Here is a 56,915-nt window from a genome sequence, read left to right as displayed (position 1 = left end):
CCCGGACAGTCCTGCGCGCTGACATCGGCGTCTCCACCACCGGCGTTGCGGGGCCGGATGAGCACGACGGAAAGCCGGTGGGAACCGTGTATGTAGGCATAGCCACCGCCGCCGGGACGGAAGCCTTCGAGTATTCCTTCGCCGGCAACCGTGCCGAAATCCGCGGACAGGCCTGCGGGGCTGCCTTGGAACGGCTTCTGGAGGCCCTGTCCCGGTGAACCCGGCCGGCCGAAGTTACCCGGATGTAAAGTTGGCGGGAACAAAAGCCGGTACCGATTAGTTATTACATTGTGTCGCTTCCGGATAGCGGAGGCGCCTAGGATGAAATGACCACGACGGTTCGCGCCACCGCGGACCTGACCTATGAGGGAGCAAGGCGATACAGATGGTAAAGCAGCCCGTATCCGTTAACGGCGTTGTCCGCTGGAAGGATGTGGGCCTCGCCGATCAGGCTAAGAGCGAACAGAAGGAGCGCAAGATGGTTGTACTTCGTCACGAAATCGGTGATGTCCTGCGCGATGTCCGCCAGCGTCAGGGGCGTACGCTCCGTGAAGTCTCGCACAGCGCCCGTGTCTCCCTGGGTTACCTCAGTGAAGTGGAGCGCGGCCAGAAGGAAGCGTCATCCGAGCTCCTCTCTTCGATCTGCTCGGCGCTGGATGTCCCGTTGTCCAGCATGCTCCGCGAAGTGAGCGACCGTGTGGCAGTTGCCGAAGGCGTTGCCGTTCCGGACACCGTTCCGCAGGAGTTCTCCCAGCGTTATGGCCGCGACCTTGAGCGCGACCTGAACACTGAACTCAACGACGAACTTTCCACCGGCCTTCTTTCCGGCGCCCGGTAAGCGCGCCGCCGCAAGGCGGCCTTGGAAACAAGACACACTGAAGCCTCCGGCCGTGCCGGGGGCTTCAGTCGTATCCGCCTACGTGTCTTCCGCAGGGGCGGCCGCCGGCCCGTCCTTCGGGAACCCGTCACGCTCGTACGTGGAGTTCAATTTGGCCATGTACCGGGCCAGTTCTTCCAGGTCCTCCACCGGCCATTCGCCCAGGCGTTCACGAAACACCTGCCGCCGGGCATCCTGGACCTGGTGCATCTTCTCCTCACCCTTAGGAGTGAGCCGGATGGCCTGGGCGCGCCCGTCCAGCGGATCTGCCTCCTTGGACACGAGTCCCAGGCTCTCGAGGAACGCAATCTGCCGGCTGACGGACGGCTTGCCCACGCCAATGTTCATGGCCAGGTCGGTGAGCCTGATCGGGCCCTCCCTGCGGATCACCGTCAGCAGGCCATAGGCGGCCGGCTCCATGTCCGGATGGACCTGGCGGGAGAGTTGGTTGGAAATGGCCCGGGCGCGCCGCCAGAAGAGGCTGATCTGGTGCTCCACGTTCTGCAACGCGGCGTCCACGGTGGCTTCGTCGTGGCGGCCTTGCAGGGAGGGGACGTCGGGGGAGCTGCTCATGGCAACAATTCTAGGGTGCGGATCGTGAGAGACTTTTCTGGTGCGAATCAGCGATTATTGGCGGCTTATGGACGACGAATTCGGCGCCGGGTACTCGCGGGTCCTCAGCAGCACGCTTGTGCTGGCCGGGGTGGGCGGGCGCACTGCGGACCAGGCGCTGGCTGCCGGGGTGGAACCCCGCAAGGTGTGGCTGGCAGTCTGCGACGTCCAGGACGTCCCCGCCGAGCGCAGGCTGGGCCGGGACCTCAAGCCCCGCGCGAACTAGCCTGATTCTCCTGACACGCCGCGCTCCTGTTCGAATACCTGTTCGGGTAAAGCTATGCTTTTCATAGCGGGTTATCCACATAGCCGCCGTTATCCGGCCGGAATGTCAGTGGGTCCCATTAGCGTCAGAGATGACCAATAAACGGCCGCTGAGGCCACTCCAAAGCGAGAAAGCATTAGAGGTGTGAACCATGGCGGCAGCCCCGGATCGTGCAAAAGCGCTCGAAGCAGCGCTGGCCCAGATCGACAAGCAGTTCGGTAAAGGCTCGGTCATGCGGCTCGGCGATGAAGTCCGGGCCCCCATCGAGGTCATCCCCACAGGCTCCATCGCCCTGGACGTTGCCTTGGGAATTGGCGGCCTTCCCCGGGGCCGCGTCGTTGAAATCTACGGCCCGGAATCTTCCGGTAAAACCACCGTTGCCCTGCACGCAGTGGCCAACGCCCAGCGACTGGGCGGCATCGCCGCCTTCATCGACGCCGAGCACGCCCTCGATCCTGAGTACGCCGCCAAGCTCGGTGTGGACACGGACGCCCTCCTGGTCTCCCAGCCGGACACCGGCGAGCAGGCCCTCGAAATCATGGACATGCTGGTGGGTTCAGGTTCCCTGGACGTTATCGTGATCGACTCCGTCGCGGCGCTGGTGCCCCGTGCCGAAATTGAAGGCGACATGGGCGACAGCCACGTGGGCCTGCAGGCACGGCTCATGAGCCAGGCCCTGCGTAAGATCACCGGCCGCCTGAGCCAGACGAAGACCACCGCCATCTTCATCAACCAGCTCCGTGAAAAGATCGGCGTCTTCTTCGGTTCCCCCGAAACCACCACCGGCGGTAAGGCCCTGAAGTTCTACGCCTCCATCCGTATCGACGTGCGCCGCATCCAGACCCTCAAGGAAGGCGCGGATTCGGTCGGTAACCGGACCAAGGCGAAGATCGTCAAGAACAAGATGGCCCCGCCCTTCAAGGTGGCCGAGTTCGACATCATCTACGGCCAGGGTATCTCCCGCGAGGGCGGCATCATCGACATGGGCGTGGAGCACGGCATCATCAAGAAGTCCGGCTCCTGGTTCACCTACGATGGCGACCAGCTGGGCCAGGGCATGGAGAACTCGCGCCGGTTCCTGCGCGACAACCCTGAACTGGCCGCCGAACTCGAGCGCCTGATCAAGGAAAAGCTTGGTGTCGGCGTCAAGCCTGCGGAGCCCGAATCCAAGGATTCCCCGAAGCTGAAGGCCGTTGACGGGTTCTAACCGTTGACCAGCCCTGAAAATGCGCGCCCCCGCCGGTCCAGAGCCGGCGGGCGGCGCGCCGCTTCGTATGCCGATGACCTCCAGGACGGCCCGGCTCCGGACTCTCCCGTTGCAGGGGATGCCGAGCCTGATCCGGTGTCGGTTGCGCAGTCCATCGTCTATCGGCAGCTAACAGCCTCAGCCAAGAGCAGGTTGCAGCTCGCACAGAAGCTTGCAGAGCGGAACATCCCGGAAGACGTCGCAGAGGCAGTGCTGGACCGGTTCCAGGAAGCCCGCCTGATCAACGACGCCGACTTCGCCGACATGTGGGTTCGGAGCCGCGCCCAGTCGCGGAAGCTGGCAAAGGGCGCACTCCGGCGCGAGCTGACGGAGAAAGGCATCGACCAGGAGACTGCCGCCGCGGCGCTGGAACAGTTGTCGGACGCAGATGAAGAAGCCGCAGCAAGGCAACTCGTTGAGCGGAAGCTCCGCCCGGGGACGGATCTTCAGGACCGGGCGGAACGGGACAAGGCTGCGCGCCGGCTGGCCTCCATGCTGGCCCGCAAGGGCTACCAGCCGTCCCAGGCATTCCGGATCGTCAACGACGTCCTGGAGTCCCGGGCCGCAGCCGACAGTGGCGAACGGTAAAACCGGTACCCTTAACAGGTGAGTTTGACCATCCCTTCCCCCCTTTCCGGTACCGGCACCAGCACAGCGGCCGCCGACGCTCCGCAAGCGGCTGCCCAGAAGCCACGCACCTACCAGGTGCGCACCTTCGGCTGCCAGATGAACGTCCACGACTCAGAGCGCATGGCAGGCATGCTCGAGGACGCAGGATACGTACCGGCCGAGGGTGAGCAGGCCGACGTCGTGGTGTTCAACACCTGCGCAGTGCGCGAAAACGCCGACAACAAGCTCTATGGGAACCTGGGCATCCTCGCGCCGGTGAAGGCCGCGAACCCCGGCATGCAGATTGCGGTGGGCGGCTGCCTCGCCCAGAAGGACCGGGAAACCATCCTGAAAAAGGCGCCATGGGTGGACGCCGTCTTCGGCACCCACAACGTTGGCGCCCTGCCCGCCCTGCTGGACCGCGCGCGCCACAACAACGAGGCCCAGCTCGAAATCCTCGAGTCCCTGGACGTCTTCCCCTCAACGCTTCCCACCAAACGCGATTCCGTCTACTCGGGCTGGGTATCTATTTCCGTAGGCTGCAACAACACCTGCACCTTCTGCATCGTGCCCGCCCTCCGCGGAAAAGAGAAAGACCGCCGGCCCGGCGACATCCTGGCCGAAATCCAGGCCCTGGTTGACGACGGCGCCATCGAAGTCACCCTCCTCGGCCAGAACGTCAACTCCTACGGCGTCGAGTTCGGCGACCGGCAGGCCTTCTCCAAACTCCTCCGGGCCTGCGGCGATATCGAAGGCCTGGAACGCGTCCGCTTCACCAGCCCGCACCCTGCCGCGTTCACAGACGACGTCATCGACGCCATGGCGGAGACCCCCAACGTCATGCCGCAGCTGCACATGCCGCTGCAGTCCGGCTCGGACAAGGTCCTGCGGGACATGCGGCGCTCCTACAGGTCCACAAAGTTCCTTGGCATCCTGGACAAGGTGCGGGAAAAGATTCCCCACGCCGCCATCTCCACCGACATCATCGTGGGTTTCCCGGGTGAAACGGAAGAGGACTTCCAGGCCACCCTGGACGTGGTCGAGAAGTCCCGCTTCGCCACCGCCTTCACCTTCCAGTATTCCAAGCGCCCCGGCACCCCGGCGGCCGACCTGCCGGACCAGTTGCCCAAGGCCGTGGTGCAGGAACGCTTTGAACGGCTTACCGCCCTCCAGGACAGGATTGCGGCAGAGGAAAACCGGCGCCAGCTGGGCCGCAGGGTTGAGGTCATGGTCACAGCGCAGTCCGGGCGGAAAGCCGGGGAAACCCACCGGCTGTCCGGCCGCTCGCAGGACCAGCGGCTGGTGCACTTCTCCGTCCCGGAGGGCGCCCAGGCTCCGCGTCCGGGAGACCTTGTCACTGTCACCATCACCGAGGCTGCCGCCTTCCACCTCGTGGCCGACCCCACCCTGGCCGACTACAGCCTGCGCCGCTCCCGGGCCGGCGACGCCTGGGACAGGTCCCAGGCGGATTCCTGCGGAGCCCCCGCGCCCGGTGCCGGTACCGGCGGCAAGGGCGTCTCGCTGGGCATGCCCTCGCTGCCCGTCCGCACCCGCTGACCGGTGGGCTCCCCGCCTGTCATCGCCGTCGTCGGTCCCACCGGTTCCGGCAAATCCGACCTTGCCGTCAGCCTTGCACTGGAACTTGGCGGCGAAGTCATCAACGCCGACGCCATGCAGTTCTACCGCGGCATGGACATCGGCACGGCAAAAATCACCCAGGCCGAACGCCGGGGGGTGCCCCACCACCTGCTGGACATCCTGGATGTGACCGAGGAAGCCAGCGTGTCCCGGTTCCAGCAGCAGGCGCGCGCCCTGGTCTCGGACATCCACGCCCGCGGTAAGCGCGCCATCCTGGCCGGCGGCTCCGGCCTGTATGTGCGGGCCGCACTGGATGTCCTTGAATTTCCCGGAACGGATCCGCTGGTTCGCCAACAACTTGAGGCTGAGCTCGCGGAGAACGGGCAGGCGGTGCTGCTGGAGCGCCTGCGCGAAGTGGACCCGGTGTCGGCAGGGAGGTTGTCCGACGCCCGGCGCATCATCCGTGCACTGGAGGTCCACCGGCTCACCGGCCGGCCGTTTAGTTCCTTCATGCCGCAGCGCGAGTACGTCCAGCCGGCCGTCCAGGTGGGCCTGGCCGTGGACCGGGACGTGCTCCGCGACCGGCTCGCCCGCCGGGTGTACCGGATGGTGGACGACGGCCTGCTCGCGGAAGTCCAACGGCTGGACAACCAAGGGCTGCGCCAAGGGAAAACCGCGTCCCGCGCCCTCGGCTACGCGCAGTTCCTCCGGGTCGTCGACGGCGCGTCGACCGTAGCGGAGGCCGCGGAAGACACCATCGTGGCCACCCGGCAGTTCGCACGGCGCCAGCTCACCTGGTTCCGTGCCGATCCCCGCATCTCCTGGCTGGATTGGCAGGACCCGTCGTTGGTGGCCAAGGCCGCAGCGCTGTGCGAACGGCCGCGTATTTAGGGCTGCCCCGCCCGGCCGGTACCCTTGGAAACATGGACGCAACCCTCGCAGAAACCACCGAGCCGGCCCTCCGCACCCTGAGCGGGCTCCGCTTTTCCAAGGGACACGGCACCGGCAACGACTTTGTCCTGGTGGCCGATCCCGACGGTGTCCACACCATATCCGCCCACGACGTTGCAGCGCTCTGCGACCGGCACCGCGGGATCGGCGGCGACGGGCTCATCCGCGCCGTTCCGTCGCGCTTCCTGCCGGAGGGCCGTGAGCAGCTCGCCACGGCCCCGGGCGCCGAATGGTTCATGGACTACCGCAACGGTGACGGCTCGTTGTCCGAGATGTGTGGCAACGGCGTCCGCGTCTTCGTCCACTTCCTCCGCACTGAGGGGCTGATTGACCTGCCCGACGGCGGGGCCCTCACCATCGGCACGCGCGCCGGCGTCAAGACCGTGGTGCGGACAGGCGAAGACTACGCCGTGGACATGGGGCCCTGGGAGTTCATTTTCCCCGGGGAAGCCACAGCCAAGGCCATGGATTCACTGGTCACCGCAGAAGGCCTGGAAGTTCCCCGCCCTGCCCTCTCCGTCAGCATGGGCAACCCCCATACTGTCGTGGCCCTGGCGGAGCTGTCGGAACTCACGGCAACCCGCCTGTTCACAGCGCCCGTGGTTGACCCTGTCCCGGCCCACGGAACCAACGTTGAGTTCGTGGTTCCGTCGGAACCCCTGGTGCACGACGGCGTCGGCACAGTCACTATGCGCGTGCATGAACGCGGGGTGGGGGAGACCCAGTCGTGCGGGACCGGGGCTTGCGCCGCCGCAGTGGCCATTCGGCACTGGGCAGGTGCGGAGGCCCCCGACACCTGGCGCGTCCAGGTCCCCGGCGGGGTGGTTGGCGTCAAGTTCTTCGCCGGCCCGGCGGGCCATGAACACGTTGAGCTGAGCGGCCCGGCAGTTATTGTGGCAACCGGGACGCTTTCCTGACCTTCAGGATCCGGAAGGACTTGGACGTTGATTCGCGGCTGACGCCGAAGGAGTCGTCCAGCTCCCCGGCAAGCCAGCGTTGCAGCGAGTCGGCCCCCAGGTTCTTCTGCACCACCAGCCACGCCGTACCGCCCGGCGCGAGGCGGGGCAGCCACAGCTTCAGGAGTGAATGGAGCTCGTCCTTGCCGATCCGGATGGGCGGATTGGACCAGATGGTGTCAAAGCGCACCTCCGGGTCCACCGCTTCCGGGGTACTGGCGGTGACGTTTGCCAGTCCCAGCGCGGCGGCGTTCTCGTTCGTCAGCGTGATGCAGCGCTCGTTCACATCCACTGCGTAGACCCGGGCGGAGGGCGACTTCAGCCCCATGGTCAGGGCAATCGGGCCCCAGCCGCAACCGATGTCCAGCAGGTTTCCCTGCGGCGCGGGGGCCGGGACCTCGGCAAGGAGGATGGCCGTGCCCTTGTCGATCCCGTCCGGGCTGAAGATGCCGGTGGAAGTCTGCAGCCTGCGCGTCTGCCCGGCGAGTTCGACAGTCAGCGGCTTGCGGGTAAAAGGGCCGGCGGGCGTTGCGCTGAAATAATGTGCGGACTCCATAACTGGCCAGAGTAGTTCCCCTTGCAGCGTAAAGGGAAACTGCCGCGTGTGGCCCTCTGCTACGCTGGAGAGCATGTTCCTGATCTTTGAGTAGCCGGCACGGGCCCAGCCCGTCCCGAAGCCATGTCCCACCCAGCGATGCAGGTTTTCCCACCTTCCGCTGCGTGCACCGGGCCGAACGCAGAACGCGTTTTCCGGTCGCCGGACGACACTCGAAGGTCAGCCTCCGCTGGACTTCCCGCCGTTTTTCCGGCTGTTTCCATGTCCGCCACGAATCTGAGTCGTGGCATCTCCGCCGGCGCCGCCTCCTGCAGCGCCCGGCCCAACAAGCCAGGAGGCTTGGATGACCGCAGGCCGTCAGCCCCGCGCGAATACTTCACCAATCACCGGCATTCGGCACTATTCTGGAACTGCCGAATCTTCAAAGGAGACCATGACCAGCCAGCCCAACACCGGATCAGATCCAGCCGCCCAGGACATGAGTCCTGCGGAAATCCAAGCTGTCATCGACCGGATTCTCTCCAAGGACGTACCGGCCAGGAGCCTCAGCGCGCCAGGCGGCGGTGACGAGGGCCGGGACGGGAAGGCAATGCTCGGCAAAGCCCAGGCGATTTCCCGCCTGGACGAAGAACACACAACGTACGACGGCGACCAGCAGGATCTTGAGGAACGCCGCGCCCTGCGCCGAACGGCCGGGCTTTCCACCGAACTCGAAGACGTCACCGAGGTTGAGTACCGGCAGCTGCGCCTGGAACGCGTGGTCCTGGCCGGGCTCTGGTCCGAGGGGACCCTGGCCGACGCCGAGAACTCGCTGCGGGAGCTCGCAGCCCTCGCAGAAACTGCCGGTTCCGAGGTCCTGGACGGGCTGGTCCAGCGGCGCGACAAGCCGGATCCTGGAACGTTCCTCGGCTCGGGCAAGGCCTTGGAGCTCCGGGACATCGTGGCGTCCACCGGCGCGGACACCGTGGTGGTGGATGCCGAGCTCGCTCCCTCCCAGCGCCGAGGCCTGGAGGACATCGTCAAGGTCAAGGTCATCGACCGGACAGCCCTGATCCTGGACATCTTTGCCCAGCACGCCAAGAGCCGCGAAGGCAAGGCCCAGGTGGAGCTGGCCCAGCTGGAGTACCTGCTGCCGCGCCTGCGCGGCTGGGGTGAGTCGATGTCCCGCCAGGCCGGTGGCCAGGTGGGCAGCGCGGCTGCCGGCATGGGTTCGCGTGGTCCCGGTGAGACAAAGATCGAGCTGGACCGCCGCCGGATCCGCACACGGATGGCCAAGCTGCGGCGGGAGATCGCCGCGATGAAGCCGGCCCGCGAGACCAAACGGGCCAACCGCCGTCGTAATGCCGTGCCGTCCGTAGCGATTGCCGGGTACACCAACGCGGGCAAGTCCTCGCTGCTGAACCGCCTGACCGACGCCGGTGTCCTGGTGGAGAACGCCCTGTTCGCCACCCTGGATCCCACCGTCCGCAAAGCGGAAACCGCGGACGGCCTGGGCTACACCCTGGCCGACACCGTGGGGTTCGTCCGTTCACTGCCAACCCAGCTGGTGGAAGCGTTCCGCTCCACGCTCGAGGAAGTTGCGGACGCGGACCTGATCCTGCACGTGGTGGACGTTTCGCACCCGGATCCCGAGGGCCAGATCGCCGCAGTCCGCAAGGTCTTCAGCGAGGTGGATGCCCGGAAGGTGCCCGAAATCATCGTGCTCAACAAAGCCGACGCCGCTGATCCGTTCGTGGTGGAACGTCTCAAGCAGCGCGAGCCGCGGCACGTGGTGGTCTCGGCCCGCACGGGGGAAGGCATCGCCGAACTGCTGGAGGCAATCAGCGACGCCATTCCCCGGCCCGGCGTCAAGCTGGAACTGCTCATCCCGTATGAGCGCGGAGACCTGATCAGCAAGCTTCACGACTCCGACGCCGAGATCATCAGCGTCGACCACGTTGAAGCCGGCACCAGGGCCGTCGTGATGGTCCGGGAAGGCTTCGCGGCTGAACTGGAACCCTTCGTCAGCAATGACTGAGGCCGTGGCAGGAGAAGCCACGGAAACGGCCGGCGAGCAGTTCGTGATCGAACTGCTCGACCGGGCCGTGGCGGGCATGGGCGGGCAAAGCCGTGCCGGCCAGCATGAGATGGCCAGGCAGGTGGCCCGCGCCATCGAAACGGGGGACCACCTGCTGGTCCAGGCGGGGACCGGCACCGGCAAGTCCCTGGCCTACCTCATACCCCTCATCGCGCATGCACTGCAGAGCAACAAGCCCGCCCTGGTGTCAACGGCCACCCTGGCCCTCCAGACACAGATTGTGGGCAGGGACCTGCCCCGGCTGCTCAAGGCCATCACCCCCGCCCTGGACAGGCCGGTCAAAGTGGCCCTGGTCAAGGGCCGCTCCAACTACGTTTGCCGGCACAAGCTGGAAGGCGGCTTCCCCAGCGAGGAGCCGGCCGAAGGCCAGCTTTTCAGCCTGGGCGAGGACACCAGCGTCCCGCATTTCGCCGCCGCCGTGGGCGGCCCCTCGTCCCAGCTCGGCAAGGAGGTGGTGCGGCTGCGGGAGTGGGCGGAGAAGACCGCCACCGGCGACCGGGATGAACTGCTGCCGGGCGTCACGGACCGTGCCTGGCGGCAGGTTTCGGTGACGTCCATGGAGTGCCTGGGCTCCCAGAAGTGCCCCATGGCTGCGGAATGCTTCAGCGAACTGGCGCGCCAGGACGCTGCTGAAGCGGATGTTGTGGTCACCAACCATGCGATGCTCGCCGTCAGCGCGTTCGAAGGCCTGGCCGTCCTGCCCGAATATGACGTGGTGGTGGTGGATGAGGCCCATGAACTCCAGGACAGGGTTACCGGGGCGGTCTCCGGCCAGCTCTCGGTGGCCATGGTCCACGCCGCTGCCGCCGGTGCGCGGAAGCACACGGCCATCACCGTTGACGCGTTGAACGCCGCAGCCGCCAACTTGGAGCTTGCCCTGGCAGGCGTGCCGAACGGGCTGCTCCCAAACGGGCTCAATGATGAACAGCTGGACTGCGTGGACCAGCTGCGGGATGCCTGCCGGGCTGCCCTCTCGGATTCAAAGGGGGACAGCAGCGCCACGGCCGACGGCGGCAGGCAGCTCGCGCGGTCGCGGCTGCTGCTCATCCTGGAACTTTGTGAACGGCTCCTGGCAGCCCGGGAGAACCGCGAAGTGGTGTGGTTTTCCCGTGCCAGTTCCTTTGACCCTGCACAGGGATTCTCCCCGCCGGACGAGACCGCTCCTGCGTTGATCAACATCGCGCCGCTGTCCGTTGCCGGGAGGCTGCGCGAAGGACTCTTCGCCGGCCACACGGTGGTGCTGACCTCCGCGACGCTGGCCATCGGTTCCGCGTTTGAACCTGCCGCGGGCGGACTGGGCCTGGTGGGTGACGGCGCCCCGAGCTGGACAGGCGTGGACGTGGGATCACCCTTCGACTACCCAAAGCAGGGCATCCTCTACGTGGCCGGGCACCTGCCGAAGCCCGGCAGGGGTGCTTCCCCGGAAGCACTGGACGAACTGGAAGCCCTGATCCGTGCTTCCGGTGGCGGGGCGCTGTGCTTGTTCTCGTCCCGGCGTGCGGCAGAGGAAGCGGCCGAGGCACTGCGCCCCAAGCTGGGGATGACCGTCCTCTGCCAGGGTGACTCCACCATGACCGGCCTGGTAAAGCAGTTCGCCGACGAGCCCGATACCTGCCTGTTCGGGACCATGTCCCTTTGGCAGGGCGTGGACGTCCCCGGCGGCTCGTGCCGGCTTGTGGTGATAGACCGCATCCCGTTTCCGCGGCCGGACGATCCCCTCATGACGGCGCGCTCACGGGCAGTAGCCCAGGCAGGTGGAAACGGCTTTATGTCGGTTTCGGCCACCCACGCCGCGATCCGGCTCGCCCAGGGGGCAGGCCGGCTGATCCGTTCCACGGGCGACAGGGGAGTGGTGGCCGTGCTTGACTCCCGGCTTGCCACTGAACGCTATGCAGGGTTCCTGCGCGGGGCGCTGCCGCCCTTCTGGTCCACAACAGACCGGAAGACGGCGATTGCCGCCCTGGAGCGGCTGGCCCGGGAAGACGCCTGAGGCCGTCTCGCTGCAGCGGGCGGAGTTTCCCTGCTACAGCGAGCGGAGTACCGACACAACCTTGCCCATGATGGTGGCGTGGTCCCCGAGGATGGGCTCGTACTGGGTGTTCTGCGGGAGCAGCCACGTGTGGCCGTCGCGCTGGCGGAATGTCTTGACGGTGGCTTCGTCATCCAGGAGCGCGGCCACGATATCCCCGTTGGCCGCATCCTGCTGGCGGCGGACCACAACCCAGTCGCCATCGCAGATGGCTGCATCCACCATCGAATCCCCGGCTACCCGAAGCATGAACAGTTCCCCCTGGCCCACCAGTTGCCTGGGGAGCGGCATCACGTCCTCCACCAGCTGGTCGGCAAGGATGGGGCCGCCTGCGGCGATCCGGCCCACCAGGGGAACCATCGCCGTGTCCAGGGCGGTGGGCAGTTCGGTGACAGTCGCTGCACCGGGTGAACGGACGGCGGACGCCTGGCTTGCCGGCTTTGCGGCTCCGCCGTCCAGGGTCAGCGGCATCAGGACTTCCATGGCCCGCGGCCGCTTGGGGTCGCGGCGGAGGTAGCCAAGCTTCTCCAGCTGGGAAAGCTGGTGCGTCACGCTCGAAAGGCTCGCCAGTCCCACGGTGTCGCCGATCTCCCGCATGGACGGCGGGTACCCGTTTTCGTTGACCGAGCGCTGGATGGTTTCGAGGATCTTCTTTTGCCGTGGAGTCAGGCCCTTGGCGGTCCTCTTCGGTTGCGCGGTTGCCCTGCCCCCGGCGGCTGCTGCTGCCATATTCGCCAATGCCTTTCGGTTCCGCCGGGCCTCTCCATGGCCATGCCCTGGAAGTTCCCGCCCCTAAATGTCAGACCCTGCTGATCGACTGTCCAGGTGGTTGTTCTTTGGTTCAAAGCTAGGCCAGCCGCATTGCTTTTTCAAACATTTGTTCTAGCGAGTCTCGACAATGTTCGTTGATAGGTGCTAAAACAGAGAAAGCAAAGTTCGAATATATGTTCTACTCATTGCCCTGGTCATTCGAAGACTACGTCGGAAAAGGTCCGGCCGGGGGCGGAGGGAAGGACGTCCGGGCAGCACAGTACGGTCCAGGAGGGCTCAGATCATGTCAGCTACATCTGTTTCGCGGGGTTCACGCCACCAGCTGCTTTCGGTGCAGCAAATCCTGTCCCAGGCGGACAATCGGCAGGCCGGACGGCCTGCGCCTCTTCCGCCCCTTCGCCTGACCCGTCGTGGTCGCATCGTGCTGATCGGCATTCCGCTGGTCCTGCTCGCTGCCCTGCTTCTTTCGCTGGCAGGCTTTTTCAATGCCCCGGCCAAGGCGTCGGAGTCTGCGACGGATCTTGCAACGACGCCCACTGTCACAGTCACGGTCCAGCCTGGCGAGTCACTGTGGGGCATTGCGGCCGGTGTCGCACCGGAGCGTGATCCGCGGGACGTTGTGGCGGACATCGTGCAGCTCAATAACCTCCCGGCCGGCGCGGTCTTCCCCGGCCAGCAATTGTTCGTGCCCGCAAGTTAGGACCCGGCATTTTGCCTCTCCAAGGGGCGGCAGGGCGCGGCGCTCCGGGAGCGAACAGGAAACCGTCACATTTTCCGGTGTCCGGCCCGGGCACTAAACTGTTCAGGTGAATGACCAGCTAGAGCGCCTGAACCGGCTTCCCCTCCGCAGCAACCTCCGCGGGCTTACGCCCTATGGCGCGCCCCAGTTGGACGTTCCAATCCTCCTGAACGTGAATGAAAACACCCACGGGGTTCCGGCTGACGTCAGGGCGGCCATTAGCGCAGCGGTGTCAGAAGCGGCAGCAGGACTCAACAGATACCCGGACCGGGAATTCACCGACCTGCGGAAGGCGTTGGCGGAGTATCTGGGGCACGGGCTGGATGAATCCAACCTTTGGGCGGCCAACGGCTCCAACGAAGTCCTTCAGCAGATACTCCAGGCCTTTGGCGGCCCAGGACGTACAGCGCTCGGATTCCCTCCCACGTACTCCATGTATCCCCTGCTGGCCAGCGGAACGGACACGGAATACATTGTGGGCGAGCGTGCCGGCGATTACGGTCTCAGCGCCGAATCGGCGGCGCGGCAGGTCAAGGAGCTGCAGCCCAACATCGTCTTCCTGTGCTCACCCAACAACCCCACGGGAACCGGCCTCGGGCTGGACGTGGTGGAAGCCGTCTACGAGGCCGGCGAAGAAAGCCAGTCCATTGTCATCGTCGATGAGGCATACCACGAGTTCGCGCATGACGGAACGCCCAGTGCGCTGACTCTGCTGCCAGGGCGGGAACGGCTGATCGTCTCAAGGACCATGAGCAAGGCGTTCGCCTTGGCAGGCGCCCGCCTCGGCTACATGGCGGCGGCCCCCGAAGTGGCCGACGCGCTGCGGCTCGTCCGTCTCCCGTACCACCTCTCCGCCATCACGCAGGCCACCGCCCTCGCCGCCCTCCGGCACCGGGAGGCGCTGATGGCGGATGTGGAGGACATCAAGAAGCAGCGCGACCGCATTGTGTCCGAGCTGCTCAGGATGGGACTCAAGCCTGCCGCGTCAGACTCCAACTACGTGTTTTTCGGCGGCCTGGAGGACCCCCACCAGGTGTGGCAGGAACTGCTGGACGCCGGTGTCCTGGTCCGCGACGTAGGAATCCCCGGCCACCTCCGCGTCACAGCCGGAACTGAGACCGAAACCACAGCTTTCCTCACCTCCCTTGAAAGCATCCTTGCCCGCCAGGCCAAGCTTCCCGCCTAGACTGGAAGAACCGGCGCTGGACGCCTCGAACCACCCCTTCTGCCCAAAAGGACCCAAGCATGAGTACCACCGGATCGAATGTTGCTGCGGCCCGCACCGCGCGCATGGAACGTGCCACCAGTGAGTCCTCTGTGCTCGTGGAAATCAACCTTGACGGTACCGGCACCTCGGACATCGACACGTCGGTGCCGTTCTACGACCACATGCTCACGGCGCTCTGCAAGCACTCCCTGATCGACATGACCGTCAAAGCCACCGGTGACATCCACATCGATGTCCACCACACGGTGGAGGACGTAGCCATAACCTTCGGTGAAGTGCTGCGCACCGCCCTGGGGAACAAAGCCGGGATCCGCCGGTTCGGAGAAGCCACCGTTCCCCTGGACGAAGCGCTGGCGCACGCCGTCGTCGACGTGTCCGGGCGTCCCTACCTGGTACACGGCGGCGAGCCTGCCGGCCAGGAGTACCACCTGATCGGCGGCCACTTCACCGGGTCACTCACCCGCCACGTCTTCGAAGCAATCACCCTGCACGCCGGCATCTGCCTGCACATGAACGTCATCGCGGGCCGGGACCCCCACCACATCGTCGAAGCCCAGTTCAAGGCCTTCGCCCGGGCACTGCGCGCAGCAGTTGAACCCGATCCGCGCGTTGAAGGAATCCCCTCCACGAAGGGTGCGCTGTGAGCGGACAGGTCCTGAAGGACGGTGCCATCATCGATCCCTCGGCCTCCCGGAAACTCCCCTCGCCGGAAGGCAAGCCCACCGTCACGGTCCTGGACTACGGTTCCGGTAACGTCCGGTCCGCCGTGCGCGCCCTCGAACGCGCCGGCGCGGAAGTCATCCTGAGCTCCAAGCCCGAGGACGTCCTGAACGCCGACGGCCTGGTGGTTCCCGGTGTCGGTGCCTTCGAAACGGTGATGCGTGAGCTCAAAGCCGTCGACGGGATCCGCCTCATCGGCAGGCGGGTGGCAGGCGGCCGGCCGGTCCTGGGGATCTGCGTTGGCCTCCAGGTGCTCTTTGAGGCGGGCGTCGAACACGGCACGGAGGCGGAGGGCATCGGCGAATGGCCCGGCAAGGTTGAACTCCTGCCGGCTGACGTGGTGCCGCACATGGGCTGGAACACCGTGAAGGTGCCTGAGGGATCCAAGCTGTTCGCCGGCGTCGAAAACGAGCGGTTCTACTTTGTGCACTCCTACGGGGTGCAGGAATGGAACTTCGATGTTGTGCAGCCGCGCATGGCTGCACCCCTGGTCACCTGGTCCGAGCACGGCGGACCATTCATAGCAGCGGTCGAAAACGGTCCGCTGTGCGCCACCCAGTTCCACCCGGAGAAGTCCGGCGACGCCGGCGCGCGACTGCTGCGCAACTGGGTGCAGAACCTCAAGAAGCCGGCTCCGGGCGGCCCGGTCTCCGCCGGCGTCCCTTCAACGGAAGACGGCGCTCCAGCGGAAGACGGCGCCGCCTAGATGTGGTCCATCGTCCTGATGGGGCTGGCCGGCCTGCTGGTGGGCGGGGCCCTGTCCTTCAGGCAGCAGCACAAGCCGCTCTGGACCCAGATTTCGTTTTATGTTTTGGCGGGCATGTCGCTGCTCGCTGCCTACCTGCTGACGCTGCCGGGCAACTGACCGGCGGCTGGCCATACTGACCCCGACCCGAAGGATTGACATGACCACCGCAACCGACCTGCCGGTTCTTGAACTGCTGCCCGCCGTCGATGTCGTCAACGGCCAGGCCGTCCGGCTGGTCCAGGGGGAAGCGGGCAGTGAGACCAGCTACGGAACCCCGCTGGAGGCAGCGCTGAACTGGCAGCAGCAGGGTGCCGAATGGGTGCACCTCGTGGACCTGGACGCCGCCTTCGGGCGCGGCTCCAATGCGGAACTGCTCCGCGAAGTGGTGGGCCGGCTGGACATCAAGGTGGAACTTTCCGGCGGTCTCCGTGATGACGAAACCCTTGAAGCGGCCCTGGACCTTGGCGTTGCCCGTGTGAACCTGGGAACCGCCGCGCTGGAAAACCCCGAATGGACGCGCCGGGCAATCGAACGCTTTGGCGACAAGATCGCCGTCGGACTGGATGTTCGCGGCACCACGCTGTCCGGCCGGGGCTGGACAAAGGAAGGCGGGGACCTCTGGGACGTCCTGGGCCGCCTTGAGGAAGCCGGCTGCAGCCGCTACGTGGTCACAGACGTGACCAAGGACGGCACCCTGCAGGGACCCAATGTGGAACTCCTGCGCCAGATGGTGGAAAAGACCGGCAAGCCGGTGGTTGCTTCAGGCGGCATCTCCAGCCTCGACGACCTGCGCGTCCTGCGCTCGTTGGTTCCCTTGGGCGTCGAAGGCGCCATCGTGGGCAAGGCCCTTTACGCCGGGGCCTTTACGCTGCCCGAAGCGCTCGACGTCGCCGGCCGCCGCTAAACAGCCCGGCATGGCCAGCAACGAACCGGGCTCCCCGTCCCCGCGCCAGCTGCCGGGGCACATCGCTGCGGCGCTGGCGGGCGCCGGCGGCGCTGCGGACTCTGCAGGCCAGCCCTGGGCGGGCCGGAGCCTGGCCGGAGACGATGCCAAAATCCACAACTTCGAGAACGACGACGGAACCGCCAGCGATGCCTACCTCGCCGCAGTTGCGGCCTTGCGGGAAGGAACAGGGGATGAAGCCGACGTGGTGGCTTCGCTGGCCACCGCCCGCGTGTTCATCCCCATCGTGGCCCGGCTCGCCGAGGAAGCGGAGGGATCGCACGGCTTGAACTCCGACAAACAGGCGGACATGGCCCTGGTTACCCTCAAGGCTGCCGACGGCAGGACAGCCATGCCGGCCTTCACCTCAACGGCGGCACTGGCCGCCTGGCACCCGGGGGCCAGGCCGGTTGCGGTGTACGCGGCACGTGCGGCGCTCTCCGCCGTCGCGGAGGGCGCAGAACTGCTGGTCCTCGATCCGGGCTCCGGGTTCACGTTCGTGGTGCGGCGGCCCGCGGTCTGGGCCCTGGCACAGCAGCACGGGTGGGTCCCGTCGTACAAGGACGAAGAGCTCGCGCAGGAGATGGGTCGGGCAGCCGCCGGTTTCCCCGCCGTCCGGAACCTCGAGCTGGTGCCGGGCAGGGGAGTGGCCGCCCGCGCCGCCGATGGAACCATGGTTGCAGGCGGCGGTGCGGGGCCGGAACTGCAGGTGGTGCTCTACCTCGAAGACGGACTCGATGCGGCGGGGGTGCAGGAACTCGTAGCCGGCCTCCAGGCGCAGTGGTCGCGGAATGTATTGTTTGGGGAGCGCGTCGACTCGATCGAGGTCAAGTTGAGGCGCGCAGACCGCTAGCCGCAGAAAGGCGGGGTGATCCCCGGCCCGCTGCGGCAGACATGAGGATCACCGTGAATTTCGCTCTCTACCGGGAGTTGCTCGCCGTCGGGCCCGTCCGCAGGCTGCTGCTGGTGGGCATGGTTGCCCGTATTCCCCATTCCGCGGCCGGCGTGCTGCTGACCCTGCACATCGTCCTCACCCTGGACCAGGGATATGCCGCCGCGGGCGCCGCCGCCGCCGTCATGACCATCGGCATGGCCGTTGGCGCGCCGTGGCGCGGGCGGCGCGTGGACACCGTGGGCCTGCGCACCGCACTGATCCCTTCCGTGATCTCGGAAACCGTCATTTGGTCTGTGGTTCCCCACGTGTCCTACCAGTGGCTGCTTCCGCTGGTGTTTGTGGGCGGCCTGCTCACGCTCCCCATCTTCAGCGTGGTCCGCCAGTCCCTGGGCGTTCTGGCCGACGGCGACCAGCGCCGTACGGCCTTCGCCCTCGACGCGATCACCACCGAGATAGTGTTCATGATCGGCCCCGCTGCGGGTGCCATCGTGGCCACCAGCGGGTTCACAGTGCTGGGCCTGACCGTGGTGGGCGTTTCCACGTCGCTGGCCGGCCTGTTCCTGATGTGGTTCAACCCGCCCACCCGCAGTGCTGCGCAATCCGAGGAATCCAGCGCTGACGAGTGCCGCGCGGCAGAGGCCGCCGTCGTGTCCGCCGCCCCCGCGCATTTGCAGGAGGCGGCGGCGGAACTGGCGCCTGCGGAAGCCCGGGGCCGTGCCGGCCTCCGCGGCAAGGTTGCGCACAACTTCACATGGTTCACGGCCGCCGTGGCCGCGGTCTTTGCGGTGGCAGCGGGTGCCGGCATGGTCCTGAGCGGGACGGATGTGGGAATTGTGGCAGCCCTGGAGACGGGCGGCCACCAGCGCGATATCGGCATCGTCTTCGTCTTCTGGTGCGCAGCGTCGGTGGTAGGCGGCCTGGTGTACGGCGCCATGCACCGTCCCGTCTCTCCGCTGGTCCTGCTGCTGGGAATGGCGGCACTGACGATCCCCATGGGCTTCGCCCATGACACCTGGACCCTGGCCTTCGCCTCGCTCCTGCCGGGACTGCTGTGCGCGCCCGTGCTGTCATCAGCATCAGAAAAGGTGGCGGACCTGGTGGCCGAGGAACGCCGCGGGGAGGCCATGGGCTGGTACGGCTCAGCTCTGACGGCAGGCGTGGCCCTGGGTGCGCCGCTCGCGGGCGTCTTCATCGACGGCACAGGACCGTCCGGAGGGTTTGTGTCGGTGGGGGTCGCCGGCGTGCTGCTGTGCTTTGCCGGGCTGTTCCTCCAGCAGCGGCGGCGCCGCGCTGCCTGACGCGGTATCTTCCATCGGTTGCTCCACAGTTGTCCTTTTGGCCGCGCCAAACGGCAGCTACGGAGCAATCGATGGACCGCGGAGGTACTTTGCCCGGGAAACGACGACGGCGGGAAGACCCGTAAAGGCCGTCCCGCCGTCGCAAGGCGCTTGGGTGGGTTCTTCGTTAGTTCACTGCCCCGGTGTACTTCTCTCCCGGGCCCTTGCCCGGGGCATCGGGAATCAGCGACTCTTCGCGGAACGCCAGCTGCAGCGACCGCAGGCCGTCACGCAACGGCCCTGCGTGCTGCGATCCGATCTCCGGGGCGGCCGCCGTCACCAGGCCGGCCAGGGCCGTGATCAGTTTCCGGGCCTCGTCCAGGTCCTTCAGTTCCTCGGCGTTGTCCTCCGCCGCCAGCCCCAGCTTGACGGCGGCTGCGCTCATCAGATGGACGGCTGCGGTGGTGATGACCTCGATCGCCGGAACCTCGGAAATATCGCGGACCTGCCGGGAGACATCGGGACCGGCGGGCGCGGGCTCGAAAACGTGTGAATTACTGTCTGGGGTGCTCATACTGGTAAGCTTGACACAGACCAACTGGATGTCGTTATTTCAGAGATTGATCCAACAATCAAGGTTCCCACCGGCGCTGCACTGCGTTGACGGGAATTTTTTCTGTAAGATGGCATGCAGTTTGCAAGCGGAGTTCTCTCCCACCCGCGTCAGCCGCTGTTCCGAAGTTTAGGAACTCAAGGTTGCCGGGTACCTGGTTGGGCATGGAACCGGCATCGGCCGGAACTGTGCGTGCAGTCCCTGGAAGGGAGCTGTATCCGATCTTTCAGAGGCCTTCGATTGCTCCGGCAATTGGGGGCCTTCTCTATTTGCCGGATTCCACAACAAAAACAGGAGCTTTAACATTAGCGAGCCAAGAATCAATGAGCGTATCCGCGTCCCCGAGGTGCGGCTGGTCGGCCCTGCAGGTGAACAGGTAGGAATCGTCCGTATTGAGGATGCCCTGCGTCTGGCTGCCGAGTCCGACCTTGATCTCGTTGAAGTTGCACCTCAGGCGAAGCCTCCGGTGTGCAAGCTGATGGACTTCGGCAAGTACAAGTACGAGGCCGCGGTTAAGGCACGCGAAGCCCGGAAGAACCAGACGAACACCGTTCTGAAGGAAATCCGCTTCCGCCTGAAGATCGACACCCACGACTACGAGACCAAGCGCGGGCACGCACTGCGCTTCCTCGGCGCCGGGGACAAGGTCAAGGCCATGATCCAGTTCCGTGGCCGTGAGCAGCAGCGTCCGGAAATGGGCATCCGCCTCCTCCAGCGCTTCGCCGACGACGTCGCTGAAGTGGGCGTTGTGGAGTCCAGCCCCCGCATTGACGGCCGCAACATGGTCATGGTGGTTGGCCCGCTGAAGAACAAGGCGGAGGCCAAGGCCGAAGCCCGTCGCGCCACCCAGCGTGCCGAGGCGAAGGCACAGAACGAAGCCAAGGCTTCCGGGCGTGTTGACACGTCCGGCGACGATCAGGCGCCTTTGACGCAGTCCCTGGCGGATCTGCTGCCCGAAGGATTCACCGTCTCGACTGAACCTGAGGCAGTAGCCGAGGCCCCTGCGCAGGAGCCGGCCGCCGTCGTCGAGCCTGCTGCAGCCGAAGCGCCCGCCAAGGCCGCGGAAGCTCCGAAGCAGGAGGCTCCCAAGCAGGAAGCACCCAAGCAGGAGGCTCCGAAGCAGGAGGCTCCGAAGGCAGTTGCTCCGAAGGCGGCGGCCCCCAAGGCTGCTGCTCCGAAGGCTGCTCCCGCCCCCAAGGCTGCGGCCGAGAAGCCCGCCGCGGCGGCTCCGGCAGCAGCGCCGAAGCCCGCAGCGGTTCCTGCTCCGCCGAAGCCGGTGGCCAGGCCCGCCGCGCCGAAGCCTGCTGCCCGCCCTGCCCCCAAGGCAGCGCCGAAGCCGGCCGGCAAGAAGACCACTTAGTTCATAGCTGCCCGGGGTTCCGTCCCCGGACAGTCAGCAACCAGCATGCCGCCCGCAGGGGCGGCTGCGCGAGAGAGCCGCAGGCCCAGCCTGCGGATACGTAAGGAGATCGGTTCCCATGCCGAAGATGAAGACCCACAGTGGTGCCAAGAAGCGCTTCAAGCTGACCGGCAGCGGCAAGCTGCGCCGCCAGCAGGCCAACCGCCGCCACTACCTCGAGCACAAGTCCTCACGGCTGACCCGTCGCCTTGCCGGCGACAAGATCGTCTTCAAGGGCGATGCCAAGGTCATCCGGAAGATGCTCGGCATCTAGTTTCCAAGTTCTTTGACTGACCACCACCTGGTGGCCGGTCACCTACCAAAAAGCCTTCTCAGGCCGCCGGGAAACCGGCAGTAGATGCTTGGGATCAGATTTTCGAAGGAGTACGCACGTGGCACGTGTGAAGAGGGCGGTCAACGCCCACAAGAAGCGCCGGGTTATCCTTGAACGCGCAAAGGGCTACCGTGGACAGCGTTCACGCCTGTACCGCAAGGCCAAAGAGCAGCTGCTGCACTCGTTTGTGTACAGCTACGGCGACCGCAAGAAGAAGAAGGGCGACTTCCGCCGCCTGTGGATCCAGCGCATCAACGCTGCATCCCGCGCCAACGGACTCACCTACAACCGTCTGATCCAGGGCCTGAAGGCCGCTGAGGTTGAGGTTGACCGCCGCATGCTGGCCGAGCTGGCCGTTTCCGACGCCAACGCTTTCGCAGCGCTGGTCAAGGTTGCCAAGGATTCCCTGCCTGCCGACACCTCCGCCAAGAAGGTTGTTGCCTAGCAACCGGCTGTTCCGCCAGGGACGGTTCAGGAACCCGGGCCCTAGCCACTAAAGTTCTTATATGAACGAAACCGGGCGCCCGCAAGATTTTCCGCTGTCCAATCCCCGAGCTGATCGGGTGAGGGACGTGGCAAAACTTGCCGGGCGCCCGGCCCGTTTAAAGCGCGGCCTGTTCCTGGCTGAAGGGCCCCAGGCAGTCCGCGAAGCCCTCAGGCTCCACCAGCAGCGCCTTGCCGCCGGCGCCCCGGGTGTGGTCACGGAGGTTTTTGCCAGCGAAAGCTGCCTGGACCGGTTCCCGGAATTTGAGGAACTGTCCCAAGGGGTCAACGCCCGCCTTGCCACTGACGAGGTCCTCGCGGCCATGGCGGACACCGTCAACCCGCAGGGGATCGTCGCCGTCTGCCGCTTCCTGGACGTGGCGCTGGAAGAAGTGCTCGACGCCGGGCCCCGCCTGATTGCCGTGCTGTGCCAGGTCCGTGACCCCGGGAACGCGGGAACCGTCCTGCGGGCAGCGGACTCCGCCGGCGCGGACGCTGTCATCCTCACATCCTCCAGCGTGGACATCTACAACCCCAAGGCGGTGCGCTCCACGGCCGGCTCGCTCTTCCACCTCCCGGTGGTGCTGGGTGCCGACATCGGCGGCCTGGTTGCGGCCTGCCGGGCACGGGGGATAGGCATCCTGGCGGCGGACGGCTACGGTTCCCTCAACTTGGACACCCTGCAGGATGAGAACGCCCGGCGACGGCTGACCGGTGAAGGTCCGGAGTCGGCCTATGCCCTGGAGCAGCCCACCGCGTGGTTTTTCGGGAACGAGGCCCAGGGTCTGTCCCAGGAGGAGCTTGCGCTGGCAGACCATCGGGTGGCCGTGCCGGTGTACGGCTCCGCGGAGAGCCTGAACCTGGGTACCGCGGCCACGGTCTGCCTGTACGCCAGCGCCCGGTCCCAGCACCTGCCCGCCCGGGTGACAGCCTAGGCTTTCGCAGCCCCGAAGGACTCTGCCTCGCAGGACTTTGCCCGGCAGGACCCGTCGGCGTTCTCCGCCCGGACCCGGCAGCAGTGCCTTGCCCGGCTGCTTGAAAAACCCGGTTGGTTGAAAAATATAAGGGCTCCGGATTTTCCGGAGCCCTTGCTGTTGATGTTCAAACAGGGAAGCAAATCAGGGTGCGCGGGTAGCCTTGCCGCGTCCGGTGATAGCCCCGTAGATGCCGGCAACAACAAGGCCGCCGACGATAGCGAGAATCCAGGTGCCCAGGTCGAAGAAGGCAAGATCGCCCTTGTTGAACAGGAGGCTGCCGATCCAGCCGCCCACAATGGCGCCCACTACACCCAAAACAAGGCTGGTGACCCAGCCCCCGCCAACCCGTCCGGGCATGACGGCCTTAACAATGGCCCCTACGATAAGGCCGAGGATAATCCAAGCAAGAAAACCCATGTCTCCTCCTTATAGTGGCCGGGATCTGATGGTCCCGATGAGGCTCAAGCTAACATAGGGCCCCGCCAATGTCAGCAGGCTTAGGGTCAGTCGCTGGCGCATGCAGGACATTGCGGCGGGTACGGTGACTATGGGCGGGCCGGGGCCGGATCCGCATTGTCCTAACTGAACCGTAAACGTAAAGAGGTGAAGCCCCTTGGCTGCACATGGCGGTACCAAGGCGATTGTGGCGGCCCTGGCTGCCAACCTGACCATCGCCGCCCTGAAGTTCGTGGCGTATGCCCTCACGCTTTCCTCGTCAATGCTCGCCGAAGCCATCCACTCCGTGGCCGACTCAGGCAACCAGGTCCTTCTGCTGGTAGGAGGCAAGAAAGCGAAACGGGCTGCCAGCCCCGAGCACCCCTTCGGCTACGGCCGGGAGCGCTACATCTATGCCTTCATTGTCTCCATCGTCCTGTTCAGCGTCGGCGGCCTCTTCGCCCTCTATGAGGCATGGGACAAGTTCCAGCACCCGCATGCCATCGAAGGGGACTTCTGGTGGGTTCCGTTGGCCGTGCTGCTGGGTGCGATCATTGCCGAGTCCTTCTCGTTCCGGACCGCCATCATCGAGTCGAACCACGTCCGCGGGCAGCAGTCCTGGGCCAGGTTCGTGCGGAGCGCCAAGCAGCCTGAGCTGCCGGTGATCCTGCTCGAGGACCTTGGCGCGCTCGTGGGCCTGGTCTTCGCCCTTATCGGCGTCAGCCTGACGCTCATCACGGGTGATGGACTCTGGGATGCCGCCGGCACGGCGATGATCGGCCTGCTGCTGGTGGCCATCGCCGTCGTGCTCGCACTGGAAACCAAGTCCCTGCTCCTGGGCGAGTCCGCAACAAAGGACGACGTCGGGAAGATCGCCGCGGCGATCGAAGCCGACGGCGGGCGCATCATCCACCTCAAGACCCTGCACCTTGGCCCGGAGGAGCTCCTCGTGGCCGCCAAGATCGCCATCAGCCATTCCACCACGGGGGTCGAGATCGCACGCGAGATCGACGCTGCTGAAGCGAGGATCCGCGCGGCCGTGCCCATCGCCCGGGTCATCTACCTGGAGCCCGACCTTCACCGGGCCGATGCCACAGAGGCGGACCAGCAGCCTGCCGCCGCAGCCCCGCAGCCGTAACGGTGCTTCCGTAACTACTGCCTGGCCGGAAGCCGCCGGCCGCCCCGGTCCCAAAGGATCAGGCGGTCAGCGGCTTCTTGCGTTCCAGGAGTCCGCTGGCGATGGCGACGCCGAGTCCCAACAGGGCGAGGACGGCGCCTACCAGCGCAGGGGCAACGTAACCCCAGCCGAGCGCGATCACTACCCCGCCCAGGAAGGCCCCCAGCGCATTGGCCACGTTGAGCGCTGCATGGTTCAGTGACGAAGCGAGGGACGGCGCGTCCGGCGACGCATCCAGGAGCCGGGTCTGCAGGGCCGGGACCAGCATGGACCCGGAAGCGCCCACCACGAACACCATGACGAAGGCAGACCACGGCCAGTGGACGGCCACGGCGTAGACCACCAAGGCAACAGCTATGGCGGGCAGCACCTTGTACAGGGTTCCCATCACGGACTTGTCAGCGAACCTGCCGCCCACGATGTTGCCGGCCACCATTCCCAGGCCATAGAGCGCCACCACCATCGGAATCAGTGACGACGGCATGCCTGCCACGAGTGTCATGGTGTGGGCGATGTAGGTGTAGGTGGCGAAGAAGCCGCCAAAGCCTACGATGCCGATCAGGATGGCCAGCCAGACCTGCAGGCGTTTGAGGGCTCCCAGTTCACGCCGGATGCTTGCGTCCGGGTGGGCGTGGTGGAACGGGACGAATTTCCAGACCAGGGCAAGCGTTAGCAGTCCTATCAATCCCACCAGGATAAACAGCAGCCGCCAGCCGTACGTTTGGCCCATCCAGGTGGCAAAGGGCACCCCCACCACGTTGGAGATGCTGAGCCCCGCCATCACCATGGAGATCGCCCACCCGCGCCGCGTTGGCGGAACCAGCGAGGCTGCAATGACCGCCGCAACTCCGAAGAACGCGCCGTGCGGCAGGCCTGCGGCGAAGCGCGAGGCCAGCATGGTCCCGTAGTCGGGCGCGAGGAAGGAAAGGAAGTTGGCCACCGCGAAAAAAAGGATGAGCCCGAGGGCCAGGTGCTTGCGGGGGAGCTTGGCCCCGACGGCGGCGAGCAGCGGGGCCCCGACTACAACGCCCAAGGCATAGGCGGAGATGAGGTGGCCGGCTTCCGGTGTTGATATCCCGAGGCCCTGCTCCACTTCCTTCAGCAGGCCCATCATGGTGAATTCCGTAACCCCGATGCCCACCCCTCCCATGGCGAGGGCAAAGATGGCCATGGCGATGTTGGGGGATCGGGTGGGGGCTGCCGTGGATGTTTCGAGGACGCTGCTCATGGGCCTGCTTTTCGGGGTAGAAACTGGTGATGGGACCGATGCCACGGCAGTGGGGCTGGTGAAGTCCGGACCCTGCCAACAACCCCGGGAAGGGGGAGTGGTATTCCCGCTGCAGGAATGGTGTGTCCGGCCCCACCATTGTCCCCCATAGAATGAGCCAGTGACTGGACTGATACAGGTGGTAGGCGGAGCCGTCGTTGACAGCCTGGCGGAACCTTCGCTGCTGCTGGTGGCGCGGCGCAGCGCGCCGGAGGAGCTGGCCGGCCTCTGGGAGTTCCCCGGCGGCAAGGTGGAATCCGGAGAGCAACCGGAAGCCGCGCTGGCCCGCGAGCTGTACGAGGAACTCGGCATCGGCGTCCGGCTCGGCCCCGAGCTTCCGGCCGGGGCACCGCAGGGGTGGCCGCTGAACAGCCGTGCCAGCATGCGGGTGTGGCTTGCGGAGGTGACCCGCGGGGAAGCGCGGCCGCTTGAAGACCACGATGACCTGCGGTGGGTGGCACTGTCTGATCCGGAAGCGGTCCTGGGCCTGCCCTGGATACCTGCCGATTTCCCGATCGTCAGGGCGCTTCTTTCCGCCCTGGGTGTCCAGGCTGAGGCTGCGCGCTCCTAGAAGAGCGTTGCCTGTTCTGCCGGTCCTCCCTGTGCCGGCAGCCCGGGTACGCCGGGCATGGAGCTACCCGCATCATGCCCTGCCGCTGCCGGAATGGCGCCTGCCGGGTAGGCAGCCTCCTCGCCGCGGGGGTCGTCCTCCAGGTCCCTGTGGCTGAAGCCGGATGAATTGGTGAAGCCATGGCGTGCCTTGAAGTAGCGGACCTTGCCGGCCAGCCAGGAGCGGTACTCCTTGGAGGCATACGAGCCGGAGCCGTAGAGCCCGCGGTAGCGGCCGGCCAGTCCGGGATGGTTGGCGGCGATCCACTTCATGAACCACTCCCTGGTGCCCGGTTTGAGGTAGAGGGCTCCGGCGGTCACTCCGGTGGCCCCGGCGGCAGCCAATGAAGCGAAAAGCGCATCCAAGGCGTCATCGCTGTCCGAAAGCCAGGGGAGGATGGGCATGGCCATCACCCCGCAGGGGAGTCCGGCCTCGCGAAGGCGGGAGACGAGCTTGAGCCGTGCCCGGGGCCCCGGCGTTCCCGGCTCGACGGCCTCGGAGAGCGCTTCATCGGTCATGGCGAGGGAGATGCCCAGGCCCACGGGCACCTGGGCTGCGGCGCTCTTGAGCAATGGAATGTCCCGTGCCAGCAGCGTCCCCTTGGTGAGGATCGAGAGGGGAGTTCCCGAGTCAGCAAGGGCGGTGATGATGCCGGGCATCAAGCGGTAACGGCCCTCGGCACGCTGGTAGGGGTCCGTGTTGGTGCCGAGGGCCACCTGGTGGCGGCCCCAGGAAGGTTTGGCCAGTTCTTTGCGAAGGACCTCCGCGGCGTTGACCTTGACCACCACCTGGCTGTCGAAGTCCAGGCCGGGGTCGAAATCCAGGTACGTATGGCTTTTCCGGGCGAAGCAATAGACGCAGGCGTGGCTGCAGCCCCGGTAGGGGTTGATGGTCCACTCGAACGGCATCCTTGAACCGGGCGGCACCTTGTTGAGCACCGATTTGGCGGTGACCTCGTGGAAGGTGATGCCGGCGAACTCGGGAGTGGTGACCGAGCGGACCAGGCCGGCCAGCGGTAGCAGGGCGGGTGAGGCGGTGCCCGGAGCAGTTTCTCCCGGCCGGGGCATCAGTGCTTGGGCGTCCCATCTCATGCCCCTATTCGAATGTATGTTCGAACTAAAGTCAAGCATCGGCCGGCCCGGCCGGCGTGCCGAAGCCCGCCTACGTGAGGTCCTGGAGCTCCCACACCACCGTGATTGCAGCGGCCACGGTGGAGTCCCCAGGCTCCACGGCGACCTGTTCCACGGAAGCGGCGCGCTGCATCCGGGCCAGCGGCACCGGACCCTGGACCGGGACGTTGTCCACTATGGAAAGCACCCGCCCCAACCGGGCCGAGGCAAGCTGGGCGTACTGGCGTGCGGTACTCGCTGCATCCAGCCAGGCAGCTTCACGCGCCCGTGCCCGGACTGCGGCGTCGTCGCTGAACGTGAGTTCGAGGCCGTTCAGCCGGACGTCGTTGCCGCCCGCCCCAACGGCTTCGGAGATTGCGGCGGAGGCGGAACCAGGCGCCCGCAACCTTATGGTGAGGGTGCAGGCTGCAACGTACCCCGTGACCCGCTGGCCCCCGCCTTCCCGCCATGTCACATCCGCCCGCACGTTCAGGGCCGCAGTGCGGATGTCGGCACCCTCAACGCCGTGCCGGCGGAAGGCGGAGGCAACGGCATCGGAGCCGGCGCCGGCCCGGGAGTAGGCGGCCTCCACGGATTCGGCGCGGCACTCCACCCCGATGGAGACCACCATCAGGTCGGGGGCAGCATCCGCCGAGCCGGTCCCGGTGACGGTGACAGTGCCGCGCGGCTCAGTGCCGCGGGAGCCATTTCCAGGGGAATCCGCCGCCCCGGGCTGATGCCCGGGAACCCCCACTCCGCCCCTTGCCCCGCCGCCGCTGCCGGAATCCGCTGCCATGGGTCACGCCTCCACTTCTGACGGTCCCCGGCGCCGGGGGCGGCGGGGGCGTACCGGGTAGCCGCCGGCGGCAAGTCCGGCGTGCCGTTCAAAAATGTTGGCGGTCCCTGGGTTCCCGGTGCGCAGCATGGACCACCCGGCGCTGAGGAGATACAGCGGCAGGAAGGGGAAGCCCAGGCACCAGGCGTACTGGCTGCAGTGTTTTTCTTCGTGGCCCAGCAGGGCCGGCTGTGCCGCCAGCTTGTCGGCCGGGCAGCGGCAGAGCACCACGTTGCCCAGGGTGAACGCTCCCGCGAACGGCAACCGCCAACTGTACCCGCCCGCAAGGACCAGGCCGCGCGGCCCCCTGCGGACGTCGGTGCGGGCGGCGACAGCGACAGCGACGCCGAGGGCAGTGCTGCCGTTGACCAGGTTGGCGACCTGCCGCAGCCGCTGCGCGGCCGTGAGGCCCTCCGGGGCTTCCTGGCTTCGAGGCGCAGTCATGAGGCCATGCTAGCCGGACGGTTCAATTAGACTGGAGAATAGTGGCCGCCGGTTCCGCCGGTGTGCCCTGACCTGGTCATTGAACGCCCTGCACTTGGGGCATTCATCCATGACCTGCCAGTGATGGACGCGCCGCCGGGAAACCGCGCTGGCTGTCCCGTTCACCGGCAGCCACGACTCGTAGCTAAGAACAGTAGATGACTGAAACTTTGCCGGGCGCCGCCATCCCGAACCCCACGGATGAAGCCGCCATCACTGCCGCCGTAGACCAGGCCGTTGCCGCCATCACCGGCGCGGCCACCCTTGACGAGCTGAAGGCGGTGAGGCTCGCCCACACCGGGGAGAAGTCTCCCCTCAGCCTTGCGAACCGCGAAATCGGCAAGCTGCCCAAGGACCAGAAGGCCGTGGCCGGAAAGCTGATGGGTGCCTCCCGCGGGCGGGTCAACAAGGCGCTCGCGGACCGCACGGCCGAGCTGGAAGCCGAAAACGACGCCCGTATCCTGCTGGAAGAGACGGTTGACGTCACGGCCGCCCCCCGCCGTCGTCGTGCCGGTGCCCGGCACCCCCTGTCCACCCTCCAGGACCGCGTTGCGGACATCTTCGTGGGCATGGGCTGGGAAATCGCCGAGGGTCCGGAAGTGGAATCGGAGTGGTTCAACTTCGACGCCCTGAACTTCAAGCCGGACCACCCGGCCCGCGAAATGCAGGACACCTTCTTCGTGGAGCCGCCCGAGGCCCACCTGCTGATGCGCACGCACACGTCCCCGGTGCAGGTCCGCTCCATGCTGGAACGCGAGCTGCCCATCTACGTGCTGTGCCCGGGCAAGGTGTTCCGCACGGACGAGCTGGACGCCACGCACACGCCGGTGTTCCACCAGTTCGAAGGCCTCGCCATCGACAAGAAGCTCAGCATGGCGGACCTGCGCGGCACCCTGGAGCACTTCGCCCGGCAGATGTTCGGCGACGAAGCCCAGATCCGGCTGCGGCCCAACTACTTCCCCTTCACGGAGCCCTCTGCCGAGCTGGACATCTTCCACCCAGGCGCCAAGGGCGGCCCGGCGTGGATCGAGTGGGGCGGCTGCGGCATGGTCAACCCCAACGTCCTGCGCGCCGCCGGCATCGACCCGGACGTCTATTCAGGTTTTGCCTTCGGCATGGGCATCGAGCGCACCCTCATGTTCCGCAACGAGGTGGGGGACATGCGCGACATGATCGAAGGCGATGTACGTTTCAGCGAGCACTTCGGGATGGAGATCTAACAGTGCGTATCCCAATTTCCTGGCTGCGTGAATTCGCGGAGGTACCGGCCGGAGCTACGGCCGAAGACGTGATGGCCGAACTGGTCAAGGTGGGCTTTGAGGAAGAGGACGTCCACCGTCCCACGGACACCCTCAAGGGCCCGATCGTGGTGGGCCAGGTCCTGAGCCTGGTCAAAGAACCGCAAACCAACGGCAAGACCATCAACTGGTGCCAGGTCCGCGTTGTCCCCGAGGGGCAGGAGCAGGCGCTCACCGGCAAGGGCATCGACCCCTCCGGCGTGCAGGGCATCATCTGCGGCGCCCATAACTTCATAGAGGGCGACAAAGTGGTGGTCACGTTGCCGGGCGCCGTGCTGCCGGGCGATTTCCACATCTCCGCGCGCAAGACCTACGGCCACCTTTCCGCCGGCATGATCGCCTCCGTCCGCGAACTGGGCATCGGCGAGGACCACGACGGCATCCTGGTGCTGTCCCGCATCGGGCTGGACCCCGAGGTGGGCACCGACGCCATGGAACTGCTGGGCCTCTATGACGAAGCCGCGGAAATCAATGTCACCCCGGACCGCGGCTACGCCTTCTCCATCCGCGGGGTTGCCCGCGAATACGCGCACGCCACGGGGACCACCTTCACGGATCCCGCGTCCCGCGTCAACGCTCCTGCGGAGCTCTCCGGCGGGTATGGCGTCAAGCTCAACGACGACGCGCCCATCTACGGGAACGCCGGCTGCGACCGCTTCGTGGCACGGACCGTCCGCGGCGTCGACGCCACCAGGCCCACCCCGCCGTGGATGGTGTCCCGGCTCCGGCTGGCCGGCATCCGCTCCATCTCCCTGCCGGTGGACATCTCCAACTACGTGATGCTGGAACTCGGCCAGCCCACGCACTGCTACGACCTGGACAAGCTGTCCGGGGACATTGTGGTGCGCCGTGCCGCGGCCGGCGAGAAGATCACCACCCTCGATGACAAGGTACGCACCCTCGATGCCGAGGACCTGCTGATCACCGATGACTCCGGCGCCATCGGCATCGCCGGCGTGATGGGCGGAGCCGACACCGAGGTATCCGATGACACCACGAACATCCTGGTGGAGGCGGCGCACTTCGACGAGGTATCCATCTCCCGTTCCCGCCGTCGCCACAAACTGCCGTCCGAGGCGTCCAAGCGCTTCGAGCGCGGCGTTGACTGGCAGGTGGCCGGCATCGCCGCCCAGCGGGTGGTTGACCTCCTCGTGGAACTCGCAGGCGGCACGGCAGACGAGGCGGGAACCGACGTCGGCACCGCCCCTGACTCCGTGGCGATCGAACTTCCGGCAGCCTTCGCGGCCGCACGGATCGGCATCGACTTCACCGAAGAGCAGATTGTCACCTCCTTGGAGGACCTGGGCGCGGCCGTGGAGAAGAGCGACGGCGGCTGGACCGTGACGGCCCCCAGTTGGCGCCACGACCTGGAGACCAAGGAGGACCTCTCCGAGGAGATCGCCCGGCTGGTGGGTTACGACCAGATTCCCGCGACGCTGCCTGTGGCGCCTCCCGGCCGCGGCCTGACGCGCGTGCAGCAGCAGCGCCGCCGCCTTATCCAGGCGCTGGCTGATGCCGGCCTCACCGAAGTCCTGGCCTACCCCTTCGTGTCCAAGGCGTCCAATGACACCTTCGGCGTGCCTGAAGAGGGGGCCGTCCGGACCGCGGTCAAGCTGGCCAACCCGATCAGTGAGGAGCAGGGCTTCCTGCGCACTTCCATCCTGCCGGGGCTGATTGAGGTGGCAAAGCGGAACCACTCCCGTGGATTCCGGGACCTGGCACTCTTCGAATCGGGCCTGGTGTTCCTGCCGGCAGAGGTAATGGGCACGGACTCCATCCCGCCGCTCGGCGCCAAGCCTGCCGATGAGGTGCTGGACGCGCTGTACGACGGCGTTCCCGCCCAGCCGTTCCACCTCGCCGCAGTCCTCACGGGCCATGATTCGCCCGCCGCCGCAGGCCACACGCCGCGGCCGTGGGACTGGGCTGACGCGCTGGACATCGCCCGCCTCGCCGGGGACGTCCTGGGCGTGGACATTGTGGTCAGCCAGGGTGCGCACCAGGCGTTCCACCCGGGCCGGGCCGCCCGGTTGTCCCTGCGCACGGGCGAAGTAGTGGGCTATGCAGGAGAACTGCACCCCAAGCTGCTGGCGGCTTCCGACATGCCAGCACGCTCCGTTGCACTGGAGCTCAACGCCGACGCCCTGTTCGAGGCCGCGCCTGATGTCATCGTGGCGCGGCACATCTCCACGTTCCCGGTGGCTACCCAGGACGTGGCGCTGGTGGTTCCCGCCGGGGTCCCGGCGGATGACGTGCTGGCCGCCCTCCGCGAGGGTGCCGGTGAACTGCTGGAGGACGTTGCGCTCTTCGACGTCTACGCCGGCAAGGGGATTGAGGAAGGCAAGAAGTCCTTGGCTTTCGGGCTCCGGTTCCGTGCCGACGACCGCACCCTGACGGCGGACGAGGCGTCGGCCGCACGCGAGAGCGCCGTGGCCCTGGCCGCTGAGCGCTTCGGCGCGGTCCAGCGCTAGGCGGGCTGTACCCAGGTCCCATGGACGCCAGGCTGGCCCTGCGGGCAGTGGATATCACAACTGATGTCCGCTGCCCGCAGGCGCATCAGGACGGCCCGGAAGGGTTCGTCCCTGAACGTGCAGAGGAACTGCGGGCCGCGGCCCTGGAGCCGGCTGCTGCGCAGCGTTTCCTGGCCGGCAGGGCAGCACTGCGCCGTTTTGCGGGCGACGTGCTCGATCTGCCGGCATCGCAGCTGCGGTCCTCCTACTCCTGTCCCCAATGCGGCTCCGGACCCGGACTCTCCCACGGCCGGCCGGGCTTCACGCATCGGGGCCGGCGCTTGCCCCTGTTGCTGAGCATGGCCAGGACCGGCAACTGGGTGCTGCTCGCGGCGGTTACGTCGCCGGGCAGGGGAGAACGGCTGGGTGTGGACGCCGAAAATCCTGAACGGCTCGGCTTCGAGGGGTTCGACGCCGTGGCGTTGTCCCGCTCGGAGGAGCTTACCATCTCGGGGCTGGAAGGAAAGGCGCTCCTGCGCGAACGTGCCCGGCTCTGGAGCCGGAAGGAGGCCTGGCTCAAGATGACCGGCGAGGGGCTTCGGGTGGATCCCCGCACGGTAGCCGCGCTGGAGGAACCTGGAGTACAGGACCTGCCGTCCGCTGCTACGGGGCTGCCGGCGTCGCTGGTCGCCGCCGTCGCCTTGGGCTAACCCCGCCGGCTTCGCGCGGCAGGCAATGGCGGAAGCGCCAGCTCGAAGAGCCAGGGGTGGAGCACTGCTTCGGCGTCGATGCCCGCTACGCCGTTCGCCATCAGGATGAAGTCGGCCGTTGAGACTGAGCCGTGGCGGTGGGTCCTGGTCCATTCCTGCAACAGGGTGAAGAACGCAAGGTCCCCGCAATGCATGCGCAGTGCATGCAGCGCCAAGGCCCCGCGCTTATAGACACGGTCGTCAAACATCAGGGCCGGTCCGGGGTCGCCGATGAGCAGGTCCTGCCCGGCGGCGGAAAGCCTGCGCCAGGCCGCGGCCGCCCTGTCCTGGGCGGTCATCACTCCGGCCGCCTCGGACCAGATCCATTCGGCGTAGCAGGCAAACCCCTCGTGCAGCCAAATGTCGTGCCACCCGCGGACTGTCAGGGAGTTTCCGAACCACTGGTGCGAGAGTTCATGGGCGATCAGGCGCTGGGCATCCCAGTCCAGGCTGAGGTGGTTGCGGCCCAGAATGGCCATGGTCTGCGCTTCCAGCGGAATTTCCAGGACATCGTCGGCCACTACAACCGTGTACTCGGAAAATGGGTAAGGCCCAAAGCACCTGACGAAGGTGCGCATCATGTCGGGCTGGAGGCGCAGCCCCTGGCGGGCAGCCCCTGCCAGTGCGGGCGGGACGGCCGCGGTCTGGAGCACGCCTCCCGGAGCGTCACCCGGGTCAAGGACCAGGGATTCATACCGCCCGATCTGGACCGTGGCCAGGTAGGTGGCCATGGGCTCCTCCTGCTCGTAGGTCCAGGTCTCCCGGCTGGCCCTGGTGCTGTGCCCTACCAGCCGGCCGTTGCAGACGGCACGGTAATTGGCGTCGGTAGTTACCGTGATCCGGTAGCTTGCCTTGCTCCGCGGATGGTCGTTGCACGGAAACCAGGACGGTGCGCCGTTGGGCTGGCCAGCCACCAGCACGCCGTCGGTCAGTTCCTCCCAGCCCACCTCGCCCCACAGCCCGCGGCGCGGCGCAGGATTGCCCTCATAACGGACGTCTAGGGTGAACGTTTCGCCGACGGCGAGGCCGGCGTCCAGCTGGACCACCAGTTGTTCAGCGCGCTGCGAGAACCTCCGCACGCGCCGCCCGTTCAGCTGCACCTTAACGGCGCGAAGACCTGCCAGGTCCAGGACGACGGCGGACGCCTGCCGGGCCGCCGTGGCGTGAATGACGGCACGGCCGCTGAGCCGGTTGGCGGCCATCCGGTAGTCGAGGTCCACTTCGTAGCGGGACACGCGGTACGAGTCGCTACCGTGGCCCGGCATGTAGGGATCGGACAGCACTCCCGGGATGGCTGTCCCGGCGGCAGGTCCGGAGGTTGCTGGTTCAGGAAGACTCATGGACGCGGGCCTCAATCACAAACGTGGCGGGTACTTACTTCGGGCGGGGTGCAGGAACGCCGGGGCCGGCCCATGGACTGACAGGGTTGCCCATCCAGTAGGTTCCGGCCGGAACCGTTTCCCCGCGCATGACCAGGGAAGCCGGTCCCACCGTTCCGCCGTGGCCGATGCGCGCCTGCGGGAGGATGACACCGTGCGGTCCCATCGTTGCGCCGTCTTCGAGCGTAACAGGGCCGATGCTCATGATGCGGTCGTGGAACAGGTGCGTTTGCACCACGCAGCCGCGGTTGACCGTGGAGTTCGCTCCCAGGGTGACAAGGTCGGCTTCCGGCAGCCAGTAGCTCTCGCACCATGTTCCGGGGCCGATCCTGGCGCCCAGTCCCCGCAACCACCACACAAGGGCCGGCGTGCCGGTGGCGGCCCGGGCGAACCACGGCGCGCTGACCATTTCTATGAACGTATCCACCACTTCGTTCCGCCAGATGAACGAGCTCCACAGCGGGTGTTCCCCGGCCCTGATACGGCCGATGAGCAGCCATTTGGCAACCACGGCACTGGCCGCGGCCACGGCACCGGCCAGCAGCATCACTATGCCTCCCAGCAGGGCCGCCGCCGCGTAGTTGAAGGATGCGGCGAGCCAGTCCAAGGCCAGCAGCACGCCCGCGGCAAGGCCCACAGTGAGCGCCACGGGAACGAACCGGCAGGCCTCCCACAACGCACGTGCCAGCTTCAGCCTGGGAGGCGGCCGGTAGGTGAGCGAACTGTCCGAGGCGATAGCCGTGCGCCGCAGCCGGACAGGAGGGCTGCCCAGCCAGGAGGTTCCGGACTTGGCCTTGGACGGCGTCGCGGACAGCACGGCCACCAGCGAGTTCTTGGGAACATTACGGCCGGCTCCCGTCATGCCCGAGTTGCCCAGGAAGGAGCGCTTGCCGATCTTGGCCGGGGCGATCCGCAACCAGCCGCCACCAAGCTCGTAGGAGGCCACCATCGTGTCATCCGCCAGGAACGCGCCCTCTCCCACGGTGGTCATCTTGGGAACCAGCAGCACGGTGGAGGCCTCGACGTTCTTGCCGACTTTTGCTCCCAGCAGGCGAAGCCAGACGGGCGTGAAGAGGCTGGCGTAGACGGGAAACAGGAGGTCCCGGGCCAGGTCCAGCACACGCTCGGTAGCCCAGATCTGCCAGCCGATCCGGCTCCGCACGCGGTAGTAGCCTTCACGCAGGCCCAGCCCGAGCAGTCGGGTGGTTCCCAGGACCAGCAGCAGGTTGGCGGTGAACCAGGCCAGGGCGGCAAGGGGCAGGGAGGCCAGCAGGGGAAGCCAGGCCTCGGACAGGGAGCTGTGGCCCCTGATGAACAGGAAGGCCACCAGGCAGGCAGCGCCTGCGGAAAGGTAGGGGATCATGGCCAGCAGTGCGCTGGCGGCCGCGAAGGCGGTAAACCAGAGCCGGGCAAGCACGGCGCCGGTGGCCGGCTGGGCCGGCCAGTTCTGTTTCGCCTTGCCCCGGCGTTCTGCCGGCGAGCCGGCCACAACCTGGCCCGCCTTGACCTTGCCCAGGACCGCCGAACCGGGCTCCACCTGACCGCCGGCGCCGATGCTGGCGCCGGGCATCAGGGTGCTCCGGGCCCCCACGGTGGCGCCTGCGCCGATCCGGATGGCTCCGATGTGCACGCTGTCACCGTCGATCCACCATCCCGAAAGGTCGACTTCGGGCTCCACGTTGGCTCCGGTGCCCAGCGACAGGAGCCCGGTCACCGGCGGCAGCGAGTGCAGGTTAACGTTGCTGCCGATCTTCGCGCCGAGGGCGCGGGCGTAGTACGGCACCCAGGGTGCGCTCGCCAGGCTGACCGCTCCCGCAAGGTCCTGGATCTGCTCAGCCAGCCAGAGCCGGAGATGGACTTTCCCCGATCTGGGATAGGTGCCCGGCTTGACGTTCCGGAGCAGGATCCGGGCTGCTGCGACGGAGAGGAGCATGCGACCGGCAGGGCTGACGAACACCAGCCAGGACGCACCCACCCACCACCAGGACACCGTGGCTGCGGCGGTGAAGCCGGCCAGTCCTGCCAGCAGGTTATTGGCCGCCATCAGGTAGGTCAGCCACCGCATACCCACGAGGATGTGCAGCGGGACGCCCATCAACGTCTGGAAAACCTGCGACTTCCGGGCCGTGGGCCGGACAGTTCGGACCTCGGCAGGGCCGGCGGGAGTGCCGTCCGGCAGTGACTGCCGGGCCACATCGATCAGGGCCCCGACGCGCGGCGTCGCGTAGATGTCTGCCACTGTGATGGTGGGGTAGCGGACCCGCAGCGCAGAGACGAGCTGCGCGGCGGCAAGGGACCCGCCCCCGGCCGCAAAGAAATCCGCGTCGAGGCTGGTTGCGTTACTGCCAAGGACCGCGCCCCACTGCTCAACGATCCACTGGGCGTCATCGGGAAGGTTCAGCGGGGCCTGGCCTGCTTCGTCGGCGCCGCTGCCGGTGAGGGGCCAGGGCAGGGCATGGCGGTCCACCTTGCCGCTGGTCTTGGTGGGCAGGGAGTCGACGACGGCCAGCAGCGGAATCAGCGCAGCCGGAAGGCTGTCAGCGAGGAGCTTGCGGGCGGCGGCCAGGTCGGGCCCAGGAGGTTCCGCCGGCGCAAGGTACCCCACCAGGATCTGGTTCCCCACCGCCGTCGTCCGGACGGCGGCAGCAGCGCCCGCGATGCCCGGCAGGGCCTGCAGGGCTGCGTCGACTTCGCCGAGTTCGATCCTGCGGCCACCCAGCTTGACCTGTTCATCGGCACGGCCCATGAAGATGAGGCCCTCGGCTTCGTAGCGGACGAGGTCCCCCGAGCGGTAGGCGCGGTCCCAGCCGAGCGTGGGAAACGACGCGTACTTGTCGGCATCCTTGGCCGCGTCAAGGTAGCGGGCAAGCCCTACGCCGCCGATGATGAGTTCGCCAACGCCTCCCTCGGGGACGGGAATCCCGCCCTCGTCCACCACAGCCAGGTCCCAGCCATCCAGCGGACGGCCGATCCGCACCGGACCCGGCCCGCCCAGCGGTGCAGCGCAGGCCACCACGGTGGCCTCGGTGGGGCCATACGTGTTCCACACTTCCCTGCCGTCAACGGCCAGCCGCTCCGCCAGTTCCGGCGGGCATGCCTCCCCGCCGAAGATCAGCAACCGGACGTTCTCGAGCGCTTCGGCGGGCCAGAGGGCTGCCAGGGTGGGGACCGTGGACACAACGGTGATCCCGTGGCTGATGAGCCAGGGGCCCAGGTCCATCCCTGTTCGCACCAGGGCGCGGGGGGCGGGGACCAGGCAGGCGCCGTGCCGCCAGGCAAGCCACATTTCCTCGCAGGACGCGTCGAACGCCACCGACAGCCCCGCCAGCACCCGGTCTGCCGTTCCGATCGGCTCCGCCGTGAGGAAGAGCCGGGCTTCGGCGTCAACGAAGGCGGCAGCAGCACGGTGCCGTACGGCAACGCCCTTCGGCGTTCCGGTTGAGCCGGACGTGAAGATCACCCACGCGTCGTCGTCCACATCCGCGGTCCGGGCCGCGGGGTGGGGCGTGGGCCTGCTGCCGTTGAGGGTGAGGCCCTTTTCCGTGACGACGGCGGCTACCCCGGCTTCAGCGAAGACGAGCCTGGCGCGCTCTTCGGGATCGTCCGCGTCGACGGGGACGTAGGCGGCGCCGATGAGCAGGATGGCAAGGATGGAAACGTACAGCCTGTTGGTGCCGGAGGGGATCCGCACGCCGATCCTGTCGCCTGCGCCCAGTCCGGCGTGGTGCATCGCCCGCCCGGCGGAGCGTACTTCCGCCAGCAGCTGGGCGTAGCTCAGGGACCTGCGGCCGTCGTCGAGGGCTGAGGCATCGGGAAACCGTTCCGCGGTCTCCAGCAGGATGTCCACCAGCGTCCGTGCCGGGGGAGCGGCAGCGGCGCCGGCCAGCTGCGGCTGGTGGCGGGCCTGCTCCCGGATCTTGTCAGGGGCCCGTTCCGGGGCTGGGTCCGCGGCATAGCCGTCGGCTGCCCGGCTGCCGCTCTGTTGCTCGGTCACCTGTGCAGTGTGCCGGGGCAAGATGAACGGGAAGTGTCCTGGTCTGCCTGCCGTCCACCCGGTGTTCGACATGTGTTCATGGTGCTTCCTTAATGTGCGCCCCCCGACAAGTGACGACCTACGGAACCAGGACCACCTTGCCGGTGGTGCGGCGCCCTTCAAGGTCGCGGTGCGCCTGGGCGGCCTCGGCCAGGGGATAGGTTCCGCCCACCCTCACTTTCAGGCTGCCGTCGGCGGCGGCGGCGAAGATTTCGTCCGAGCGCCAGCGCCGTTCCGCCGCGTCCAGGAGGTGGTGCGCGATCGTGGGCCGGGTCAGGAAGAGCGAGCCGCCGGCGTTGAGCCGTTGCGGATCCACCGGGGCAACGGGACCCGAGGCGGCGCCGAAAAGCACCAGTGTCCCCCTGATGCGCAGGGCGGCCAGCGAGCCGTCGAAGGTGTCCTTTCCTACGCCGTCGTACACGACGTCGGCGCCCCTGCCGCCGGTGAGGTCCCTGACGGCGTCGGTAAATCCGCTGTAGCGCAGCACATGGTCCGCGCCGGCGTCGAGGGCGAGCCGCTCCTTTTCATCCGTAGACACCGTGGTGACCACGGTAGCGCCCTTGGCTTTGAGCAGCTGGATCATCAGCAGGCCAACACCGCCCGCGCCAGCGTGGAGCAGTACAGTGTGCCCCGGCTCCACCTTGAAGGTTGAGTTGATCAGGAAGTGGGCGGTCATTCCCTGCAGCGGGAGGGCGGCGGCGGTGAGGTCGTCGAGTCCCTCGGGCACTGGCAGGGCCTTGTCTGCATCCACCACGGCGTAGCCGGCGTAGCAGCTGGTGCCCTCGGCGGTGGCCACGCGGTCTCCTTCGGCGAATCCCGTCACTCCTTCGCCCAGTCCGGCAACCGTGCCCGCTGCTTCGGAACCCGGCGTGAAGGGGTACGGGACCTTGTACGCGCCGCTGCGCTTGTAGGTGTCGATGAAATTCACTCCCACCGCACCCACTTTGAGCAGCAACTGGCCAGGGCCGGGGACCGGCCGGTCCACCTCCGCGTATTCGAGGACTTCCGGGCCGCCTGCCTGCCGTGCGACGATTGCATGCGTCATGGCTCTCCTTCCCCGGGCCTGGCCTTTCCAGCCCCGGCTGCACGATCCATCCTAGGGAAACCGAAGGGAAACCCGGTGCCGAGGCACACATCCAGGGTCTGATGCATAAATATCGGGACCAGTGCATATTCTTGCTGTAAGGTGGAGTCCATGACTATTTCTGTTGCAGTGTCAGGCGCCAGCGGTTATGCCGGTGGAGAAGTCCTGCGCCTCCTCGCCGGACACCCGGATGTCACCATTGGGGCCATCACGGCCCACAGCAATGCCGGCTCCCGGCTCGGCGAGCTGCAGCCCCACCTGCACGGACTGGCCAGCCGAATCCTCGAGGACACCACGGTGGAGAACCTCGCCGGCCATGACGTCGTATTCCTCGCCCTGCCGCACGGTGCCTCCGCGGAGATCGCGGCGCAGCTCCCGGAAGGGACAATCGTCATCGACGCCGGGGCGGACCACCGCCTCGAGGACCCCGCGGCCTGGGAGAAGTTTTATGGCTCTGCCCACGCGGGCACCTGGCCGTACGGCCTGCCGGAACTTCCCGGCCAGCGCGAGGCCCTGAAGGGCGCAACCCGCATCGCCGTGCCCGGCTGCTACCCGACGTCGGCCCTGCTGGCCTTGACGCCAGGGTTCGCCGCGCATCTCCTGGAGCCCGACGACGTCGTGATCGTTTCCGCGTCCGGTACCTCCGGTGCGGGGAAGGCAGCGAAAGTGAACCTGATCGGTGCCGAAGTGATGGGCTCCATGAGTCCCTACGGCGTGGGCGGCGGCCACCGGCACACCCCCGAAATTGAACAGGGCCTGTCCAATGCGGCGGGGGAGCAGGTCACCGTCTCCTTCACGCCCACCCTGGCTCCGATGAGCCGCGGGATCCTCACCACGGCGACGGCGAGGGTAAAGCCGCAGGCACTAAGCAGTACCACGCCGGAACAGTTGCGCCAGGCCTGGACCGACGCGTACGACGACGAACCCTTTGTGCACGTCCTGCCGGAGGGCCAGTGGCCCGGCACCAAGTCAGTGCAGGGGTCCAACCACGCGGCCATGCAGCTGGCTTTCGACGCCCGCACCGGGCGGGTGATCGTTACCTGCGTTATCGACAACCTCACCAAAGGAACGGCCGGCGGCGCCGTCCAGTCCATGAACATCGCGCTTGGCCTGCCGGAAACCGCCGGCCTCGACCTGCAGGGAGTAGCTCCATGACCATTACCGCACCTTCCGGATTCCGGGCTGCCGGCATCACCGCAGGACTTAAGGCTTCCGGCAAGCCGGACCTTGCCCTTGTGGTGAACGACGGCCCCGCCAAGGCCGCCGCCGCGGTCTTCACCAGCAACCGGGTGGCTGCGGCCCCGGTCCACTGGTCCCGCCAGGTGGTTTCCGACGGCCGGGTGGACGCAGTCATCCTCAACTCCGGCGGCGCCAACGCCTGCACCGGGCCCACCGGCTTCCAGAACACCCACAGCACAGCCGAAAAGGTGGCTGAGGTGCTGGGTATCTCGGCCACGGATGTGTTTGTATGCTCCACCGGCCTGATCGGCGAGCAGCTGCCCATGGACAAGATCCTTCCCGGCGTGGAGGCAGCAGCTGCGGCCTTGAACGACGATGGCGGGCCCGAGGCGGGCGTGGCCATCATGACCACCGACTCGGTGCCGAAATCTGCACTGTTCATCGGAAGCGACGCCGACGGCCAGGAATTCAGCATTGGCGGTATTGCCAAGGGCGCCGGCATGCTCGCTCCCGGCCTGGCCACCATGCTGGTGGTGCTCACCACGGACGCGGCGGTGGATGCGGACATGCTCGACGTCGTCCTTCGCGATGCCACACGCGTCACCTTCGACCGGGCAGACTCGGACGGCTGCATGTCCACCAACGACACCGTGGTCCTGCTGGCCTCCGGCGCCTCCGGTGCTGTCCCTTCCGCCGAAGCGTTCAGCGAAGGACTGATCAAGGTCTGCGCCGAACTGGCCCGGAAGCTCATCGCGGACGCCGAAGGCGCCAGCCACGACATCGCCATCCGGACCTTCAACGCCGCCAGCGAGGCCGACGCCGTAACCGTGAGCCGGTCCGTGGCCCGCTCCAACCTCTTCAAGGCCGCCATCTTCGGCAAGGACCCCAACTGGGGCCGGGTACTCTCTGCGGTCGGCACCACGGACGCCGCATTCGAGCCTGACCAGCTCAACGTGGCCATGAATGGCGTCCAGATCTGCCGGAACGGCAGCATCGGTGACGACCGGAGCCTCGTGAACCTGGAACCACGCGAAGTGCGGGTGGACATTGACCTGCAGGCCGGCGACGCCGAGGCCACCATCTGGACCAACGACCTCACCCACGACTACGTGCACGAGAACAGCGCCTACTCCAGCTAGGGCCTGTCCCCGGCAGAAACCGTTGCGGAAAGTGACAGCATGAACACCCAGACGCGTGAAACCACCAGCATGTCCGACGCCCAGGACAAGGCAGCAACCCTGATCGAGGCCCTGCCCTGGATCCAGCGCTTCGCCGGCACCACCATGGTGATCAAGTACGGCGGCAACGCCATGGTCAACGATGATCTCCGCCGCGCCTTCGCCGAGGACATCGTCTTTCTCCACCACGTGGGCATCCACCCCGTGGTGGTCCACGGCGGCGGTCCGCAGATCAACTCGATGCTGGGCAGGCTCGGCATCGAGTCTGAGTTCAAGGGCGGCCTCCGGGTCACGACGCCCGAGGCCATGGACGTTGTCCGCATGGTCCTCACCGGCCAGGTGGGGCGTGAGCTGGTGGGACTGATCAACTCGCACGGCCCCTACGCGGTGGGCATGTCCGGAGAAGACGGCGGGCTGCTCCGCGCCGTCCGGACGGGCACTGTGGTGGACGGCGAAGAAGTGGACCTCGGGCTGGTAGGCGAGGTGGTCGGCGTCGACCCCGCAGGCATCGAGGACATCCTCGGCGCCGGCCGCATTCCGGTGATCTCCACAGTTGCCCCGGAGATCGTGGACGGCGGAGAAGGCGTGGCCGGCACCGCCCGCTTCCAGCCCACCGGCCAGGTCCTCAACGTCAACGCGGACACCGCCGCGGCGGCCGTCGCCTCGGCGCTGGGCGCCTCCAAGCTGGTGATCCTGACCGACGTCGAAGGGCTGTACGCCAACTGGCCGGACAAGTCCTCCCTCATTTCCTCCCTCACGGCCTCGGAGCTGCGGGACATGCTTCCGCGGCTCGAATCAGGCATGATCCCGAAGATGGCTGCATGCCTGAAGGCCATTGACGAGGGTGTGGAACGCGCGCACATCGTGGACGGGCGCCTGCCCCATTCCATGCTTCTTGAAACATTCACGACGGCGGGCATTGGCACCCAGGTAGTCCCGGACGAGGAGATCAACGCATGAACTCGGTGGAAAAGCCATCCGTGACAGAACTCGTGGAGACCACGGGCCACGCCGGAGCCGAGTGGCTGGAACGCTACTCCACCTCCCTGATGGGCGTGTTCGGCACCCCGCAGCGTGTGCTGGTGCGCGGCGCCGGCTGCCTGGTCTGGGATGCCGACGGCAAGGAATACCTCGACCTCCTTGGCGGGATTGCGGTCAACGCCCTGGGCCACGCGAACCCGTTCGTCACGTCCGTGATCTCCAGCCAGCTGGCCACGCTCGGGCATGTCTCCAACTTCTTCACCAGCCCCACGCAGATCGCCCTGGCCGAAAAACTCCTGGCCCTCACCCAGGCGCCGGCCGGCTCCAAGGTGTTCTTCACCAACTCCGGCACGGAGGCGAACGAGGCGGCCTTCAAGCTGGCGCGCCGCAATACGGGTGGCAGCGGCGCCAAACGGACCAAGATCATCGCCCTCGAAGGCGCCTTCCACGGCCGGACCATGGGCGCGCTTGCCCTGACCGCCAAGGAGGCCTACCGCGAGCCGTTCGAGCCGCTGCCCGGCGGCGTGGTGCACATCCCGTTCGGGAACGCCGAGGCGCTCAAGGCTGCCGTTGATGAAACGGTGGCCGCCGTTTTCCTGGAGCCCATCCAGGGCGAGGCGGGCGTCCGGCCCCTGCCGCCCGGGTACCTTCGGGCCGCGCGGGAGCTGACAGCCAGGGTAGGGACGCTGCTGATCCTGGACGAGGTGCAGACCGGCATTGGCCGCACCGGCAAGTGGCTTGCCAGCGAGGACGCCGGCATCATGCCCGACGCCGTCACCCTGGCCAAGGGGCTGGGCGGGGGCTTCCCGATCGGTGCGCTGGTCACCTTCGGCAGCCATACGTCGTCGTTGCTGTCCGCCGGCCAGCACGGCACCACGTTCGGCGGCAACCCGGTGGCCACGGCAGCTGCCCTCGCCACGCTCCACGCGATCGAAAGCCAGGATATTCTGGCGAACGTGGCTTCGGTAGGGGAGCACCTGCGTTCGGGGCTGGCGGCCATCCCGGGCGTCACCGAAGTCCGGGGCGAAGGCCTGCTGATCGGCTTCGACCTCGACGAGGACGTGGCCCCGGCTGTGGTGCAGGCCGGCCTGGACGCCGGCTTCATCGTCAACAGCCCGGGTCCGCGGACCATCCGCCTTGCGCCGCCGCTGGTCCTCACTGCAGAGCAGGCAGACACTTTCCTGGCCGCCTTCCCGGCCATCCTCCAAGCAGCTAAGGACGCCCAGTGACAACAGCCACCGGCACCACCCGGCACTTCCTCAAGGACACGGACCTCAGCCCTGCCGAGCAGGCAGAGGTCCTGGACCTCGCCATGCGCATGAAGGCCGCCCCGTACAGCGTCCAGCCGTTCGCTGCCGAGGGCAGCGGCCGCAAGACCGTCGCCGTGATCTTCGACAAAACCTCCACCCGGACCCGGGTGTCGTTCGCCACCGGCATCGCGGACATGGGCGGCAACGCGCTGATCATCAACCCGGGCGAGGCGCAGATCGGCCACAAGGAATCGGTGGAGGACACCGCCAAGGTCCTGGAACGCATGGTGTCCACCATTGTGTGGCGGACCGGCGCCCACGCCGGCCTGGTGGCCATGGCCGAAAACTCCAGGGTGCCGGTCATCAACGCCCTGTGCGATGACTACCACCCGTGCCAGCTGCTCGCGGACCTGCTGGCCGTGAAGGAGCACAAGGGCGAACTCAAGGGGCTCACCATGAGCTACCTCGGGGATGCCGCCAACAACATGGCGAACTCCTACCTGCTGGCCGGGGTGACGGCCGGGATGCATGTCCGGATTGCCGGGCCCGAGGGCTACCTCCCCGCGGCGGACATCGTGGCAGCCGCGGAGGAACGCGCCGCGGAGACCGGCGGTTCGGTGCTGGTCACGACTGACGCGGCGGAGGCCTTGAAAGGGGCCGACGTCGTGGCAACGGACACGTGGGTGTCCATGGGCCAGGAAGCCGAAAAGGAAGCCCGGCTCCAGCTGTTCCGGGAGTACTCCGTCGATGAGGCGGCCATGGCACATGCTGCGGAAGACGCCGTCGTGCTTCACTGCCTCCCCGCGTACCGCGGGTACGAAATCTCTGCCGGCGTCATCGACGGGCCGCAGTCCATCGTCTGGGACGAGGCCGAAAACCGGCTGCACGCCCAGAAGGCCCTGATGGCGTGGCTGATGCACCGCTCCGGCCTGGCGTTCGTGGACGGCCTCGCTCCGGTTGAAGGCACCGGGGAGAGCACGTTCTAGTGTCTGCCCAACCGGCGTCGCCGGGCTCCAGCCCGGCCACTAAGACGGCCCGCCAGGCCCGGATCGCGGCCATCCTGACGGGTGAATCGGTGCGCTCCCAGGCGGAGCTGGCAGCCCTGCTGGCGGACGACGGCGTGCAGGTCACCCAGGCGACGCTGTCGCGGGACCTGGTGGAACTCGGCGCGGTCCGGGTGCGCGGCAAGGAGGGCGTGCTGGTGTACGCGGTCCCCGGCGAGGGCGGCGAGCGGGCCGCCCGGAGCGGGGTGAGCCAGGAGATCCTCGACGCCCGGCTGGCCCGGCTGTGCAGCGAACTGCTGGTCACCGCGGAGGCCTCAGCCAACATCGCCGTGCTCCGTACTCCGCCGGGCGCCGCCAACTTCCTGGCCCTGGCCATCGACCACTCGGTGATGCCGTCCATCCTGGGGACCATCGCCGGGGATGACACCGTGCTGCTGGTTTCCCGGGATCCGCAGGGCGGCCAGGACCTCGCCGCCAGGTTCCTGCAACTGGCTGAAGAAGCCGGGCAATAAGCTTGAAGACAACATCTACAACCCCCCAATCCCAAGGAGCATCCAAGTGACTGAACGCATCGTGCTGGCCTACTCAGGCGGCCTGGACACCTCAGTAGCCATCGGCTGGATCGGCGAAGCCACCGGCGCCGAGGTCATCGCCGTGGCGGTCGACGTCGGACAGGGCGGCGAGTCCCTGGAGACCATCCGCCAGCGTGCCCTCGGCTGCGGCGCCGTCGAAGCCTACGTGGCCGACGCCTCCGACGAGTTCGCCAACGAGTACTGCGTCCCCACGCTGAAGGCCAACGCCCTCTACCAGGGCCACTACCCCCTGGTTTCCGCCATCTCCCGCCCGGTGATCGTCAAGCACCTGGTCAAGGCGGCCCGTGAATTCGGCGCCACCACCGTTGCCCACGGCTGCACCGGCAAGGGCAACGACCAGGTCCGCTTCGAAGTGGGCATCCAGACCCTCGGCCCGGACCTGAAGTGCATCGCCCCGGTCCGCGACCTCGCCCTCACCCGCGACAAGGCCATCGCCTTCGCCGAGGAAAAGGGCCTGCCCATCGAGACCACCAAGAAGAACCCGTACTCGATCGACCAGAACGTCTGGGGCCGCGCCGTGGAAACCGGCTACCTCGAGGACATCTGGAACGCCCCCACCAAGGACATCTACGACTACACCGCCACCCCGGAATTCCCGCCGGCACCGGATGAAGTCACCATCTCCTTCGAAGCCGGCGTGCCGGTGGCGATTGACGGCGTCAAGGTCACCCCGCTGCAGGCCATCAAGGAACTCAACCGCCGCGCCGGCGCCCAGGGCGTGGGCCGGATCGACGTCGTCGAGGACCGCCTGGTGGGCATCAAGTCCCGTGAAATCTACGAGGCCCCGGGCGCCATGGCGCTGATCACCGCGCACAAGCACCTCGAGGACATCACCATCGAGCGCGAGCAGGCCCGCTTCAAGGCCACCGTTGGCCAGCGCTGGGCCGAACTTGTCTACGACGGCCAGTGGTTCTCCCCGCTGAAGCGCTCCCTGGACGCCTTCATCGAGGACACCCAGAAGTACGTCTCCGGCGACATCCGGATGACCCTGCACGGCGGCCAGGCCATCGTCAACGGCCGCCGCTCCGACACCTCGCTTTACGACTTCAACCTCGCCACCTACGACACCGGCGACACCTTCGACCAGTCCATGGCACGCGGCTTCATCGAGCTGTGGGGCATGTCCGCCAAGGTTGCCTCCGGCCGCGACATCCGGGTCGCGGGAAAGTAAATGGTCTCGGCAACAAATGAAGGCGCTCTGTGGGGCGGCCGGTTCGCCGGCGGCCCCGCGGACGCCCTGGCAGCACTGAGCAAGTCCACGCATTTCGACTGGCGGCTGGCCCGCTACGACATCGCCGGGTCCAAGGCGCACGCCCGCGTCCTGCACAAGGCCGGGCTGCTGGATGACGCCGAACTGGACGGCATGCTGGCTGCCCTGTCGCAGCTGGATGAGGACGTTGCGTCCGGCGCCTACGTGCCCGCGGAGTCCGACGAGGACGTGCACGGCTCGCTGGAGCGCGGACTCATTGAGCGTGCCGGGACCCAGCTGGGCGGCAAGCTCCGCGCCGGCCGCTCGCGCAATGACCAGGTGGCCACGCTGGGCCGCATGTTCCTGCGTGACCACGCCAGGATCATCGCACGGGGCGTGCTGGCCACAGTGGACGCGCTGGTGGAACAGGCCAAGGCCCACCATGGTGTGGCCATGCCGGGCCGCACCCACCTGCAGCACGCCCAGCCGGTGCTGCTCAGCCACCACCTGCTGGCCCATGCCTGGGCGCTGCTGCGCGATGTGCAGCGGCTCCAGGACTGGGACAAGCGCGCCGGCGTTTCGCCCTACGGGTCGGGTGCCCTGGCGGGTTCCTCGCTGGGCCTGGACCCGGAGGCCGTGGCGGCGGACCTGGGCTTCTTCTCCGCCACGCACAACTCGATCGACGGCACCGCGTCCCGCGACGTCTTCGCCGAGTTTGCCTGGGTGTGCTCGATGATCGGCGTGGACCTGTCCAGGATTTCGGAGGAGGTCATCTTCTGGGCCACGAAGGAGTTCTCCTTTGTGACCCTGCACGATTCCTACTCCACCGGTTCCTCGATCATGCCCCAGAAGAAGAACCCGGATGTGGCGGAGCTGGCCCGCGGCAAGGCCGGCCGGCTGATCGGCAACCTCACCGGGCTGCTGGCCACCCTCAAGGGCCTGCCGCTGGCGTACAACCGCGACCTGCAGGAGGACAAGGAACCGGTGTTCGACGCCGCCGACACCCTGGAACTGCTGCTCCCGGCCGTCTCCGGCATGATCGCGACGCTGAAGTTCAACACCGAACGGATGGAGTCGCTGGCTCCCCAGGGCTTCGCGCTGGCCACGGACATCGCCGAATGGCTGGTCCGCCAGGGCGTGCCGTTCCGCGAGGCGCATGAACTCTCGGGCGCGGCCGTCAAGCAGGCGGAATCCCGCGGCGTGGAGCTGTGGGACCTGACGGACGAAGAGTACGCGGCCATCTCGGTGCACCTGACGCCGGAGGTCCGCACGGTCCTGTCCACGGAAGGTTCCCTGAACAGCCGCAACTCGCAGGGCGGAACGGCGCCGGCCGCCGTCGAACGCCAGCTCGCTGCGCTGGAAGCCGAACTTGCCGGCGTCCGGGAGTACGCCGGCTAGAACGCTCTCTCACTTAACGCGCCGTTTCTGCCAAGGCTCTCTCACTTTCCCTAAGAAAGTGAGAGAGCCTTGGCGATTTTCAAGCATCAAGTGAGAGAGCGTCGGGGGTTCACGCGGAGGACTCACCGCTACCATGGCGCAATGAGCGAAACCTTCCGGAAGTTCCTTCGCACCCTGCCCGACTTTCCATCCGACTTGCCCGGCTTCGATCCTGACAAGTCGCCGCAGGACCCGGTCCTGCTCTTTAAGCAGTGGCTGGACGAGGCCCTGGCGGCAGGGGAACCCCAGCCCCATGCCTGCAGCCTGGCGACCGTTGGCCGCGGTTCCGGCGGTGGGCAGCAACCGTCGTCCAGGATGCTGATCCTGAAGAACATCGACGACGACGGCTGGCACTTCGCCACGTCCCGCACCTCGCGCAAGGGCAGGGAACTGGGCGCCAACCCCTACGCCGCCCTGAACTTCTACTGGCCGTCGCTGGGCCGGCAGGTCCGTGTGCTGGGTCCCGTGACGGAATTATCCGCGGAAGCTTCGTCCAGGGATTGGGCTGAACGGCCGCGTGCTGACGGCAGCGAAAACCCTGACTGGCAGCTCTACGCCATCCGCCCGGAGGAGATCGAGTTCTGGCAGGCCAGCCACGACGGCTCCCATATCCGCCACCGCCTGGGCGCGGACGGCGCACGGCTGGACTAGGCTGGGCGGCATGACCGCTCCCGAACCCGACCTCCTGCTCACCGGGCTTCACGCAGCTGCCGACGACGTCACCTCCGACGCCGCCAAGCTCACCGACGACGACGTGAAGGCTCCCTCCGCCCTGCCCGGCTGGACGCGGGGACACGTCCTTGCGCATCTCACGGGGATCTCCAACGCCATGGCCCGGCAGCTCGAGTACGCCGCCCGGGGGGAAACCATCGAGCTCTACGACGGCGGCATGGACGGCCGGAACAGGGCGATCGGCATGGCGGCCGGCCACGACGCCGCCACCCACAGGGCGGACCTGGCCGAGGCCCTGGAGCGGGTCCTGCGCGCGTTCGATGCGCTGCCGGGCATCAAGGACTCGTCGGCCAACCGCACCGGCTGGTGGGCGCCCATCTCCTATCGGGGTGGAGTGGTCCTGGACGGAGGCCTGGCCCTGTGGCGCGAGCTCGTCATCCATGACTCCGACCTCCTGACCGGCAGGGGACCGGAAACCTGGAGCCGGCCGTTTTGCGAGCACCTGTTCGATTTCCTCGCAGCCCGCGTCCCGCCAGGGGAGAAACTGGTGCTGCAGCCGCTTGGCCTGCCGCCCGTGACTGTCGGCAGCGGCAACCGGTCCACCGTGGTCAGCGGCATGGTCACTGATATCGCCGCGTGGCTGGCCGGCCGCGAACCCACGTTGGGGAGCCTGCGCGCTTCTGCAGCGGCCGACGGCGTGGACCTGCCGGCGCTGCTGCCATGGCCGGCGGGAACGCCCGCGCCCAAGTGATTCAGGCGGCTTCGCGTGCCAGCAGGCTCTGCTTGATGGGCAGTCCCCACCGGAAGCCGCCCAGTGAACCGTCCGTGCGGATCACGCGGTGGCAGGGCACAAACAGGGCTGCCGCATTGAAGGCACAGGCGCTGGCGGCCGCCCGGACCGCTTTGGGATTGCCGGCCAGCCCGGCGTACTCGGTGTACGTTACCGGGGAACCAGGCTGCACCAGCCGGAGCACATCCCACGCGTGGGCACGGAACGGCCCGGACTTCTGCCGCACGGGCACCCGCATGGCCGGCGCCGGATCGCCCGCATAAAACGCCTCCACGGCAGCCGAGATTTCCCCCAGGCTGGTGACCAGCTCAATCGAGGCCGGCCGCAGGGAAGGGTGGACCTGGCCGGTCAGGTCGCCGGGATTGCCGGTCCAGCCGCTGGAAAGGACCACGCCGTCCCGGGCAAGGATGGTGAACGGTCCGTCCGGGGTGGACATCTGGAGCAACTGGGCCTTCATCGGTTCGCCTTCTCTGTTGTGCTGGTGCCTGTTGTGCTGTTGACTGCCGCGGCAGGGCGCGCCGCCGCCCGCCACAGGTGCATGGTGGCATAGGAGCGCCACGGGCTGACCTCACGGAAGTCCGGGCTTGGGACCGCAGCACCCTGGAAACCGGGTTCCGCATCCGCCGCGCCGCAGGCCACACCGCTCAGGGCCTTGATCCCGTTCCGTACCGCCGCGTCGTTGGCAAGGAATACGTCCGGGGCGCCGAGCACCCGCATGGCGAGGTAGCCCACCGTCCATGGTCCAACCCCCGCCAGCGGCAGCAGCTTCGCGCCTAGGCTGGCCAGGTCGTCGCCGTAGCCGAAATCGAGCCTACCTTCCGCCAACGCGGAGGCAGCTGCCCGGAGTGACTCGGTTCGCTTCCGGGGCCCGCGCAGGAGGGCGTGGCCGTCCGCGGCGATCTCCGCTGCGGTGGGGAACATGCGGTCAAGCCCGTCGCCAGGGCTTTGGCTGGGGCGTCCGACGGCGGCCAGCTGAGTGAGTGCGGTCCGCGCCGCAGCCACGGTGACCTGCTGCCCGATCATCGCGCGGACCAGCATTTCCGCGGGATCCATCGCTCCGGGCATCCTGATCCCCGGGGCGCCTGCCACCGCGGCCGCCAGCCGGCCGTCCCCGGCCAGCGCGCTGTCGATGGCAACCGGATCCGCGTCCAGGTCGAACAGCCTCCGGACGCGGCTCAGCAGGGCCGGCAGGTCGCGGAGGTCCACCGCGCCGATGGTGAGGGTCAGCGGCCGCCCGGGAGCGCCGTCGTCGTAATCCACCCGGAACCTCGCGTCCCCGTGCGGAAGCCGCAGCGTGCGGGCGTAGGACGCCGCGGTGCCGGTTTCGATTCCGGGGAGGGCGCGAACGGCAAGGAACGTAAAAATCCCGGCGTCGAAGGGTTCCCGGTAGGGGAGGCGGAGGGTGATGGCGGTGGAGCCGGCGGGGGCCTTTGGATGCCGCGCCGCGCGCAGGGCAGTGGGGGTCATGTCGAAGACCTCCAGCATGGTGTCGTTGAACTGGCGGACGCTGCTGAAGCCGGCCGCGAAGGCGATGTCCGCAAGCTTCATGGAAGTGGACACCAGCAGGGTGCGGGCGGTTTGCGCCCGCCCGGCCCGGGCCAGCGACAGCGGCCCCGCCCCCAGTTCCTGGCTGAGGATGCGGTTGAGCTGGCGGGACGAATAGCCCAGGCGGGCTGCCAGGCCCTCCACGCCGTCCCTGTTGATCACGCCGTCGTTGATGAGCCGCATGGCGCGCCCGGCAACATCCTGGCGAACGTTCCAGGCCGGTGTCCCCGGAACAGCCTCCGGAAGGCAGCGCTTGCAGGCCCGGTAGCCGGCGTCGTGGGCGGCTGCGGAGGTCTCGTAGAACGTAACGTTGGCCGGCTTCGGTGTCCGGGCCGGGCATGACGGGCGGCAGTAAATGCCCGTGGTCCGGACGGCAGTGTAGAACTGTCCGTCGAACCGGGTGTCCCTGGCATCGATTGCCCGGTAGCGCTGCCAGAAGTCCATTCCTCCATCCTGCCAGCCGCACTGGGTACGGGCTAGCGGAAATCGGACAGGGCCGTTTCCCCTGTCGAGACCAAAATTTCCCGGTATTGGCCGCCGGCTTTGGATAGAGTCTGGCCATGAGCAGAAATCCGCTGGCCGGCACATCGCTGCGGGAATTCCTTTCCGGAGATGCCCGCCAGTTGGCGCCCCTGCTGCTGGGGGCGGTGCTGACGCACGAGTCCCGGGAAGGCGTGGTGTCCGTCCGGCTCACCGAAGTGGAGGCCTACCTCGGGCCCGAGGATTCGCTCCACCCGGACCCCGGCTCACACACCTACCGGGGCCCCACGCCCCGCAACGCACCCATGTTTGGCCCGGCGGGGCACCTGTATGTCTACTTCACCTACGGGATGCATCACTGCACCAACCTGGTGTGCGGACCGGAAGGAACGGCTTCTGCCCTCCTGCTGCGGGCCGGGGAGATCGTGGACGGCGTGGACCTTGCCCGGCGCCGGCGCCCCACGTCCAAGGATCCCGCCGACATGGCAAGGGGTCCCGCGCGGCTGGCCAAAGCCATGGGCATGACGACGGCGGACAGCGGCCGCGATGCACTGGCGCCGCCTTTCGGGCTGGTGCTTCCGCCCCGCCCCGGCCAGCCGGTGAGTTCAGGCCCTCGCGTGGGAGTGTCCGGTGCAGGCGGAACGGACCAGTACTCCTGGCGCTTCTGGATCACCGGCGACCCCACCGTCTCCCAGTACAAGGCCGCCAAGCCCAAGAGGGCAAAACCGGATCCGGCCGGGTTTCACGGGCGTTAACGGAAATGGTTGTAGAATGGTAGGTCTGTCTTTTGCGATAGGGGAACGTTAAATGCTCGACGCCGATTTGGCCCACGAACGGGACTATGTTGCCGGCCTGTATGCGCGGCTGGAAGAGCTGCGCGAGGAAAAGCGCCGCCAACTGGCCCAGGTCCGCCGGGCCGGGGCCGTGGGCACCATGCAGAACGTTTCGGAACGTGACGCGTTCGCTGCACTGTATGAGGACCGCCTGGCGCAGCTGGATGCCGTAGACGACCGCCTGGTCTTCGGCCGCCTGGACCTGGACTCAGGCGAAGCGCAGTACATTGGCCGCATTGGCCTCACCACCGAGGACCTGCAACGGCTCATGGTGGACTGGCGCGCGCCCGAGGCCGGCCATTTCTACCAGGCCACTGCATTTGACCGGCAGGGCGTCCGCCGCCGCCGGCACCTCATCCTGCAGGGCCGTGAGGTCAAGGCCATCGAGGACGACGTCCTTGACGCGGACATGCTTGCGGACAACGAGTCGCTGCAGGGCGAAGGCGCCCTGCTGGCCGCGCTGAACTCCAAGCGGACCGGCCGGATGTCGGACATCGTCAGCACCATCCAGTCCGAGCAGGACCGGATCATCCGTTCGTCGATTTCCGGCGCGCTCGTGGTCCAGGGCGGTCCCGGTACCGGCAAGACCGCTGTTGCCCTGCACCGCGCCGCCTACCTGCTCTACACCCACCGCGACCGCCTCAAGACCGCCGGCGTCCTGCTGGTGGGCCCGTCGTCGTCGTTCATGAAGTACATCGAACGGGTGCTGCCATCCCTCGGTGAGACCGGCGTGGTCATGGCCAGCGTCGGCCGCCTCATGCCCGGAATCCACGCTGTCCCCGAGCCGGACGCCGCGGTTGCCGCCATCAAGGGCCGGCTGGACATGGCCGGCGTGGTGGCCAATGCCGTGGCCAACCGGCAGCGGATGCCCGCCGAGGACCGCATCCTTGAAGTCGACGGCCGGAAGCTCGTGCTGACCCAGCGCCAGGTGCGCCGGGCAAGGGAACGGGCACGCTCCACCGGCAAGCCCCACAACGAGGCACGCGTGACTTTCGTCAAGATCCTGCTCCGGGAACTGACCGAACAGATGACGGAGCTCGTGGAAGCCGGAAACATCGGCAACAACGCCGACCGCTCCTACCTTGCCGAGGATGTGCGCAGCGCCCGAGACGTGCGGATCGCGCTCAACCTTTGCTGGATGCCCATGACGCCGGAAAAGCTGATCTCCGAGCTCTTCAGTAAGCCTGCCATCCTGGAAGCCTGCACGCCCAAGCTCGCACCGGCGGAGCGCGCCCTGCTGCTGCGCCCCGCGGACGCGCCCTGGACGGAATCCGACGTACCCCTCCTGGATGAGGCTGCCGAGCTGCTCGGCGAGCTTGATCCGGCGGCGGGGCGTGGCCTTGCCCAGCAGGAACACGACCGCGCCCGGGACCTTGCGAACGCGAAGCAGACGCTGGTCAACATGGAGGCGGCGGGCGTGGACCCGCTGATGTCGGCCGAGGAACTGGCCGAGCAGAACCAGGAGCAGGAAACAAGGCAGACCGCTGCCGAGCGCGCCACCAGCGACCGCACCTGGGCCTTCGGCCACATCGTGGTGGACGAGGCGCAGGAGCTATCGCCCATGCAGTGGCGCCTGCTGGTCCGCCGGTGCCCCCTGAAGTCCTTCACGATCGTCGGGGACATCGCGCAGACGAGTTCGGTGGCCGGCGCGAATTCGTGGCAGGGCGCGCTTGCTCCGATGTTCGGTGAGCGCTGGCAGTTGGAGGAGCTGACGGTCAACTACCGGACCCCCTCCCAGATCGCCGAAGCCGCGGTCCGGATGGCCAACGCAGCCGGACTGGTGGTCTCGGCGCCCAAGGCTGTCCGCGAAGGACGCTGGTCGCCCGTCATCGACGAGGTGGATCCGGGCCAGGTGGTCAGCCGCCTGGTTGAGGTCCTGCCCGAGGAACTGGACGCGCTCGACGGCGGACTCCTCGCCGTCATCGCGGACGGCGCCTTTTTGCCGGAAGCCACTGCGGCCCTGCGCGCCGCCTACGGGCGCCGCGTGGGCACGGGTGCAGGCAGCTATGAGCAGGACATCGTGGTGATCAGCCCCCGGGAAGCCAAGGGGCTGGAGTTCGACGGCGTCGTGGTGCTGGAGCCGTCCATGATGCTGAACCATGAGCACGGCAAGGTGGGGGACCTGTACGTCGCGATGACCCGCGCCACCCAGCGGCTGCGGCTTATTGCTTCGGAACCTGTGCCGGCCGGGATCAAGCGCTGATCCTGCCTGCCGCAATACTGCTAACTTAGAAGGCGTGCCAGAACTCAACAGCCTCGAATCGCAGCAGAACGACGCCACTTTTGCCAATGTCTGGCAGGAGCTGAAATGGCGTGGCCTGGTCCACGTCTCCACCGACGAAGCAGAACTCGAAAAACTGCTCGCCGGCGCCCCGGTGACGTACTATTGCGGCTTCGATCCCACCGCGCCGAGCCTGCACCTGGGCAACCTCGTCCAGCTCCTGCTCATGCGCCGGCTGCAGTTGGCCGGCCACAAGCCCCTCGGGCTCGTGGGCGGTTCCACCGGCATGATCGGCGATCCCCGTCCCACGGCCGAACGCACCCTGAACACCAAGGACACCGTCGCCGAGTGGGTGGGCTACCTCCAGGCGCAGGTCCGCCGGTTCCTCAGCTTCGAGGGTGACAACGCAGCCCGGATGGTCAACAACCTGGACTGGACCGCGCCGCTGAGCGCCATTGACTTCCTGCGTGACGTGGGAAAGCACTTCCGCGTGGGCACCATGCTGCGCAAGGACGCCGTGGCCTCCCGGCTGCACTCGGATGAGGGCATCAGCTACACGGAGTTCAGCTACCAGATCCTGCAGGGGATGGACTACCTCCAGCTGTACCGGGATTATGGCTGCGTGCTGCAGACCGGCGGCTCGGACCAGTGGGGCAACCTCACCAGCGGAACCGAGCTGATCCGCAAGGTGGAGGGCAAGAGCGTCCACGCCCTGGGAACTCCGTTGATCACCAACGCCGACGGCACCAAGTTCGGCAAGAGCGAGGGCAACGCCATCTGGCTGGACGCCGGCATGTGCAGCCCTTATGCCTTCTACCAGTTCTGGGTCAACACTGCGGATGCCGACGTCGTGAACCGGCTGAAGGTCTTTACCTTCCTTAGCCGGGCCGAGATTGAAGAAATCGCCGTGGCTGTTGCTGAGCGCCCGTTCGCCCGCGAGGGACAGCGGAAGCTTGCCTATGAAGTGACGTCCCTCGTGCATGGAGTGGAAGCCACCGAGAAGGTCATCGCGGCCTCCGCAGCGCTTTTCGGGAACGGCGACCTCACAGCCTTGGACAAGCCCACGCTGCAGGCGGCAACGTCAGAGCTTCCCTCTGCAACTGTCCAGGTGGATGCGATGGGAATCGTGGACCTGCTGGTTGCCTCCGGCCTCTCCGAAAGCAAGTCGGCCGCCAGGCGGACGGTTGGTGAAGGCGGAGCCTACGTCAACAACGAGAAGGTGTCCGACCCCGAAGCCGTGATTTCGGAGTCCGAACTTCTGCATGGGCAATACCTGCTCCTGCGCCGCGGAAAGAAGAACCTCGCTACCGTGGAAGTCCTGGTTCCCTAGGCTTATCACCCGCCCCGCGAAGACCCCCTGCACGCTCCTCCGCAGCCGATTTGCACGGCCGCGGGGGAGCGTGTAATGTTTTCTGAGTCGCCGCCGCTGAAGCGGAAAAATAGCGACCAACCCCCACCAAAAAGTGAAGCAACTTCACGATGTGCAGAAGCACTGACGGAAGAAATTGCTCCGGTTTATGATGGGCGGATTCGTTCCGCAGAGTGAATTCCGGGAAAACAACCGGATTTGCAAAGTGAAAATGAATGAAATAAGATTGAAACATCGCAGCGAAGAAATACGAAATAGAAATTCATTGAATTGAATTGTTTTCGGGAATATTCGAATGTGTCTGTTGTTTGAGAACTCAATAGTGTGCCAAGTTTGTTGATACCAATTGTTTTAGTGATTGGTTGAATTGACCGGGTCATCCGCCCCTGTGGGTGGTCTGGTTTT

At 67.1% G+C, this 56,915-nt stretch carries 54 protein-coding genes (1 of these 54 running past the window's edge); 40 read left to right on the top strand and 14 right to left on the bottom strand.

Annotated elements, in window-relative coordinates; genetic code table 11:
* A protein-coding gene (locus tag U7114_RS13115; protein ID WP_157238582.1) for a CinA family protein crosses the window boundary here: on the top strand, positions 1-218 show its 3' end. 262 nt of this gene lie to the left of the window's left edge; only the last 218 of its 480 coding nucleotides appear in the window; the start codon falls outside the window, past its left edge; its stop codon occupies positions 216-218.
* A 167-nt stretch (positions 219-385) separates the two neighbouring features.
* Positions 386-838 (top strand): helix-turn-helix domain-containing protein, encoded by a 453-nt coding sequence (locus tag U7114_RS13110; protein ID WP_043793869.1) that lies wholly within the window; start codon positions 386-388, stop codon positions 836-838.
* 78 nt (positions 839-916) lie between these two features.
* Here the strand turns inward: U7114_RS13110 and U7114_RS13105 are convergent, their stop codons facing one another.
* The gene (locus tag U7114_RS13105) at positions 917-1,450 is read right to left on the bottom strand and encodes a MarR family winged helix-turn-helix transcriptional regulator (RefSeq protein WP_157238581.1); all 534 of its coding nucleotides are present in this window, start codon (positions 1,448-1,450) and stop codon (positions 917-919) included.
* Positions 1,451-1,490: 40 nt separating this feature from the next.
* Here U7114_RS13105 and U7114_RS13100 point away from each other — a divergent pair, with 40 nt between their 5' ends.
* The 6 genes from U7114_RS13100 (at position 1,491) to dapF (ending at position 7,055) form a co-directional block, all read left to right on the top strand.
* Positions 1,491-1,715: a DUF3046 domain-containing protein gene (locus U7114_RS13100; protein WP_321215870.1), complete on the top strand. Its 225-nt coding sequence runs from the start codon at positions 1,491-1,493 to the stop codon at positions 1,713-1,715.
* 190 nt (positions 1,716-1,905) lie between these two features.
* Positions 1,906-2,961 (top strand): recombinase RecA, encoded by a 1,056-nt coding sequence (gene recA, locus U7114_RS13095; RefSeq protein ID WP_066274884.1) that lies wholly within the window; start codon positions 1,906-1,908, stop codon positions 2,959-2,961.
* Positions 2,962-3,096: 135 nt separating this feature from the next.
* Positions 3,097-3,588 carry a regulatory protein RecX gene (locus U7114_RS13090; protein WP_323057597.1) on the top strand — a complete coding sequence of 164 codons (492 nt, stop codon included), beginning with the start codon at positions 3,097-3,099 and terminating at the stop codon, positions 3,586-3,588.
* Between the two features lie 18 nt (positions 3,589-3,606).
* On the top strand, positions 3,607-5,166 hold the full coding sequence (gene miaB, locus U7114_RS13085; protein WP_323057596.1) for a tRNA (N6-isopentenyl adenosine(37)-C2)-methylthiotransferase MiaB: 1,560 nt from the start codon (positions 3,607-3,609) through the stop codon (positions 5,164-5,166).
* 3 nt (positions 5,167-5,169) lie between these two features.
* Positions 5,170-6,078 carry a tRNA (adenosine(37)-N6)-dimethylallyltransferase MiaA gene (gene miaA / locus U7114_RS13080; protein ID WP_323057595.1) on the top strand — a complete coding sequence of 303 codons (909 nt, stop codon included), beginning with the start codon at positions 5,170-5,172 and terminating at the stop codon, positions 6,076-6,078.
* A gap of 32 nt (positions 6,079-6,110) precedes the next feature.
* Entirely contained in the window at positions 6,111-7,055 is a 945-nt protein-coding gene (dapF, locus tag U7114_RS13075) for a diaminopimelate epimerase (RefSeq protein WP_323057594.1), read from the top strand.
* On the opposite strand, the gene U7114_RS13070 is transcribed toward dapF, so the two are convergent.
* On the bottom strand, positions 7,027-7,650 hold the full coding sequence (locus tag U7114_RS13070; RefSeq protein ID WP_321215874.1) for a class I SAM-dependent methyltransferase: 624 nt from the start codon (positions 7,648-7,650) through the stop codon (positions 7,027-7,029). The two genes, dapF and U7114_RS13070, sit on opposite strands and share 29 nt — an antisense overlap.
* A 433-nt stretch (positions 7,651-8,083) precedes the next feature.
* On the opposite strand from U7114_RS13070, the gene hflX reads away from it, so the two are divergent.
* Both hflX and U7114_RS13060 read left to right on the top strand, forming a co-directional pair.
* The gene (gene hflX / locus U7114_RS13065) at positions 8,084-9,667 is read left to right on the top strand and encodes a GTPase HflX (protein ID WP_157238578.1); all 1,584 of its coding nucleotides are present in this window, start codon (positions 8,084-8,086) and stop codon (positions 9,665-9,667) included.
* On the top strand, positions 9,660-11,717 hold the full coding sequence (locus tag U7114_RS13060) for an ATP-dependent DNA helicase (protein WP_323057593.1): 2,058 nt from the start codon (positions 9,660-9,662) through the stop codon (positions 11,715-11,717). Before hflX ends, U7114_RS13060 begins: the two co-directional genes overlap by 8 nt.
* 33 nt (positions 11,718-11,750) lie before the next feature.
* Here the strand turns inward: U7114_RS13060 and lexA are convergent, their stop codons facing one another.
* The gene (lexA, locus tag U7114_RS13055) at positions 11,751-12,485 is read right to left on the bottom strand and encodes a transcriptional repressor LexA (protein WP_321215875.1); all 735 of its coding nucleotides are present in this window, start codon (positions 12,483-12,485) and stop codon (positions 11,751-11,753) included.
* Positions 12,486-12,810: 325 nt separating this feature from the next.
* Here lexA and U7114_RS13050 point away from each other — a divergent pair, with 325 nt between their 5' ends.
* The 8 genes from U7114_RS13050 (at position 12,811) to U7114_RS13015 (ending at position 19,098) form a co-directional block, all read left to right on the top strand.
* Positions 12,811-13,227 carry a LysM peptidoglycan-binding domain-containing protein gene (locus U7114_RS13050; protein ID WP_157238575.1) on the top strand — a complete coding sequence of 139 codons (417 nt, stop codon included), beginning with the start codon at positions 12,811-12,813 and terminating at the stop codon, positions 13,225-13,227.
* 106 nt (positions 13,228-13,333) lie between these two features.
* A complete protein-coding gene (locus tag U7114_RS13045) occupies positions 13,334-14,452 on the top strand; it encodes a histidinol-phosphate transaminase (RefSeq protein ID WP_321215876.1) in 1,119 nt (372 codons plus the stop codon).
* A gap of 59 nt (positions 14,453-14,511) precedes the next feature.
* Positions 14,512-15,138: an imidazoleglycerol-phosphate dehydratase HisB gene (gene hisB, locus U7114_RS13040; protein ID WP_066274905.1), complete on the top strand. Its 627-nt coding sequence runs from the start codon at positions 14,512-14,514 to the stop codon at positions 15,136-15,138.
* Positions 15,135-15,920, top strand: coding sequence for an imidazole glycerol phosphate synthase subunit HisH (gene hisH / locus U7114_RS13035; RefSeq protein ID WP_323057592.1), 786 nt, complete (start codon positions 15,135-15,137; stop codon positions 15,918-15,920). The genes hisB and hisH overlap by 4 nt, the downstream gene beginning before the upstream one ends.
* Complete coding sequence (locus U7114_RS13030) at positions 15,921-16,079, top strand: hypothetical protein (protein ID WP_197432389.1); 159 nt, start codon at positions 15,921-15,923, stop codon at positions 16,077-16,079.
* 40 nt (positions 16,080-16,119) lie between these two features.
* The gene (gene priA / locus U7114_RS13025) at positions 16,120-16,866 is read left to right on the top strand and encodes a bifunctional 1-(5-phosphoribosyl)-5-((5-phosphoribosylamino)methylideneamino)imidazole-4-carboxamide isomerase/phosphoribosylanthranilate isomerase PriA (RefSeq protein WP_157238574.1); all 747 of its coding nucleotides are present in this window, start codon (positions 16,120-16,122) and stop codon (positions 16,864-16,866) included.
* Positions 16,867-16,876: 10 nt separating this feature from the next.
* Entirely contained in the window at positions 16,877-17,758 is an 882-nt protein-coding gene (locus U7114_RS13020; protein WP_157238573.1) for an SseB family protein, read from the top strand.
* Positions 17,759-17,811: 53 nt separating this feature from the next.
* Entirely contained in the window at positions 17,812-19,098 is a 1,287-nt protein-coding gene (locus U7114_RS13015; RefSeq protein ID WP_323057591.1) for an MFS transporter, read from the top strand.
* Between the two features lie 166 nt (positions 19,099-19,264).
* Here the strand turns inward: U7114_RS13015 and U7114_RS13010 are convergent, their stop codons facing one another.
* Entirely contained in the window at positions 19,265-19,651 is a 387-nt protein-coding gene (locus U7114_RS13010; protein WP_157238571.1) for a DUF1844 domain-containing protein, read from the bottom strand.
* 385 nt (positions 19,652-20,036) lie between these two features.
* On the opposite strand from U7114_RS13010, the gene infC reads away from it, so the two are divergent.
* The 4 genes from infC (at position 20,037) to U7114_RS12990 (ending at position 22,841) form a co-directional block, all read left to right on the top strand.
* Entirely contained in the window at positions 20,037-21,050 is a 1,014-nt protein-coding gene (gene infC, locus U7114_RS13005; RefSeq protein ID WP_416235555.1) for a translation initiation factor IF-3, read from the top strand.
* Positions 21,051-21,168: 118 nt separating this feature from the next.
* Positions 21,169-21,363: a 50S ribosomal protein L35 gene (gene rpmI / locus U7114_RS13000; RefSeq protein WP_009358635.1), complete on the top strand. Its 195-nt coding sequence runs from the start codon at positions 21,169-21,171 to the stop codon at positions 21,361-21,363.
* A 118-nt stretch (positions 21,364-21,481) separates the two neighbouring features.
* Positions 21,482-21,868: a 50S ribosomal protein L20 gene (gene rplT / locus U7114_RS12995; RefSeq protein ID WP_066274920.1), complete on the top strand. Its 387-nt coding sequence runs from the start codon at positions 21,482-21,484 to the stop codon at positions 21,866-21,868.
* Between the two features lie 61 nt (positions 21,869-21,929).
* On the top strand, positions 21,930-22,841 hold the full coding sequence (locus U7114_RS12990) for an RNA methyltransferase (protein ID WP_323057590.1): 912 nt from the start codon (positions 21,930-21,932) through the stop codon (positions 22,839-22,841).
* Positions 22,842-23,024: 183 nt separating this feature from the next.
* On the opposite strand, the gene U7114_RS12985 is transcribed toward U7114_RS12990, so the two are convergent.
* Positions 23,025-23,300: a GlsB/YeaQ/YmgE family stress response membrane protein gene (locus U7114_RS12985; RefSeq protein WP_066274925.1), complete on the bottom strand. Its 276-nt coding sequence runs from the start codon at positions 23,298-23,300 to the stop codon at positions 23,025-23,027.
* 196 nt (positions 23,301-23,496) lie between these two features.
* Here U7114_RS12985 and U7114_RS12980 point away from each other — a divergent pair, with 196 nt between their 5' ends.
* Complete coding sequence (locus U7114_RS12980) at positions 23,497-24,456, top strand: cation diffusion facilitator family transporter (RefSeq protein ID WP_323057589.1); 960 nt, start codon at positions 23,497-23,499, stop codon at positions 24,454-24,456.
* 58 nt (positions 24,457-24,514) lie between these two features.
* Here U7114_RS12980 and U7114_RS12975 read toward each other — a convergent pair whose 3' ends face one another.
* Positions 24,515-25,723 carry an MFS transporter gene (locus U7114_RS12975; protein WP_157238567.1) on the bottom strand — a complete coding sequence of 403 codons (1,209 nt, stop codon included), beginning with the start codon at positions 25,721-25,723 and terminating at the stop codon, positions 24,515-24,517.
* A gap of 160 nt (positions 25,724-25,883) precedes the next feature.
* Here U7114_RS12975 and U7114_RS12970 point away from each other — a divergent pair, with 160 nt between their 5' ends.
* Positions 25,884-26,333: a (deoxy)nucleoside triphosphate pyrophosphohydrolase gene (locus U7114_RS12970; protein ID WP_323057588.1), complete on the top strand. Its 450-nt coding sequence runs from the start codon at positions 25,884-25,886 to the stop codon at positions 26,331-26,333.
* Here U7114_RS12970 and U7114_RS12965 read toward each other — a convergent pair.
* The 3 genes from U7114_RS12965 to U7114_RS12955 all read right to left on the bottom strand — a co-directional run bounded on the left by U7114_RS12965 (position 26,330) and on the right by U7114_RS12955 (position 28,760).
* Positions 26,330-27,463, bottom strand: coding sequence for an Rv2578c family radical SAM protein (locus U7114_RS12965; protein ID WP_157238566.1), 1,134 nt, complete (start codon positions 27,461-27,463; stop codon positions 26,330-26,332). The genes U7114_RS12970 and U7114_RS12965 overlap by 4 nt on opposite strands.
* A gap of 70 nt (positions 27,464-27,533) precedes the next feature.
* Positions 27,534-28,277 carry an SIMPL domain-containing protein gene (locus U7114_RS12960; protein WP_323057587.1) on the bottom strand — a complete coding sequence of 248 codons (744 nt, stop codon included), beginning with the start codon at positions 28,275-28,277 and terminating at the stop codon, positions 27,534-27,536.
* A 3-nt stretch (positions 28,278-28,280) separates the two neighbouring features.
* A complete protein-coding gene (locus U7114_RS12955) occupies positions 28,281-28,760 on the bottom strand; it encodes a hypothetical protein (RefSeq protein WP_323057586.1) in 480 nt (159 codons plus the stop codon).
* Between the two features lie 197 nt (positions 28,761-28,957).
* Between U7114_RS12955 and pheS the strand changes: the two genes are divergently transcribed.
* From pheS to U7114_RS12940, 3 genes are read left to right on the top strand one after another with little or no spacing between them, the layout of a single operon-like run.
* Complete coding sequence (gene pheS, locus U7114_RS12950) at positions 28,958-30,019, top strand: phenylalanine--tRNA ligase subunit alpha (protein WP_157238564.1); 1,062 nt, start codon at positions 28,958-28,960, stop codon at positions 30,017-30,019.
* A 2-nt stretch (positions 30,020-30,021) separates the two neighbouring features.
* Positions 30,022-32,565: a phenylalanine--tRNA ligase subunit beta gene (pheT, locus tag U7114_RS12945; RefSeq protein WP_323057585.1), complete on the top strand. Its 2,544-nt coding sequence runs from the start codon at positions 30,022-30,024 to the stop codon at positions 32,563-32,565.
* 20 nt (positions 32,566-32,585) lie between these two features.
* The gene (locus tag U7114_RS12940; RefSeq protein ID WP_323057584.1) at positions 32,586-33,254 is read left to right on the top strand and encodes a 4'-phosphopantetheinyl transferase family protein; all 669 of its coding nucleotides are present in this window, start codon (positions 32,586-32,588) and stop codon (positions 33,252-33,254) included.
* Here the strand turns inward: U7114_RS12940 and U7114_RS12935 are convergent.
* From U7114_RS12935 to U7114_RS12925, 3 genes are all read right to left on the bottom strand, one after another.
* Complete coding sequence (locus U7114_RS12935; RefSeq protein WP_323057583.1) at positions 33,251-34,633, bottom strand: M1 family metallopeptidase; 1,383 nt, start codon at positions 34,631-34,633, stop codon at positions 33,251-33,253. The genes U7114_RS12940 and U7114_RS12935 overlap by 4 nt on opposite strands.
* 34 nt (positions 34,634-34,667) lie before the next feature.
* Positions 34,668-38,588 carry a Pls/PosA family non-ribosomal peptide synthetase gene (locus tag U7114_RS12930; protein WP_323057662.1) on the bottom strand — a complete coding sequence of 1,307 codons (3,921 nt, stop codon included), beginning with the start codon at positions 38,586-38,588 and terminating at the stop codon, positions 34,668-34,670.
* Between the two features lie 196 nt (positions 38,589-38,784).
* The gene (locus tag U7114_RS12925) at positions 38,785-39,750 is read right to left on the bottom strand and encodes a quinone oxidoreductase (RefSeq protein WP_323057582.1); all 966 of its coding nucleotides are present in this window, start codon (positions 39,748-39,750) and stop codon (positions 38,785-38,787) included.
* Positions 39,751-39,900: 150 nt separating this feature from the next.
* Between U7114_RS12925 and argC the strand changes: the two genes are divergently transcribed.
* From argC to U7114_RS12875, 10 genes are all read left to right on the top strand, one after another.
* Positions 39,901-40,944 carry an N-acetyl-gamma-glutamyl-phosphate reductase gene (gene argC, locus U7114_RS12920; protein ID WP_157238559.1) on the top strand — a complete coding sequence of 348 codons (1,044 nt, stop codon included), beginning with the start codon at positions 39,901-39,903 and terminating at the stop codon, positions 40,942-40,944.
* The gene (argJ, locus tag U7114_RS12915; RefSeq protein WP_157238558.1) at positions 40,941-42,107 is read left to right on the top strand and encodes a bifunctional glutamate N-acetyltransferase/amino-acid acetyltransferase ArgJ; all 1,167 of its coding nucleotides are present in this window, start codon (positions 40,941-40,943) and stop codon (positions 42,105-42,107) included. The genes argC and argJ overlap by 4 nt, the downstream gene beginning before the upstream one ends.
* A 39-nt stretch (positions 42,108-42,146) precedes the next feature.
* The gene (gene argB / locus U7114_RS12910) at positions 42,147-43,106 is read left to right on the top strand and encodes an acetylglutamate kinase (protein ID WP_104999686.1); all 960 of its coding nucleotides are present in this window, start codon (positions 42,147-42,149) and stop codon (positions 43,104-43,106) included.
* Positions 43,103-44,356 carry an acetylornithine transaminase gene (locus U7114_RS12905; RefSeq protein ID WP_323057581.1) on the top strand — a complete coding sequence of 418 codons (1,254 nt, stop codon included), beginning with the start codon at positions 43,103-43,105 and terminating at the stop codon, positions 44,354-44,356. The genes argB and U7114_RS12905 overlap by 4 nt, the downstream gene beginning before the upstream one ends.
* Complete coding sequence (gene argF / locus U7114_RS12900) at positions 44,353-45,363, top strand: ornithine carbamoyltransferase (protein ID WP_323057580.1); 1,011 nt, start codon at positions 44,353-44,355, stop codon at positions 45,361-45,363. The genes U7114_RS12905 and argF overlap by 4 nt, the downstream gene beginning before the upstream one ends.
* On the top strand, positions 45,363-45,893 hold the full coding sequence (locus U7114_RS12895; protein WP_323057579.1) for an arginine repressor: 531 nt from the start codon (positions 45,363-45,365) through the stop codon (positions 45,891-45,893). Before argF ends, U7114_RS12895 begins: the two co-directional genes overlap by 1 nt.
* Positions 45,894-45,939: 46 nt before the next feature.
* Positions 45,940-47,145, top strand: a complete 1,206-nt coding sequence (locus U7114_RS12890) for an argininosuccinate synthase (RefSeq protein WP_009359388.1) — start codon at positions 45,940-45,942, stop codon at positions 47,143-47,145.
* Entirely contained in the window at positions 47,146-48,561 is a 1,416-nt protein-coding gene (gene argH / locus U7114_RS12885; protein ID WP_323057578.1) for an argininosuccinate lyase, read from the top strand.
* Positions 48,562-48,702: 141 nt separating this feature from the next.
* Positions 48,703-49,251: a pyridoxine/pyridoxamine 5'-phosphate oxidase gene (locus U7114_RS12880; RefSeq protein ID WP_323057577.1), complete on the top strand. Its 549-nt coding sequence runs from the start codon at positions 48,703-48,705 to the stop codon at positions 49,249-49,251.
* Between the two features lie 10 nt (positions 49,252-49,261).
* Positions 49,262-50,023: a maleylpyruvate isomerase family mycothiol-dependent enzyme gene (locus U7114_RS12875; protein ID WP_323057576.1), complete on the top strand. Its 762-nt coding sequence runs from the start codon at positions 49,262-49,264 to the stop codon at positions 50,021-50,023.
* 1 nt (position 50,024) lies between these two features.
* On the opposite strand, the gene U7114_RS12870 is transcribed toward U7114_RS12875, so the two are convergent.
* Both U7114_RS12870 and U7114_RS12865 read right to left on the bottom strand, forming a co-directional pair.
* Complete coding sequence (locus tag U7114_RS12870) at positions 50,025-50,519, bottom strand: methylated-DNA--[protein]-cysteine S-methyltransferase (RefSeq protein WP_157238552.1); 495 nt, start codon at positions 50,517-50,519, stop codon at positions 50,025-50,027.
* Positions 50,516-52,051, bottom strand: a complete 1,536-nt coding sequence (locus tag U7114_RS12865; protein ID WP_323057575.1) for a DNA-3-methyladenine glycosylase 2 family protein — start codon at positions 52,049-52,051, stop codon at positions 50,516-50,518. Before U7114_RS12865 ends, U7114_RS12870 begins: the two co-directional genes overlap by 4 nt.
* 116 nt (positions 52,052-52,167) lie before the next feature.
* On the opposite strand from U7114_RS12865, the gene U7114_RS12860 reads away from it, so the two are divergent.
* From U7114_RS12860 to tyrS, 3 genes are read left to right on the top strand one after another with little or no spacing between them, the layout of a single operon-like run.
* Complete coding sequence (locus U7114_RS12860; protein WP_323057574.1) at positions 52,168-52,842, top strand: DNA-3-methyladenine glycosylase; 675 nt, start codon at positions 52,168-52,170, stop codon at positions 52,840-52,842.
* 52 nt (positions 52,843-52,894) lie between these two features.
* Positions 52,895-55,123 (top strand): HelD family protein, encoded by a 2,229-nt coding sequence (locus U7114_RS12855; RefSeq protein ID WP_323057573.1) that lies wholly within the window; start codon positions 52,895-52,897, stop codon positions 55,121-55,123.
* Positions 55,124-55,157: 34 nt separating this feature from the next.
* Positions 55,158-56,471, top strand: a complete 1,314-nt coding sequence (tyrS, locus tag U7114_RS12850) for a tyrosine--tRNA ligase (RefSeq protein ID WP_321215896.1) — start codon at positions 55,158-55,160, stop codon at positions 56,469-56,471.
* Positions 56,472-56,915: the final 444 nt, after the last annotated feature.

Source organism: Pseudarthrobacter sp. C1, from assembly GCF_034720455.1.
Taxonomy (GTDB): domain Bacteria; phylum Actinomycetota; class Actinomycetes; order Actinomycetales; family Micrococcaceae; genus Arthrobacter.
The sequence above is the reverse complement of the archived record's forward strand: the minus strand, read 5'-3'. Positions and strand labels throughout refer to the sequence as shown.

Bases quoted from the DNA above. Each gene is read 5' to 3' on its own strand.
- U7114_RS13110 (WP_043793869.1), top strand. From the start codon at position 386: ATGGTAAAGCAGCCCGTATCCGTTAACGGCGTTGTCCGCTGGAAGGAT.
- U7114_RS13105 (WP_157238581.1), bottom strand. From the start codon at position 1,450: ATGAGCAGCTCCCCCGACGTCCCCTCCCTGCAAGGCCGCCACGACGAA.
- recA (WP_066274884.1), top strand. From the start codon at position 1,906: ATGGCGGCAGCCCCGGATCGTGCAAAAGCGCTCGAAGCAGCGCTGGCC.
- dapF (WP_323057594.1), top strand. From the start codon at position 6,111: ATGGACGCAACCCTCGCAGAAACCACCGAGCCGGCCCTCCGCACCCTG.
- U7114_RS13070 (WP_321215874.1), bottom strand. From the start codon at position 7,650: ATGGAGTCCGCACATTATTTCAGCGCAACGCCCGCCGGCCCTTTTACC.
- hflX (WP_157238578.1), top strand. From the start codon at position 8,084: ATGACCAGCCAGCCCAACACCGGATCAGATCCAGCCGCCCAGGACATG.
- U7114_RS13060 (WP_323057593.1), top strand. From the start codon at position 9,660: ATGACTGAGGCCGTGGCAGGAGAAGCCACGGAAACGGCCGGCGAGCAG.
- lexA (WP_321215875.1), bottom strand. From the start codon at position 12,485: ATGGCAGCAGCAGCCGCCGGGGGCAGGGCAACCGCGCAACCGAAGAGG.
- U7114_RS13050 (WP_157238575.1), top strand. From the start codon at position 12,811: ATGTCAGCTACATCTGTTTCGCGGGGTTCACGCCACCAGCTGCTTTCG.
- hisB (WP_066274905.1), top strand. From the start codon at position 14,512: ATGAGTACCACCGGATCGAATGTTGCTGCGGCCCGCACCGCGCGCATG.
- U7114_RS13030 (WP_197432389.1), top strand. From the start codon at position 15,921: ATGTGGTCCATCGTCCTGATGGGGCTGGCCGGCCTGCTGGTGGGCGGG.
- priA (WP_157238574.1), top strand. From the start codon at position 16,120: ATGACCACCGCAACCGACCTGCCGGTTCTTGAACTGCTGCCCGCCGTC.
- U7114_RS13020 (WP_157238573.1), top strand. From the start codon at position 16,877: ATGGCCAGCAACGAACCGGGCTCCCCGTCCCCGCGCCAGCTGCCGGGG.
- U7114_RS13010 (WP_157238571.1), bottom strand. From the start codon at position 19,651: ATGAGCACCCCAGACAGTAATTCACACGTTTTCGAGCCCGCGCCCGCC.
- rpmI (WP_009358635.1), top strand. From the start codon at position 21,169: ATGCCGAAGATGAAGACCCACAGTGGTGCCAAGAAGCGCTTCAAGCTG.
- U7114_RS12990 (WP_323057590.1), top strand. From the start codon at position 21,930: ATGAACGAAACCGGGCGCCCGCAAGATTTTCCGCTGTCCAATCCCCGA.
- U7114_RS12985 (WP_066274925.1), bottom strand. From the start codon at position 23,300: ATGGGTTTTCTTGCTTGGATTATCCTCGGCCTTATCGTAGGGGCCATT.
- U7114_RS12975 (WP_157238567.1), bottom strand. From the start codon at position 25,723: ATGAGCAGCGTCCTCGAAACATCCACGGCAGCCCCCACCCGATCCCCC.
- U7114_RS12965 (WP_157238566.1), bottom strand. From the start codon at position 27,463: ATGAGATGGGACGCCCAAGCACTGATGCCCCGGCCGGGAGAAACTGCT.
- U7114_RS12960 (WP_323057587.1), bottom strand. From the start codon at position 28,277: ATGGCAGCGGATTCCGGCAGCGGCGGCGGGGCAAGGGGCGGAGTGGGG.
- U7114_RS12955 (WP_323057586.1), bottom strand. From the start codon at position 28,760: ATGACTGCGCCTCGAAGCCAGGAAGCCCCGGAGGGCCTCACGGCCGCG.
- pheS (WP_157238564.1), top strand. From the start codon at position 28,958: ATGACTGAAACTTTGCCGGGCGCCGCCATCCCGAACCCCACGGATGAA.
- U7114_RS12940 (WP_323057584.1), top strand. From the start codon at position 32,586: ATGGACGCCAGGCTGGCCCTGCGGGCAGTGGATATCACAACTGATGTC.
- U7114_RS12935 (WP_323057583.1), bottom strand. From the start codon at position 34,633: ATGAGTCTTCCTGAACCAGCAACCTCCGGACCTGCCGCCGGGACAGCC.
- U7114_RS12925 (WP_323057582.1), bottom strand. From the start codon at position 39,750: ATGACGCATGCAATCGTCGCACGGCAGGCAGGCGGCCCGGAAGTCCTC.
- argC (WP_157238559.1), top strand. From the start codon at position 39,901: ATGACTATTTCTGTTGCAGTGTCAGGCGCCAGCGGTTATGCCGGTGGA.
- argJ (WP_157238558.1), top strand. From the start codon at position 40,941: ATGACCATTACCGCACCTTCCGGATTCCGGGCTGCCGGCATCACCGCA.
- argB (WP_104999686.1), top strand. From the start codon at position 42,147: ATGAACACCCAGACGCGTGAAACCACCAGCATGTCCGACGCCCAGGAC.
- U7114_RS12905 (WP_323057581.1), top strand. From the start codon at position 43,103: ATGAACTCGGTGGAAAAGCCATCCGTGACAGAACTCGTGGAGACCACG.
- argH (WP_323057578.1), top strand. From the start codon at position 47,146: ATGGTCTCGGCAACAAATGAAGGCGCTCTGTGGGGCGGCCGGTTCGCC.
- U7114_RS12880 (WP_323057577.1), top strand. From the start codon at position 48,703: ATGAGCGAAACCTTCCGGAAGTTCCTTCGCACCCTGCCCGACTTTCCA.
- U7114_RS12875 (WP_323057576.1), top strand. From the start codon at position 49,262: ATGACCGCTCCCGAACCCGACCTCCTGCTCACCGGGCTTCACGCAGCT.
- U7114_RS12870 (WP_157238552.1), bottom strand. From the start codon at position 50,519: ATGAAGGCCCAGTTGCTCCAGATGTCCACCCCGGACGGACCGTTCACC.
- U7114_RS12865 (WP_323057575.1), bottom strand. From the start codon at position 52,051: ATGGACTTCTGGCAGCGCTACCGGGCAATCGATGCCAGGGACACCCGG.
- U7114_RS12860 (WP_323057574.1), top strand. From the start codon at position 52,168: ATGAGCAGAAATCCGCTGGCCGGCACATCGCTGCGGGAATTCCTTTCC.
- U7114_RS12855 (WP_323057573.1), top strand. From the start codon at position 52,895: ATGCTCGACGCCGATTTGGCCCACGAACGGGACTATGTTGCCGGCCTG.